Genomic DNA, 57,671 nt, shown 5'->3' with positions numbered 1-57,671 from the left:
CAGCGCCGCACGGCCCGGCCGGTAGCCGTAGGCGACCGTCCAGTCCTGTGCGTAGCCCCACAGCTTCGCCGCTATCGGCAGCGTCTCGCGGCGCCTGCGCTGCTTGGCGAGCAGCACCGCGCGGGCGTCCGCGTCCTCGCCCGAGCTGCGCAGCACGGCCGCCAGCTTCTCGTACGGCTCGGGGTTGTACTCGGGCGTGGCCGCGGCCAGCCACTCCAGGCGCAGCGACAGCGGGAAGTAGCCGCGCGGCACCAGGCTCTCGTAGCTGAAGCCGCCCATGGACAGGCCGCCGGCCCGCGGCCAGCTCGCCGACTTGTCGACGAGGGTGACGATCCGCGCCCCCGACAGCACCACACGGCCGCGCTGCGGCCGCTCGCCCAGGAAGCGCAGCTCCGGCGTCTGGATGCGGCGCAGCGACAGCTCCTGGTCGTTCTCCAGGGTGAAGCGGGCCTGCTCCATGTCGACCGCGTCACCGAACCGGCCGTCGTCGAGCCGGATGCCGCCGGTGCACTCGAACCGCTGCACGCGGGTACCGCGCGCCGGTGTGGCGCCGCTGGTGAGCACCGGGTCCGTGACGCTCGCGGGGGTCAGGTAGAGCGAGCGCTCCACCGTCAGCTGGGGGGCGTTCAGCGCCCGGCGGCCGTGCGGGTGGGAGAGCCGGCTGCCGCGCAGGCTCAGCGAGACGCCGACCTGGGCGCCGCGCAGGCTCAGCTCGCCGTGCGACTCCAGCAGCTCGGCCTGTAGGTCCTGGCCGACCGTCAGCCCGTCGCCCATGAGGGACCGGCTGCGCCGGTCGCGGTAGATCACGGCCTGGTTGAGCAGCAGGTCCGTGCCTATGTGCGCGTCGCTGAGCCGTATGCCGCGCTCCAGGCGGCAGCGGGCCAGGTGCAGGTCGCCCTCGGTGTGCAGGCGTGCCGCCTCCAGACGGGGTATGGAGCAGTCCAGCAGGCGCAGCGTCGTCACCCTGGCCTCCGGCAGCAGGACCTCCTTCTCGAAGCGGCAGCCCTGCAACTCCACATAGGGCGGCACCACGCCGCCCGCCAGATCGAGCTGGCCGGTGATCCGCACGCCGAACAGCTTCAGCGACGACACCCGCCCGGGCAGCGCCGGCGGCCCGTCCAGCAGCAGCCACGCCACGATGCGGGCCCGGACGCTTCGCTCGGGACCCCACGGGTGGCCGCCGTGCGGATCGTCGACGGCGGCGTCGCCGCTCCGCAGGTCGTAGACGCTGCCGTTGCGGAAGGCCTGCCACATGCCCACCTCAGTGCTGGTCAGCCCGTCCGGCAGTTCCCCGGTGGTGGTGCCGTCGACCACGTTTTCCCTTCCTCCCCGTTGTCACGGTTCCGTTGTCCGACGCGGGTTCCGCGTGTCTTCGCCGCTGCGGCGCCTGAAGCCCTTCGTCTCCTCGGTGCCGCGGTCCGGCCGCCCCGTCGCCCTGGACGGTGCGGGTGCGCACCGGCGCCCCGGCGCCCCAGTGCGCCGTGCGCCGTGCGCCGTGCGCCGTGTGGGTCACTCTCCCGTACGCCCGGGTGTGACTACTAGGCTCTTTCGTACACGGGTGATGCCCGTTCAGTGACGGTCTGAAGCCCTTGGTCACGCTCAGTTGCCCACGGGGGAGGCAGGACGTGTGCCGTGGGGCGGGCGGGACACGTATCACTCAGTGATACGGGCGTCCGGGCGGCTCCGCCGGTCTGAGAGAATTGACCTTGTGATCTCCCGAATCGATCTGCGCGGCGACGCCCTCCCCGAGGGCGCCGCCCTGCGCGACCTGCTGCCGCGAGCCGAGTTCGACGTGCAAGCCGCCCTGGAGAAGGTGCGGCCCATCTGCGACGACGTGCATCATCGCGGCTCGGCGGCGGTCCTCGAGTGGGGGGAGAAGTTCGACGGCGTCCGCCCGGAGCGGCTGAGGGTCCCCGCCGACGCGCTTCAGGCCGCCCTGACGGGCCTCGACCCGGCGGTGCGCGCCGCCCTGGAGGAGTCCGTCCGGCGCGCCCGGCTCGTGCACCGCGAGCAGCGCCGCGCCACCGTCACCACCCAGGTCGTGCCGGGCGGCACGGTCACCGAGAAGTGGGTGCCCGTGGGCCGCGTCGGGCTCTACGTCCCCGGCGGCCGCTCGGTCTACCCGTCGTCCGTCGTGATGAACGTGGTGCCCGCGCAGGAGGCCGGTGTCGGGTCCGTCGCGGTCGCCTCGCCCCCGCAGCCCGGCCAGGGCGGGCAGAGCGGCGCCGGTGACTTCGCGGGGCTGCCCCACCCGACGATCCTCGCCGCCTGCGCGCTGCTCGGCGTCGACGAGGTCTACGCCGCGGGCGGCGCCCAGGCCGTCGCCATGTTCGCGTACGGCACCGAGGACTGTCCCGCGGCCGACCTCGTCACCGGCCCCGGGAACATCTACGTCGCCGCCGCCAAGCGCCTCCTGAAGGGGCGTATCGGCATCGACGCGGAGGCGGGCCCCACCGAGATCGCCGTGCTCGCGGACGCCACCGCGGACCCCGTGCACGTCGCCGCCGACCTGATCAGCCAGGCCGAGCACGACCCGCTGGCCGCCGCCGTGCTGGTCACCGACTCCCCGGAGCTGGCCGACGCCGTCGAGCGGGAGCTGACGCCGCAGACCGCCGCCACCAAGCACGTCGAGGACCGCATCGCGCCCGCCCTGGCCGGCCGGCAGTCCGCGATCGTGCTGGTCGACGGCCTGGAGGAGGGCCTGCGCGTGGTCGACGCGTACGCCGCCGAGCACCTGGAGATCCAGACCGCCGACGCGGCCACGGTCGCCCAGCGGGTGCGCAACGCCGGCGCGATCTTCGTCGGCGCCTGGGCGCCCGTCTCCCTGGGCGACTACTGCGCGGGCTCCAACCACGTGCTGCCCACCGGCGGCTGCGCCTGCCACTCCTCGGGCCTGTCCGTGCAGTCGTTCCTGCGCGGCATCCACATCGTCGACTACACCCGGCAGGCGCTCGCCGAGGTGGCCCACCACGTGGTCACGCTCGCCGAGGCGGAGGACCTGCCCGCGCACGGGGCGGCCATCAAGGCGAGGTTCGGGTGGGAGGTGCCCGGCGCATGACCGGTACCGGGACCCCGGCCCCCGGCGCCCGGACGGGCGCCGCGCGTGTGACGCACATCGACGACCTGCCGGTCCGCGAGGAGCTGCGCGGCAAGAGCCCCTACGGCGCGCCCCAGCTCGACGTGCCCGTCCGGCTCAACACCAACGAGAACCCGTACCCGCTGCCCGAGCCGCTCGTCGAGCGCATCGCCGAGCGGGTCCGCGAGGTCGCCGGGGGCCTGAACCGCTACCCGGACCGGGACGCGGTCGAGCTGCGCGCCGGCCTCGCCGCCTACCTCACCAGGACGGGGCCCGAGGGCACCCCCGAGCTGGACGTCGCACACGTCTGGGCGGCCAACGGCTCGAACGAGGTCATCCAGCAGCTGCTGCAGACCTTCGGCGGCCCCGGCCGCACCGCCCTCGGCTTCGAGCCGTCCTACTCGATGCACAGCCTCATCGCCCGCGGCACCGGCACGGGCTGGATCTCCGGCCCCCGCGCGGCCGACTTCACCATCGACCCCGAGGCGGCCGTCCGCGCCGTCACCGAGCACCGCCCCGACGTGGTCTTCATCACCACGCCCAACAACCCCACGGGCAACGCGGTGCCCGCCGAGACGGTTCTCGCGATCCACGACGCCGCGCAGCGCGCCAAGCCGTCCATGGTGATCGTCGACGAGGCCTACATCGAGTTCAGCCATGGCCGGTCGCTGCTGCCGCTGCTCACCGGGCGGCCCCGTCTGGTGCTGTCGCGCACCATGTCCAAGGCGTTCGGCGCGGCCGGCCTGCGGCTCGGCTACCTCGCCGCGGACCCCGCGGTGGTGGACGCCGTGCAGCTCGTCCGCCTGCCGTACCACCTCTCGGCGGTCACCCAGGCCACCGCGCTCGCCGCGCTGGAGCACACCGACACGCTCCTGAAGTACGTCGAGCAGCTCAAGGCCGAGCGCGACCGGCTGGTGGCCGAGCTGCGTACGATCGGGTACGAGGTGACCGAGTCGGACGCGAACTTCGTACAGTTCGGCCGGTTCCCCGAACCGGGGGGCGCGCACGCCGCGTGGCGGCGCATCCTCGACCGGGGTGTCCTGGTGAGGGACAACGGCGTGCCGGGCTGGCTGCGGGTGTCCACCGGCACCCCTGAGGAGAACGACGCGTTCCTCGATGCGGTGCGCGATCTCAAGAAGGAGCAGGAGCAAGGCGGATGAGCCGCATCGGACGAGTGGAACGCACCACGAAGGAAACCTCGACCGTGGTCGAGATCGACCTCGACGGCACCGGCCAGGTCGCCGTCTCCACCGGGGTCGGCTTCTACGACCACATGCTGGACCAGCTCGGCCGGCACGGCCTGTTCGACCTGACCGTGAAGACCGAGGGCGACCTGCACATCGACTCGCACCACACCATCGAGGACACCGCGCTCGCGCTCGGCGCCGCCTTCAAGCAGGCCCTCGGTGACAAGGTGGGCATCTACCGCTTCGGCACCTGCACGGTGCCGCTCGACGAGTCGCTCGCCCAGGTCACCGTCGACCTCTCAGGCCGCCCCTACCTGGTGCACAGCGAGCCCGAGAACATGGCCCCCATGATCGGCTCCTACGACACCACGATGACCCGCCACATCCTGGAGTCGTTCGTCGCCCAGGCCCAGGTCGCGCTGCACGTGCACGTCCCCTACGGGCGCAACGCGCACCACATCGTGGAGTGCCAGTTCAAGGCGCTGGCACGGGCGCTGCGGTACGCCAGCGAGCGCGATCCGCGAGCCGCCGGCATCCTCCCCTCCACGAAGGGCGCCCTGTAGACATGAACGTCCCCTCGACCGCCCTCATCCTCATCGGGCTCTTCCTCGTCGGCGGCATCATCTCCTTCGTGCGGCAGAAGATGCCGCGCGGCCTCATCATGCTGCTCTCCATCGGCGCCGGGATGTGCCTGGTCGCCGGCGTGCTGCGGCTGGGGGTGTGGAGTTGACCGCCGCGTCCCCCAAGCGGGTCGTCGTCTTCGACTACGGCTTCGGGAACGTCCGCTCCGCGGAGCGCGCCGTGGCCCGCGCCGGAGCCGAGGTCGAGATCACCCGTGACTACGAGAGGGCGATGAACGCCGACGGCCTGCTGGTGCCCGGGGTGGGCGCCTTCGCCGCCTGCATGAAGGGCCTGAAGGAGGCCCGCGGCGACTGGATCGTGGACCGCAGGCTGGCCGGCGGCCGGCCCGTCATGGGCATCTGCGTCGGCATGCAGATCCTCTTCGCCGGCGGCATCGAGCACGGCGTGCACTGCGAGGGCCTCGCCGAGTGGCCCGGCACCGTCGAGCGGCTGCAGGCCGACATCGTGCCCCACATGGGCTGGAACACCGTCGAGCCGCCGGCCGGCTCCGAGCTCTTCGCCGGTGTCGACCCCGAGGCCCGGTTCTACTTCGTGCACTCCTACGCCGTCCACCACTGGACCATGGAGACGGAGAACCCGGCGATGCGCGCCCCCAAGGTCACCTGGTCGACGCACGGCGCGCCCTTCGTGGCCGCCGTGGAGAACGGCGCCCTGTGGGGTACCCAGTTCCACCCCGAGAAGTCCGGCGACGCCGGAGCCCAGCTCCTCACCAACTGGATCGAGACCCTGTGACCATGGCCGAGACCCGACCGCTCGAACTCCTCCCCGCCGTCGACGTCCGCGACGGCCAGGCCGTCCGCCTGGTGCACGGCGAGTCCGGCACCGAGACCTCCTACGGCTCGCCCCTTCAGGCCGCGCTCGCCTGGCAGCGGGCCGGCGCCGAATGGCTGCACCTGGTCGACCTGGACGCCGCCTTCGGCACCGGCGACAACCGCGCCCTGATCGCCGAGGTCACCGGCGCCATGGACATCAAGGTCGAGCTGTCCGGCGGCATCCGCGACGACGCCACCCTGACCGCGGCCCTCGCCACCGGCTGCACCCGGGTGAACCTGGGCACCGCCGCGCTGGAGACCCCCGAGTGGGTCGCCAAGGTCATCGCCGAGCACGGCGAGAAGATCGCCGTGGGCCTCGACGTCCGCGGCACGACGCTGCGCGGCCGCGGCTGGACCCGCGACGGCGGCGACCTCTACGAGACCCTTCAGCGGCTGAACGCGGAGGGCTGCGCCCGGTACGTCGTCACCGACATCGCCAAGGACGGCACCCTCCAGGGCCCCAACCTGGACCTGCTCCGCTCGGTCTGCGCGGCGACCGACCGTCCCGTGGTGGCCTCCGGCGGCGTCTCCTCGCTGGCCGATCTGCGGGCCATCGCCGCGCTGGTGCCCCAGGGCGTGGAGGGCGCCATCGTCGGCAAGGCCCTGTACGCCAAGGCGTTCACCCTGGAGGAGGCCCTTTCGGTCACGCGGGAGACGGTGGCACCATGACACCGGCCGTACGGCGCGTGCAGAGCGGGTCACCCTGGGAGGACAGCATCGGTTTCGCCCGGGCCGTGGCGGCGGGCGACAGGGTCCTCGTCGCCGGTACCACCTCCTTCAAGGGGGCGGTCCTCTTCGGCGAGGGTGACCCGTACGAGCAGGCCAGGGTGGCCTTCTCGAACGCCCTCGGGGCCATCGGCGCGTTCGGGCTCGGCGTCGAGTCCGTGGTCCGCACCCGTATGTACCTGAGCCACCCCCGCGACGTGGAGGAGGTCGGCCGGGCCCACCGGGAGATCTTCCATGACGTGCGGCCCGTCGCGACCCTGGTGGTCGTCTCCGGTTTCGTCGACCCGCGCATACTGGTCGAAGTGGAGCTGGAGGCCGTCCTGACCGGGGCGGCACCGGCCGCGGAGCAGCCCGGAGAAGGGCCGGCGGAGCCCTCGTCCCCGGACCCCGCTGCGGCACCCGGAGGAGAAGCGGAACGCGGAGGAGAAAGCGCACGATGAGCCTGGCGGTCCGAGTCATCCCCTGCCTGGACGTGGACGGCGGCCGGGTGGTCAAGGGGATCAACTTCACCAACCTCCGCGATGCCGGCGACCCCGTCGAGATGGCCAGGGCATACGACGCGGAGGGCGCCGACGAGCTGACCTTCCTGGACATCACGGCCTCGTCCGCGGGCCGCGAGACCACCTACGACATGGTGCGCCGCACCGCCGAGCAGGTCTTCATCCCGCTCACCGTGGGCGGCGGCGTCCGCACCGCCGACGACGTCGACCGGCTGCTGCGCGCCGGCGCGGACAAGGTCGGCGTCAACACCGCGGCCATCGCACGCCCCGACCTGATCCGGGAGATCGCGGAGCGGTTCGGCCGCCAGGTGCTGGTGCTCTCGGTGGACGCCCGCAGGAGCGACGCCGTCGCCGGCAGCGGCTACGAGGTGACCACCCACGGCGGGCGCCGCGGCACCGGCATCGACGCCGTCGAGTGGGCGCACCGCGCGGCGGAGCTGGGCGCGGGGGAGATCCTGCTGAACTCGATGGACGCCGACGGCACCAAGGACGGCTACGACCTGGAGATGATCGCCGCCGTCCGCAAGCACGTCACCGTCCCCGTCATCGCCTCCGGAGGCGCCGGCGCGCTCACCGACTTCCCGCCCGCCATCACGGCCGGCGCGGACGCGGTGCTCGCCGCGTCCGTCTTCCACTTCGGCGACCTGCGCATACACGAGGTCAAGCAGACGCTCAGGGCGGCGGGGCAGGCGGTCCGGTAGGACGGCCGACGGCGGGGCGGCACCGGCCGTCCCGCCGGGGGCGCCGCGGTGGGACGGCCCCCGTCCCGCCGGGATGCCCCGGCGGCAGGCAGGCCCCGCCCGGCCGCACCCCGGCGGCCGCTCGCCGTCCCCGATCTCACCGCTCCCCGGCATGGTCGGCGTCGGCCCTACCGGGCGGTGAGTTCGGCGACCAGCCGGGCGGTGACGGGCGTCCGGACGCCCTGGCGGTCGGCCTCGCGGAGCATGGCGCGGCCTATGGCGTCCAGTTCGAGGGGGCGGCCGGCCTCCGCGTCGCGCTGCATCGACGTGCGCATGGCCTCCGGAGCCCCGTCCAGCAGCCGCAGATTGTCATCGACGTCGATCGCGGCGCCCAGCCCCGCCGCCACCTTGACGTACTCCTCCAGCACCGCCACCAACTCGTCGCGGTGCGCCGTGCGCATGCCGCCGACCGGCACCGCATAGCGGGTGGTGAGCAGCGCCATAGGCGCCAGGAGCGTCAGCTTCTCCCAGAGCATGGCGTCCTCGTCGCCCCCGTCGCGCACCCGCACGGTCAGCCCGCTGCCGGACAGCACGGCGCCGAGCGCGGCCACCCGCTCCGCGGGCGCCGTCCGGCTGGCCAGGTCCACGGCCGCGAACGGGCTGGAGTGCACGATCCGGCCGGGCGCGACCCGGGTCGACTCGATGCGTATCGTGCCGGGTACCACCTGCCCGGCGGGGAAGCGGTCACGCAGCACGGCCACATGCTCGAAGCCGTTGAGCAGCGGCAGCACCAGCCCCGCGCCCAGCGCCTGACGCGGCACCCGGTCCAGGGCCGCGGCCAGCGCGGTCTCCTTCGGCGCCACCACACACGCGTCGACGGCCTCGCGCAGCACGGTGTCCGCCTCGACGGGCACCGTGAACTCGCCGAAGGTGCCGCTGCGCACGGACAGCCCGTCCTTCCGCAGCGTGGCGACGGTCTCCTCGCCCGCCAGACAGATCACCCGGTGCCCGGCCCGCGCCAGCAGTCCCGCGACCAGCCCGCCGACCCCGCCGGGGCCCAGCACGGCCACCGTCCGCTTCCCGTCCGCCTGTTCCGCCTGCTCGGCTCCATCCGCCCGCACTCCTGTTCCGATCATGGCAGCAGAGTGCCAGGCCCGCCGGCGGCGGCAGCGGGCGGGGTCAAGCCTGTCCAGCGCCGAGGAACAAGCCTGAAGGGCGGCGAATCAGCCCGTCCGGCGTGTTGAGGACGAGCGCGAAGCGCGACAAGGAGAGCCCGTCCGGCGCTCGAGGGCGAGACCGGAGGCCGGCGAAGCCGGAGGAACCGGGGCACCCCGGCCATGGGCGTGAGGGTTACATCCCGAGGCTGCTCGCACCCTGGAGGCGGGCGATCGCCTCCTTGTCCCCCTCCACCCCCACGTCGGCCTGCTCCTGCCGCCCGAACGCGAACATCACAAGCTCACCCGGCTCCCCGGTGACCGTCACCACCGGGGTCCCCCGCCGAGCCACGGCCGTCCGCCCGTCAGGGCGCCGCAGCACGAGCCCCACCGGCGACTTCCGGCCGAGCAGCCGCGCCGACCGCTCCAGGCGCGACCAGAGCGCGTCGGCGAAGACCGGATCGATCACCCGCGGCGTCCAGTCCGGCTGCGCCCGGCGCACGTCCTCCGCGTGCACGAAGAACTCCACGGCGTTCGCCAGCTCGTCGATCTGCTTGAACGCATACGGCGAGAAGCGCGGCGGCCCGGTGCGGATGAGCTGGATCAGCTCCTCGTACGGCTTCGCGGCGAACTCCGCCTGCACCCGCTCCAGACGCGGAGCGAGCTGCTTGATCAGTATCCCGCCGGCCGCGTCGGCACGGCGCTCCCGGACCACCACGTGCGCCGCGAGATCCCGGGTGAGCCAGCCTTCGCAGAGCGTCGGCGCATCGGGTCCCGCCGCCTCCAACAGGTCGGCGAGGAGAAGCCGTTCACGCTTGGCATGGGTTGACATGGGACAAGAGTACGACCGTGCCCCGTCCCGCAGGCGGAACCACTCCGTCCGCCACCCCGTTCGCCGCGCGGACCGTCCCCGTCCGCGGGCCGGACGGCGCCCCGCGATGTCACACCCATCGCGCACAATGGCACTCATGACCAGCACGCCCCGGCAGCCCAGCCAGCTCGATCCCGCGATCGCCGCCCGCCTCAAGCGCGGCGCCGACGGCCTCGTCCCCGCCATCGCCCAGCAGCACGACACCGGCGAGGTGCTGATGCTCGGCTGGATGGACGACGAGGCGCTGCACCGCACGCTGACCACCGGCCGCTGCACCTACTGGTCCCGCAGCCGCCGGGAGTACTGGGTGAAGGGCGACACGTCCGGCCACGTACAGCACGTGAAGTCGGTCGCCCTGGACTGCGACGGTGACACCGTCCTGGTCAAGGTCGACCAGGTCGGCGCCGCCTGCCACACAGGAGACCGCACCTGCTTCGACGCCGACGCGCTGCCGCTCGCGGAGCCGGACGGCGCGGGCGGCCCCGGGACCCGGGCGGGTCGGCCCGCCGGCCGGAATAAGTAAGGTCTCCCGCCATGGACCTGGAGACGTTCCGCAAGCTGGCCACCGACCGGCGAGTGATCCCCGTCAGCCGCAAGCTCCTCGCGGACGGCGACACCCCCGTCGGGCTCTACCGCAAGCTCGCCGCCGAGCGCCCCGGCACCTTCCTGCTGGAGTCGGCGGAGAACGGCCGGACGTGGTCGCGGTACTCGTTCGTCGGCGTGCGTTCCGCCGGCACGCTCACCGAGCGCGACGGCCAGGCGCACTGGCTCGGCACCCCGCCCGTCGGCGTCCCCACGGACGGCGATCCCCTCACGGCCCTGCGGGCGACGATCGAGGCCCTGCACACCCCGCGCGACCTGGCCTCCGGCATGCCGCCCTTCACCGGCGGCATGGTCGGTTACCTCGGGTACGACATCGTGCGCCGCCTGGAGAAGGTCGGCCCCGGTGAGCAGGACGACCTGCGGCTCCCCGAGCTGACCATGCTGCTCACGTCCGACCTCGCCGTCCTCGACCACCGGGACGGCACGGTGCTGCTCATCGCCAACGCCATCAACCACAACGACCTGGCGACCGGAGTGGACGAGGCCTACGCCGACGCCGTAGCCCGACTGGACGCCATGGAGGCCGACCTGTCCCGGCCGGTGACCCAGCCCCCGGCGGACCTCCCGGTCTCCCGGCTGCCGGATTTCACCGCCCGCTGGGGCGGCGCGGAGTACCAGGCGGCCGTGGCCGACATCAAGGAGCGCATCCACGCGGGCGAGGCCTTCCAGGTGGTGCCCTCGCAGCGCTTCGAGACCCCCTGCACGGCCAGTGCCCTGGACGTCTACCGGGTGCTGCGGGCCACCAACCCGTCGCCGTACATGTACCTCTTCCGCTTCCCGTGCGGCGACGGCGAGGCCTTCGACGTCGTCGGCTCAAGCCCCGAGGCTCTCGTCAAGGTCGCCGACGGCCAGGCCCTGCTGCACCCCATCGCCGGGACCCGCCCGCGCGGCGCCACCCCCCAGGAGGACCAGGCCCTCGCCGAGGAGCTGCTCGCCGACCCCAAGGAGCGCGCCGAGCACCTCATGCTGGTCGACCTCGGGCGCAATGACCTGGGACGGGTCTGCGAGCCGGGCTCGGTCGAGGTCGTCGACTTCATGTCGATCGAGCGCTACTCGCACGTGATGCACATCGTCTCCACGGTCACCGGCCGGGTCGCCGAGGGCCGCACCGCGTTCGACGTCCTCACGGCCTGCTTCCCGGCCGGCACCCTCTCCGGCGCCCCCAAGCCCCGGGCCATGCAGATCATCGACGAGCTGGAGCCCTCGCGGCGCGGGCTGTACGGCGGCTGCGTCGGATACCTGGACTTCGCCGGCGACTCGGACACCGCCATCGCCATCCGCACCGCCCTGCTGCGCGGTTGCACGGCCTACGTCCAGGCCGGCGCCGGCGTGGTCGCCGACTCCGACCCGGTGGCCGAGGACACCGAGTGCCGGAACAAGGCCGCGGCGGTCCTCAGGGCCGTGGACGCGGCCAACCGGCTCGGCGCACCGGGCGATGACCAGCCCCGGGACGGCAGCGGACACCCCGGGCCTCAGGGGCGAGTCGGGCGTAAGGGATAGTGGTGGGGTGACTTCAGCCGTACCACAGCCCCGTACCGAAGCCGGGTCCGCGTCGTCCGCCGCCCGCTGGGCGTACTCTCCAGGCCGTTCAGGCTCCGGGGGAGGGCGGCGCAGCCTGGCCGCCGCCCTGCTGTTCGGTTCCGCAGGCGCAGCCGTGGCACTGCTCGCCTCCCGCCAGGGCTGGGCCCAGGGCACGGCCGCGGTGGCGGGCGGCGACTTCCCGCTCACGGCCAAGGGCAGCGACGTCACCGGCGTGCCCGCGGCCCTCGCCGTCGTGGGCCTGGCCGCCCTCGTCGCCGTCTTCGCGGTGCGCCGCGCCGGCCGCCTGCTGGTCTCCGCGCTGCTCGCGCTGAGCGGCGCCGGCACGGTGGCCGCCGCCGTGACCGGCGCCACCGCGGACTCCGCGGGCGCCGCGCTCGACGAGCAGGCCGCGCAGGTCTCCGGGGACACGGCGGCCAGCGTCGAGGCGCTGAGCCACACCGCGTGGCCCTACGTGGCGGCCGCCGGCGGCCTCCTCATCCTCCTCGCGGGGCTCCTGGCGCTGCGCTACGGCCGTCTCTGGCCGGGGATGTCGGGCCGCTACGAACGGGACGGCGCGCCCCGGCCGCGTGCCGCGCGCCCGCCGGTCGATCCCGACCGGCCCGAGGAGCTCTGGAAGGCCCTGGATCGCGGGGAGGACCCGACGGCGTCGGCCTGACGGCCGGTATGGCTCCGCGGCCTGACGGCCGGAGCGCCCCGGAGCGCGGGGCCGTGGTCTGCGCCGCGTGGGCGGTGCGGGGCCGGGGGTCGGGGGCCGCGGCCACGACGCGCCTGCGGCGGGCCACCGGGGCCCAGGCCCCTTGCGGTGTCGTTGCCGGCTGGGGGCTGGTGGGGGTGGTTGCGCGGTTTCCCGTGTCCCTGGGGGGTTTCGCCGGGGGCCTGGCGGTGTCGTTGCCGGCTGGCGGCTGGTGGGGTCTGGTAGCGCGGTTCCCCGCGCCCCTTCCGGGGGGCCTGAGGGGGCGGGGCGCCGTGGGTACCCCGGGCATGGGCGGGTGTGTACGTGCGGGACAATGATTTTCGGGCGCCTGGCGCCGCGGCACCATACACCGCACCGACGCACGGCAACCGCATCGACCGCATAGAGCAACGAGGAGCAAGTCATGGCGGGCAGCAGCCACGGCAACGGCCACGGCAACAGCCACGGACACACCCCGGCCGCCTGGACCGGTGTCATCATCACCTTCATCGGCTTCTGCATCGCGGGTGCCTTCATGGTCATGGATGAGCCGGTCGGCTTCTGGGTCGGCATCGGCGTGATCTTCCTCGGCGGTGTGGTGGGCGGCATCATGCACCTCGCCGGTCTGGGCCAGCACAAGCCGCGCCAGCCGTCGCACACGGTGGCGCCCGAGAGCTGACCCCCGAGCCGGAGAGCCCGCGGGGGCGCCGAGAGGCGGGCCCGGCCGCCGCGGGGGACACTGCGGGCGTGGCACCCGCGCACCCCGCACCCCCGCACCGCGCCCCCGGACCCGGCGCCCCGGCGCAGGACGGGCCCGCACCGGGCGCACCCGCCCGCCCCCAGGCCCCGGCCACCGCTCCTGCGCCCGGCGCGCAACCCGCCTCACGGCGCCCCGCCCCGTCCCACGGCGCCCCCGGACGCCCCACTGCCCGGCCTCCAGGAGTACCCGCCCACCGCGCACGGCTCCGCTCCGCCTCCGGGCGCTCCACCCAGGGCCCCGCCGCCCTCCGGCGCCTCGTCACGCCCCTGGGTGCGCTGGTCCCCGCCGCCGCTGCCCTCGCCTATATGGGCGCCGTCGATCCGAACGAGCCCGGCCACTACCCCGTATGCCCGTTGCGGCAGTTCACCGGCCTGTGGTGCCCCGGCTGCGGGGGCCTGCGCAGCGCCCACGCCCTGGTGCACGGCGACCTGCCCGGCGCGCTCGCCGCCAACGCCGCGGCGGTCGCCGGGTACGGGCTCCTTGTGGTGTTCTGGGGTGTATGGGTGGTGAGAACGGCGCAGGGGCGGGCGTGGGCGCCCGTGCTCCGGCATGGGCGCCTCTGGACGCTCGGGGTGCTGCTCACCGTCTTCACGGTGGTCCGGAACCTTCCCTTCGGCGGCTGGCTCCATCCTTGACCGTCAGTTTTCGACCATCCGCGGAACAGCCAGGTGGCGAGCCTTCCCCGGCCCAGGTGCGAGGTCTGGACCGCGCTGCGGATACCATCACAGAGACCGACGGGTTGCCCCATGCAGGGGTGATCCGGGACACAATTTCGATCTTCGGCTGCCGGTCCGCAGGACCGCCGCCGGTCCGCGGGACCGCCGCCGGTCCGCGGCAAGGGCACGGGTGGCCGCCGGAAAGCCGTCTGAGAGGGGACAGCGCGCGTGAGTGTGCTCGACGAGATCATCGAGGGGGTCCGTGCCGACCTCGCGGAGCGGCAGGCGCGTGTCAGCCTCGACGAGCTCAAGGAGCACGCGAAGCGGGCTCCCCAGGCCCGGGACGGCATCGCGGCCCTGCGGGGCCCCGGTGTGAAGGTGATCTGCGAGGTCAAGCGGTCCAGCCCCTCCAAGGGCGCGCTGGCCGCGATCGCCGACCCCGCGGCGCTGGCCGCGGACTACGAGGCCGGAGGCGCCTCCGTCATCTCGGTGCTGACCGAGCGGCGCAGGTTCGGCGGCACCCTCGCCGACCTGGAGGCCGTCCGCGCCACGGTCGACATCCCCGTGCTGCGCAAGGACTTCATCGTCACGTCGTACCAGCTCTGGGAGGCGCGCGCCCACGGGGCGGACCTCGCGCTGCTGATCGTCGCCGCTCTGGAGCAGCCCGCCCTGGAGTCGCTGGTCGAGCGCGCGGTGTCCATCGGGCTCACCCCGCTCGTCGAGGCGCACGACGAGGAGGAGGTCGAGCGTGCCGTGGCGGCCGGCGCCAAGGTCATCGGCATCAACGCCCGCAACCTGAAGACGCTGGAAGTCGACAGGTCGACCTTCGAGCGGGTCGCCCCGGAGGTCCCGCCGGGCATCGTCAAGGTCGCCGAGTCGGGCGTCCGCGGGCCGCACGACCTGATCGCCTACGCGAACGCCGGCGCCGACGCCGTCCTGGTCGGCGAGTCGCTGGTCACCGGCAAGGACCCCAAGGCCGCGGTCTCCGACCTCGTTGCCGCGGGCGAGCACCCCGCGCTGCGGCACGGAAGGGGCTGACGTCCCGTGCCCGCCGTCCCGTTCACCCCCGCGGTCCAGGACCCGTCGAGCGACGGGCTGTTCCGCACGGCCGAGCCCGGCCGGTGCGCCGGCCCGGGCTCCGGGGCGGCACGCGATCCCTACGCCCGCCTCGCCCGCGGCTGCCGGCCGCGCGGCTGCCGGGCCCCGGCGCGGCGTGTGCACGGCCGCCGCGTCCGTTATGTGATCGGCGACGAACCGGGCCAGGTCAACGGCATGCGATGGCCCCACCCCCGGGGCCACCACCGCTGACCCCGGGACGCCGGAGCCGGCTGCGCCGACCCGGCCATGCCCGGCCACGCGCTTCGAGCCGCCCCGGGCCACGTCGCGGAGCCAGCCGCGGACGCGTCCTCGTACCGGGCGCCTCCTCTCCTGCCACGGCACCCCTGATTCCCGTCGCGGTACCCAGCCGAGACGGCGGGGTGCGGTGGCAGGGGAGCCACCGCAGGTGGGACGGGACCGGGGGAGGGAAGCCGCCCTCCACCGTGCTCCCCGCTCCCGCGGCAGTGGTGCGGCGGCGGCCTCGCGAGGCCCGGTGGCACCGGGATCAGCGCAGGCTCCGTGCGGCAACGGTCAGGGCTGGGTGGACCGTCCGCCGCGCCGGAGACGCCCCGGGAACCGCGGCACCGCCGTCGCGGACAAGCCCACTCAGCCGAACGACACAGTCAACCCGTTTCCAGGGGCGAAGCCCCTGCGAAGGCACCGTGAGGTCATCCCACATGCCAAGCAACCACTTCTTCCCCGACCTGTCGGGGCAGACCCCGAGCGCCGAGGGCTACTTCGGCGCCTTCGGCGGCACGTTCATCCCGGAGGCCCTCGTCGCCGCCGTCGACGAGGTCGCCGTCGAGTACGACAAGGCCAAGTCCGACCCGGCGTTCGGCGCCGAGCTCGACGACCTGCTCGTGAACTACACCGGCCGCCCCAGCGCCCTCACCGAGGTCCCCAGGTTCGCCGAGCACGCCGGCGGCGCCCGGGTCTTCCTCAAGCGCGAGGATCTCAACCACACCGGCTCGCACAAGATCAACAACGTGCTGGGGCAGGCCCTCCTCACCCGCCGGATGGGCAAGACCCGCGTCATCGCCGAGACCGGCGCCGGGCAGCACGGCGTGGCCACCGCCACCGCCTGCGCCCTCTTCGGCCTCGACTGCACCATCTACATGGGCGAGATCGACACCGAGCGCCAGGCGCTGAACGTCGCCCGGATGCGCATGCTCGGAGCCGAGGTCATCGCCGTCAAATCCGGTTCCAGGACCCTCAAGGACGCCATCAACGAGGCGTTCCGTGACTGGGTCGCCAACGTCGACCACACCCACTACCTGTTCGGCACGGTGGCGGGACCGCACCCCTTCCCGGCCATGGTCCGCGACTTCCACCGCGTCATCGGCGTCGAGGCCCGCCGCCAGCTCCAGGAGCGCGCCGGCCGCCTGCCGGACGCCGCGGTGGCCTGCGTCGGCGGCGGCTCCAACGCCATCGGCCTCTTCCACGCCTTCCTGCCCGACCCGGACGTCCGCCTGATCGGCTGCGAGCCCGCGGGCCACGGCATCGCCACCGGCGAGCACGCCGCGACCCTCACCGCGGGGGAGCCCGGCATCCTGCACGGCTCCCGCTCCTACGTCCTCCAGGACGACGAGGGCCAGATCACCGAGCCGTACTCGATCTCCGCCGGGCTCGACTACCCGGGCATCGGACCCGAGCACGCCTTCCTCAAGGACAGCGGACGCGGCGAGTACCGCGCCGTCACCGACGACCAGGCGATGCAGGCCCTGCGGCTGCTCTCCCGGACGGAGGGCATCATCCCGGCCATCGAGAGCGCCCACGCCCTGGCCGGGGCCCTGGACGTGGGCCGCGAGCTCGGCCCGGACGGGCTGATCGTCGTCAACCTCTCCGGACGCGGGGACAAGGACATGGACACCGCAGCCCGCTACTTCAACCTGTACGACGCGGACGCGGCCGTCGAGGCCGACGCCTCCGCGGGCCGCGGCGACGCCGCCGAGATCGAGGGGGACGCCCGGTGAGCGGGAACATCCAGCTGCTGAACGACGCGCTCGCCCGCGCCAAGGCGGAGGACAGGTCCGCCCTCATCGCCTACCTGCCCGCCGGATTCCCGACCGTCGACGGGGGCATCGAGGCCATCACCGCCGTCCTGGAGGGCGGCGCCGACATCATGGAGGTGGGCCTGCCGCACAGCGACCCCGTGCTCGACGGCCCCGTCATCCAGACCGCCGACGACATCGCGCTGCGCGGCGGCGTGCGGATCGCGGACGTGATGCGCACGGTCCGCGAGGCCCACCGGGCGACCGGCAAACCGGTCCTGGTGATGACGTACTGGAACCCCATCGACCGGTACGGCATCGAGCGCTTCACGGCGGAGCTGGCCGAGGCGGGCGGCGCCGGCTGCATCCTGCCCGACCTGCCGGTCCAGGAGTCGGCGACCTGGCGGGAGCACGCCGCCAAGCACGACCTCGCCACCGTCTTCGTCGTCGCCCCCAGCAGCCGGGACGCCCGACTCGCCACGATCGGCGCGGCGGGCACGGGCTTCGTCTACGCGGCCTCGCTGATGGGCGTCACCGGCACCCGGGAGTCCGTGGGCGCCCAGGCGGAGGACCTGGTGCGGCGCACCAGGGCGGCCACCGAGCTGCCCGTCTGCGTCGGCCTCGGGGTCTCCGACGCCGCGCAGGCCGCCGAGGTCGCGGGCTTCGCGGACGGCGTCATCGTGGGTTCCGCCTTCGTCAAACGGATGCTGGACGCACCGGACCAGCAGGCCGGCGTGGCGGCGGTCAGGGCGCTCGCGGGGGAGCTCGCCGAGGGCGTGCGCGGGCGCTGGTAACCCGTCCGGGTGGACCTGGCACCGGGGAGGCACGCAGGTGCCTCCCCGGGTCGTTTGCGGGGTGTGAACGACAAGAACGGTAAGGGGAAGCGCACGGCCCGTGAGCGGCTGGCGGCCGAGCGGGAGCAGCTCAAGTCACGCGAGAAGCGGCGGCGGACGCTGCTCGTGGGCGCGGCCGTGGTCTGCATCATGGGGCTGGCCGCCGCGGTGGGGGTGCTGGCGGCCAATGCCGGCGGTGACAAGAGCGACTCCGCGGGGCCCGTCATCGCCCCCAAGGGAGCCGTCGGCAAGGGCGGGCTCGCCATCCCCGCCGGCCGGGAGAGCGCGAAGTCCACGCTCACCGTCTGGGAGGACTTCCGCTGCCCGGCGTGCAAGCAGTTCGAGACCACCTTCCGCCCCACGCTCCACGACCTGACGGGAAGCGGCCAGCTCAAGATCCAGTACCACCTGGTCACGCTCATCGACGACAACGCCGGCGGAAGCGGCTCCCTGCACGCCGCCAACGCCGCGGCCTGCGCCCAGGAAGCGGGCAGGTTCTCCCAGTACCACGACGTCCTCTACGAGAACCAGCCCCCCGAGACCCAGGACGGCTACGCGGACAACGGCACCCTCATCCGGCTCGCCGGCAAGGTCAGCGGCCTGAGCACCCCCGCCTTCCGCAAGTGCGTCGAGGACGGCACGCACAACAGCTGGGTCGCCAAGTCCAACCAGGCCTTCCAGGACAGCACCTTCCAGGGCACCCCGACCATCCTCCTCAACGGCAAGAACGTCTTCGGCGACCAGAACAACCCCCTGACCCCGCAGAAGCTGCGGCAGATGGTGGAGGCGGCGGACAGGTAGGCACGGGGCGGCCGGCGGCGGGCGGTCGGCGGCCGGGCGGGTACGCGGCGTGCGGCGGGCGTGTGGCTTGCGGCGTGCGGGCGGGCCCGGCGCGCCGAGGGTCCGGCCTTCCTGGCTTTCCCGGCCTTCCTGGCCTTCCTGGCCTCCCCGTGCGCCCGGAGCGGGGCCGGGGGAGGAGCCAGCGGTCCATCGGTCCAAGGCGGGGCGAGCGGTCCAAGGGCGGGGCGAGCGGTCCAAGGGCGGGGCGAGCGGGCGGGGCCCGTTATGGAGCCGTAGCCGGTCGGGTTGCCGTCAGCAGGGTCAGGCAAGGTAGCGTCAGACCTGCCATGGACCTAGCTTTCATCCCCAGCCCGTCGCGCGGTGTGCTGTATCTCGGCCCCATTCCGCTGCGCGGCTACGCGTTCTGCATCATCATCGGTGTCTTCGTGGCCGTCTGGGTCGGCAACCGCCGCTGGATCGCCCGCGGCGGGGCCCCCGGCACCGTGGCCGACATCGCGGTGTGGGCGGTGCCGTTCGGTCTGGTCGGCGGCCGGCTCTACCACGTCATCACCGACTACGAGCTGTACTTCAGCCCCGGCCGCGACTGGGTCGACGCCTTCAAGATCTGGCAGGGCGGCCTCGGGATCTGGGGTGCCATCGCGCTGGGCGCGGTGGGTGCGTGGATCGGCTGCCGCAGGCGGGGCATCCCGCTGCCCGCGTGGGCCGACGCGGTCGCGCCCGGAGTGGCGCTGGCGCAGGCCTGCGGGCGCTGGGGCAACTGGTTCAACCAGGAGCTGTACGGGCGCAAGACCGATCTGCCGTGGGCGCTGAAGATCACGTCGACGGCGGACGGCCGGGTGCCGGGCTACTACCACCCCACGTTCCTGTACGAGTCGCTGTGGTGCGTCCTCGTGGCGCTGCTGGTCATCTGGGCCGACCGGCGTTTCCGGCTGGGGCACGGGCGTGCGCTGGCGCTGTATGTCGCGGCGTACTGCGTGGGGCGGGCCGGCACGGAGTACCTGCGGGTGGACGAGGCGCATCATGTGCTGGGTCTGCGGTTGAACGAGTGGACCGCGATCATCATTTTCCTCGCTGCTGTGGTGTACCTGGTGGTGTCTGCGCGGGTGCGGCCTGGGCGTGAGAAGGTCGTGGAGCCGGGCGTGGCTTCCCCTTCGGGGCCGGATGCGCCCGGTTCGGCGGAGGCTTCCGCTTCCGGGGCATCCGAGGTCTCCGGGGCCTCCGGGGCCTCCGGGGCCTCCCCGGTCCCCGGGACCTCCGAGGCCTCTGCGGAGTCCCCCGACTCCATGGCCGACTCGGCCAAGCCCAAGCCCTGAGCGGCACCCCGCAGGGGCGGAACTGTGAGCCCCTCGCGGTTTCGTTCCGGGCCACCGGCCGGCGGGGGTTGATCACGTAGTTCCCCGCGCCCCTGTGGGCTTCGCCGAGGGTTCTTGCGGTTGTGTTCGTTCTGCTGGTCGGTGGGGGCTGGTCGCGCAGTTCCCCGCGCCCCTGCCGGGGACCGTCGAGCCGCCACCCACCGGCCCCGGTCCTCGGCCACCTCTGCGCCGCGGCGGCGATCCATCACCCACTCGACCTCCGGCTCCCTCTCCGCCGCGACGTCGATCAGCCACGAGGTGGTAGTCCGGCGGTGCAGAACCCGGCGTAACGCTCGGTGGGCGGGAGCTCACCTTCCCCTGTCGGCCCTCGGCCACCCCTTCCGCCGCGACGGAGATCAGCCACGACGTGATGGTCCGGCGGTGCCGAACCCCGCGTAAGGCCACCGCCGGCGCAGCCTGAGCCGCCGGCGAAGCCGGACCTCCGGTGGAGCCGGACCCTCGGCGGAGGCGCCCCCCGGTGGAGCCGGAGCCCCCGGCGGTAGCCGGGCAGTCGCTCGCCGTGCCGGGTGACCCCGGACCCTCGGCTCGGCGCGGAGCGTTTGCGCAGGTAAGTACGGCCTTCCTTGCTGGCGGCAACTCCTTTTCGTGCGTACTTTCGAGGGTGCCGGAGGGGGACAGCGGGGGGCGCCGGGCCCCAGCTCGGACGAAGACCCCCGGCGCACAGGAGAGGAGCGGTGGGCGGATGTCCATCATTGACACCGAGGCCACGCTGCACGAAGCGCATCGCGACAACCACACGCACCGCGATGTGAACGGTGGCTGGCTGCGCCCCGCGGTGTTCGGCGCGATGGACGGCCTGGTCTCGAACCTCGCCCTGATGACGGGCGTGGCCGGCGGAGCCGTCTCCCCGCACACCATCGTCATCACCGGCCTGGCCGGCCTCGCCGCCGGCGCGTTCTCGATGGCCGCGGGCGAGTACACCTCCGTCGCCTCCCAGCGCGAGCTGGTCGAGGCCGAGCTCGACGTGGAGCGCCGGGAGCTGCTCGGCAACCCCATGGACGAGGAGGAGGAACTCGCCGCGCTCTACCGGGCCCGCGGCGTCGAGCCCGAGCTGGCCCGCGAGGTCGCCCGCCAACTCTCCAAGGACCCCGAGCAGGCCCTGGAGATCCACGCCAGGGAGGAGCTGGGCATCGACCCCGGCGACCTGCCCTCGCCGGCCGTCGCCGCAGCGTCCTCCTTCGGCTCCTTCGCCCTGGGCGCCCTGCTGCCCGTCCTGCCGTACCTGCTCGGCGCCACCGCCCTGTGGCCCGCCGTGCTGCTGGCCCTGCTCGGCCTCTTCGGCTGCGGCGCCGTGGTGGCCCGGGTCACCGCGCGGTCCTGGTGGTTCAGCGGCCTGCGCCAGCTCGCCCTGGGCGGCGCCGCCGCCGGTGTGACCTACGCCCTGGGCACACTCTTCGGCGCGGCCGTAGGATAAGGGGCTGGCCTGGTCTCCCGGTGCTCCCATGCGTGTGGCTGTGCAGTTAGCTGTTACCTGACGGTTTCAATGTGCTGACCCCTGGGCATGAGCGATAAGCGCTGGCGGGCAACGAAGCTCGTCGAGCACCGGGCCGACGGGCACTGATCTGCTCGCACGGGTCCACCCCTGAGAAGCCTCATCGGCCTGCCGTACCACAACCGGGTCTGTCAGCCAGTAAGTGTCCGTCCTGTACATACCAGCGGGTATCCGTCCGCGTCGTCGGCATCCGCCTCGATAGGGCAGTCGGCGCGGAACCTGTGGGCGTCCGCCCCACGGCTCCGCACGGATACCCCTTGCATCGCCTTGACCGGCACCCCGCCGCTCACCGGGCGATGTCCGCATGTTGGAACGCATCATCCGATTTCCGGAAAGCGTTTCATCATGTAACCTGCACGAAATTTCCGCGGAGGGCCAGAGTCGTCCCTCGGCATCCGCACCCCGGACCTGGTCTGGGAGGTGCCCATAGCCACGACGACGACGGGAGAGCCGATGCGTACGCCGCGCCAGCCGTCCCAGCATTCCGCGCCCCATGCGCCTTCCCTCTGGGGGGCCATGGACGCACGCCCCGCCGCCCAGGGCATGTACGACCCTCGCCACGAGCACGACGCCTGTGGTGTCGGTTTCGTCGCCACCCTCACCGGAGAGGCGAGCCATACGCTGGTCGAGCAGGCGCTGACCGTGCTGCGGAACCTGGAGCACCGGGGTGCCACCGGCTCCGAGCCCGACACGGGGGACGGCGCCGGCCTGCTCTGCCAGGTACCGGACGCGTTCCTGCGTGAGGTCACCGACTTCGCTCTGCCCGAGGCCGGGGCCTACGCCGTCGGCATCGCGTTCCTGCCCCGCGCCGGCGCCGCCACCGACGCGGGCGCCGCCACCGACCCGGCCGGTGCCGAGCCGGGCGTGGCCACCGTGGACGCCGCCGCGAAGGCCGTCGCCCACATCGAGACCCTCGCCGCCGACGAGGGCCTCGCCGTGCTGGGCTGGCGCGATGTCCCCGTCGCCCCCGACATGCTGGGCGTCACCGCCCGCTCCACGATGCCCGCCTTCCGCCAGCTCTTCGTCGCCGACGCGGCTGGAGCGGCCCGCGGCATCGAGCTGGACCGCAAGGCCTTCGTGCTGCGCAAGCGCGCCGAGCGGGAGGCCGGCGTCTACTTCCCGTCGCTGTCCGCACGCACCGTCGTGTACAAGGGCATGCTCACCACGGGGCAGCTGGAGCCGTTCTTCCCCGACCTGTCGGACCGCCGGTTCTCCTCCGCGATCGCGCTGGTGCACTCGCGGTTCTCCACGAACACGTTCCCGAGCTGGCCGCTCGCCCACCCGTACCGCTTCGTCGCGCACAACGGCGAGATCAACACCGTCATGGGCAACCGCAACTGGATGCGGGCCCGTGAGTCGCAGCTCGCCTCCGACCTCTTCGGGGACGGCGAACTCGACCGCATCTTCCCGGTGTGCACCCCGGGCGCCTCCGACTCGGCCACCTTCGACGAGGTCCTGGAGCTGCTCCACCTCGGCGGCCGCCCGCTGCCGCACGCCGTGCTGATGATGATCCCGGAGGCGTGGGAGAACCACCCCGCCATGGACCCGGCCCGGCGCGCCTTCTACCAGTACCACTCCACCCTGATGGAGCCCTGGGACGGTCCGGCCTGCGTCTCCTTCACCGACGGCACCCAGGTCGGCGCGGTGCTCGACCGCAACGGCCTGCGCCCCGGCCGCTACTGGGTCACCGACGACGGCCTGGTCGTGCTGGGCTCCGAGGTCGGCGTGCTCGACATCGACCCGGCCAGGGTGGTCCGCAAGGGCCGCCTCCAGCCCGGCCGGATGTTCCTCGTGGACACCGCCGAGCACCGCATCATCGAGGACGACGAGATCAAGGCCGCCCTCGCCGCCGAGCAGCCGTACGCCGAGTGGCTGGAGGCCGGCGAGATCGAGCTGGAGGACCTGCCCGAGCGCGAGCACATCGTGCACACGCACGCCTCCGTCACCCGCCGTCAGCAGACCTTCGGCTACACCGAGGAGGAGCTGCGCATCCTGCTCGCGCCGATGGCGAAGAGCGGGGCCGAGCCGATCGGCTCGATGGGCACCGACACCCCCATCGCCGCGCTCTCCAGCCGTCCGCGGCTGCTCTTCGACTACTTCACCCAGCTCTTCGCGCAGGTCACCAACCCGCCGCTGGACGCCATCCGGGAGGAGCTGGTCACCTCCCTGCGCTCCTCGCTCGGCCCGCAGGGCAACCTGCTCGCGCCCACCGCCGCGTCCTGTCGCAGCGTCACCCTGCCGTTCCCGGTGATCGACAACGACGAGCTGGCCAAGCTCATCCACATCAACGCCGACGGCGACATGCCCGGCATGAAGGCCGTGACCCTCTCCGGCCTGTACCGGGTGGGCGGCGGAGGCGAGGCGCTGGCCGCCCGGATCGAGGAGATTTGCGCCGAGGCCGACGCCGCGATCGAGGGCGGCGCCCGGCTGATCGTGCTCTCCGACCGGCACTCCGACGCCGAGCACGCCCCGATCCCGTCGCTGCTGCTCACCGCGGCCGTCCACCACCACCTCATCCGCACCCGGCAGCGCACCCAGGTCGGCCTGCTGGTCGAGGCCGGCGACGTCCGTGAGGTGCACCATGTCGCGCTGCTCATCGGCTACGGCGCCGCGGCGGTCAACCCCTACCTGGCGATGGAGACCGTCGAGGACCTGGTGCGCGCGGGGACCTTCCTGCCCGGCATCGAGGCCGAGCAGGCCATCCGCAACCTGATCTACGCGCTCGGCAAGGGCGTTCTGAAGGTGATGTCCAAGATGGGCATCTCCACCGTCGCCTCCTACCGGGGCGCGCAGGTCTTCGAGGCCGTCGGTCTCGACGAGGAGTTCGTCGCGAAGTACTTCGACGGCACCGCCACGAAGATCGGCGGCGTCGGCATCGACGTGATCGCCGAGGAGGTCGCCGCCCGGCACGCCAAGGCCTACCCGGTCTCCGGCATCGCCCCGGCGCACCGCGCGCTGGACATCGGCGGTGAGTACCAGTGGCGCCGCGAGGGCGAGCCGCACCTCTTCGACCCGGAGACGGTCTTCCGCCTCCAGCACTCCACGCGCTCCCGCCGCTACGACATCTTCAAGAAGTACACCTCCCGGGTGAACGAGCAATCCGAGCGGCTGATGACGCTGCGCGGCCTGTTCGGCTTCAAGTCCGACCGGCCCTCGATCCCGATCGAGGAGGTCGAGCCGGTCTCCGAGATCGTCAAGCGGTTCTCCACGGGCGCCATGTCGTACGGCTCCATCTCCAAGGAGGCGCACGAGACGCTGGCCATCGCCATGAACCAGTTGGGCGGCAAGTCCAACACCGGCGAGGGCGGTGAGGACCCGGACCGCCTGTACGACCCGGCGCGGCGCTCCTCGATCAAGCAGGTCGCCTCCGGGCGGTTCGGGGTGACCAGCGAGTATCTGGTGAACTCCGACGACATCCAGATCAAGATGGCGCAGGGCGCCAAGCCCGGCGAGGGCGGGCAGCTGCCCGGCCACAAGGTGTACCCGTGGGTGGCGAAGACCCGGCACTCGACGCCAGGCGTCGGCCTGATCTCCCCGCCGCCGCACCACGACATCTACTCCATCGAGGACCTGGCCCAGCTCATCCACGACCTCAAGAACGCCAATCCGGCGGCCAGGATCCACGTCAAGCTGGTCTCCGAGGTCGGCGTGGGCACCGTCGCCGCGGGTGTCTCCAAGGCCCACGCGGACGTGGTGCTGATCTCCGGGCACGACGGCGGCACCGGTGCCTCGCCGCTCACCTCGCTCAAGCACGCGGGCGGCCCCTGGGAGCTGGGCCTCGCCGAGACCCAGCAGACGCTGCTGCTCAACGGGCTGCGCGACCGGATCGTGGTGCAGACCGACGGCCAGCTCAAGACCGGCCGCGACGTGGTCGTCGCCGCGTTGCTCGGCGCCGAGGAGTTCGGCTTCGCCACCGCGCCGCTGGTCGTCTCGGGCTGCGTCATGATGCGCGTCTGCCACCTGGACACCTGCCCCGTCGGCATCGCCACGCAGAACCCGGTGCTGCGCGAGCGGTTCTCCGGCAAGCCCGAGTTCGTCGTGAACTTCTTCGAGTTCATCGCCGAGGAGGTCCGCGAGCTCCTGGCCGAGCTGGGCTTCCGCTCCATCGAGGAGGCCGTGGGGCACGCCGAGGCGCTGGACTTCACCCGGGCCGTCGACCACTGGAAGGCGCAGGGGCTCGACCTGGAGCCGCTGCTGCACGTGCCCGACCTGCCGGACGGCGCGGTGCGCCACCGGGTGGTCGCACAGGACCACGGCCTTCAGAAGGCGCTCGACAACGAGCTCATCAGGCTGGCCGCCGACGCGCTGGCGGCGGGCTCGGGTCAGGAGGCCCAGCCGGTCCGCGCCCAGGTGCCGATCCGCAACATCAACCGCACCGTCGGCACCATGCTCGGCCACGAGGTGACCAGGAAGTTCGGCGGCGCGGGCCTGCCCGACGACACGATCGACATCACCTTCACCGGCTCCGCGGGCCAGTCCTTCGGCGCCTTCCTGCCGCGCGGTGTGACGCTGCGGCTTGAGGGCGACGCCAACGACTACGTCGGCAAGGGCCTGTCGGGCGGCCGGGTGATCGTCCGCCCGGACCGCAGGGCCGACCACCTCGCCGAGTACTCGACCATCGCGGGCAACACCATCGCCTACGGCGCGACCGGCGGCGAGCTGTTCCTGCGCGGCCGCACCGGCGAGCGGTGCTGTGTGCGCAACTCCGGCGCGACCGTGGTCACCGAGGGCGTGGGCGACCACGGCTGCGAGTACATGACCGGCGGCCACGCGGTCGTCCTCGGCCCGACGGGACGGAACTTCGCGGCCGGCATGTCCGGCGGCATCGCCTACGTCGTCGACCTCGACCGGAACAACGTCAACCCCGGCAACCTGGCCTCCGTGGGCCCGCTGGACGACACCGACAAGCAGTGGCTGCACGACGTGGTGCGCCGGCACCGGGAGGAGACGGGCTCCACGGTCGCCGAGAAGCTGCTGGCCGACTGGGACACCGCGGTCCAGCGCTTCAGCAAGATCATCCCCAGTACGTACCAGGCAGTGCTCGCCGCCAAGGACGCCGCCGAGCGGGCCGGTCTCTCCGAGACCGAGATCACCGAGAAGATGATGGAGGCGGCGACCAATGGCTGATCCCAAGGGCTTTCTCAACCACGGCCGCGAGGTCGCCCAGGCACGCCCGGTCGACGAGCGCGTCAAGGACTGGAACGAGGTCTACGTCCCCGGCTCCCTGCTCCCGATCATCAGCAAGCAGGCCAGCCGCTGCATGGACTGCGGCATCCCGTTCTGCCACAACGGCTGTCCGCTCGGGAACCTGATCCCCGAGTGGAACGACTACGCCTACCGGGAGGACTGGGCCGCGGCCTCCGAGCGGCTGCACGCCACCAACAACTTCCCGGAGTTCACCGGCCGGCTCTGCCCGGCACCCTGCGAGTCGGCGTGCGTGCTCGGCATCAACCAGCCGCCGGTCACCATCAAGAACGTCGAGGTCTCCATCATCGACAAGGCCTGGGAGAACGGCACGGTCGCCCCCCAGGCCCCGGAGCGGCTCTCCGGCAAGACGGTCGCCGTGATCGGCTCGGGCCCCGCGGGACTCGCCGCGGCCCAGCAGCTCACCCGCGCCGGCCACACCGTCGCCGTCTACGAGCGCGCCGACCGCATCGGGGGCCTGCTCCGGTACGGCATCCCCGAGTTCAAGATGGAGAAGCGGCACATCAACCGCCGCATCGAGCAGATGCGCGCGGAGGGCACCAAGTTCCGCACCGGCGTCGAGGTGGGCCGGGACATCGACGCGGCGAAGCTGCGCGACCGCTACGACGCGGTGGTGATCGCCGCCGGCGCCACCACCGCCCGCGACCTGCCCGTCCCCGGCCGTGAGCTGAACGGCATCCACCAGGCCATGGAGTACCTGCCGCTCTCCAACAAGGTGCAGGAGGGCGACTACGTCACCTCGCCCATCAGCGCCGAGGGCAAGCACGTCGTGGTCATCGGTGGCGGCGACACCGGCGCCGACTGCGTGGGCACCGCCCACCGGCAGGGCGCGGCCTCCGTCACCCAGCTGGAGATCATGCCGCGGCCCGGCGAGGACCGCAGCCCCGCACACCCCTGGCCGACCTTCCCGCTGCTCTACAAGGTGACCTCCGCCCACGAGGAGGGCGGCGAGCGCATCTACTCCGCGTCCACCACGCACTTCGAGGGCGACGAGGACGGCAATGTGCAGTGGCTGCACCTGGCGGAGGTCGAGTTCATCGACGGCAAGCTGACGCCGAAGGAGGGCACCGAGCGGCGGATCCCCGCACAGCTCGTCACGCTCGCCATGGGCTTCACCGGCACCGACCAGGAGAACGGCCTGGTCGGCCAGTTCGGCCTGGAGCTGGACGCGCGGGGCAACATCGCCCGCGACGCCGACTTCCAGACCAACGTGCCGGGCGTGTTCGTCGCCGGCGACGCGGGGCGGGGCCAGTCGCTCATCGTCTGGGCGATCGCGGAGGGCCGCTCGGCGGCCCGCAGCGTGGACCGCTTCCTCGCCGGGACGAGCGACCTGCCGGCGCCCATCCGGCCCACGGACCGGGCGCTGACGGTCTGAGGCCCCTCTTCGGCCCGCGACCACCACGGCGCGTCCTTGAAGGGGCGCGGGAGGTGCCCCCAGCTCCCCGCGCCCCCGAGGGGGCGCCGAGCGCCGAGCGGCAGCTCGGCACAGACGTCCCGTACAACGGCGTACGGAACTGAGCGCGGCGCCTGCGCGTCCCCGACCGGACCACGCGGGCGCCGTAGCGCTGTCCGGGACCGGGACCGGGGACGGGGCCCCGGTCAGCAGATACCGTCCGCCGGCTTCGGGTTGGCGAGCCCGAACACCGGCCGCACCTTGAGCCCGGCCCACGTGCCGGCCAAGGCGCAGGCGCCCCACACCCAGCCGTGCAGGCTGCCGGAGGCGATGCCCGCCAGGTACGCGCCGATGTTGCAGCCGCCGGCCATCCGGGCGCCGACGCCCATCAGGACGCCGCCGAGCACGCTCGCCACGGCGGTGCGCCACGGAATGCCCCGGTGCAGCACCCATGCCCCGCCGAGCGCGGCGGCCACCGCGGCACCGATCATGATCCCGATGTCGGTCAGGCTGGTCTTGTCCGCGAGCACCGGACCGTGCAGCATCGGCGCGTTCCCGGGCCGGCGCCAGAAGGCCCAGCTCTCCGGGTGGCCGCCGAGCGCGCCCACCACCTTGCTGCCCCACAGGGCGAACGCACTGGTCACCCCCCATGCGCCACCGGACACGAGCAGCACGCCCGCGCCCAGCACCGCAAGGACGACGGCGCCCACGGCCAGCGGCCAGGAGCCGCGCACGATCCGTGCGGCCGCACCCCGCGCCGAGGGCACGGCACCGGTCGGCGGGGGAGTGCGGCGGCGCTGGACGAGCCGTGAGACGGCCACGATCACCACCAGCGCCGCGATCGTCACCGCCCAGGAACCGAACCAGCCGATGTGATCCGACAGAACATACGGGTCGAGAGCGGGCAGGGTGCTCCAGAGCCCGAACTGCCAGGCCGCCAGCGTCGAGCCCACGATGAAGCCGCCCAGCGTCAGCACGATCGACGACTGCCCTGAGCCCACGGCGAACAGCGTGCCCGAGGCACAGGCCCCGCCGAGTTGCATCCCGACCGCGAAGACGAACGAGCCGATCAGCAGCGCCACGCCCAGCGGCCCCGAGGACGGCGCGGGCACCGACCCGAAGAGACCGGTGCCGGTGCCGATGATCAGTGCGAAGAGGGTCGCGGTGGTACCGAGCAGCAGCGCGTGGGCGCGCAGCCCGGCGCCGTTGCCGACCGCGATCAACTGCCGCCAGGCCGAGGTGAAGCCGAATCTCGAGTGGAAGAGGGCGAAGCCGAGCCCGAGGCCGAGCAGCAGCAGGACACCCGGCCTGGCGCCGTGCGCGGCGAACACATACGCACTCAGCCCCACCGCGATCAGTGCGGCGACGGCCAGTGGCACCCACCGCACCGCGGGCGCCGGCGGCGCCTTCGGCGCGGGGGCGCTGGTCGGGGCTGGCGCGAGCAGGACGGAGGACAGCCGCCGCGGTCCCGCGGCGGGCGGTGAGGTGGTGGTCACAGGGGTCTCCAGGGACATGCGAAGGCAAAGAGCGGTACGGGACGGCAGCGGCCCGTACCCGAAAGGGGGGAGCGGGGATGAGGGCGGCGGCGCGCTCCGGGTCCGTGCCGAGGGCCGTCGACCGGCCCCAGGGGCCTCGCGGACCGGCCCCGCCGGGGGGTCAGCGACGACAGAGACCGTCGTCGACGCACCACGCCGAGCTCGCGAACAACGCGAGGCAGAGATGGCTGGCCGGTGCACACATGTTCCCCATCGTAAATGCCCGCCCGCCCGCGGCGGACCGGGGCCCGCCCGCGCCCCCTCTCGGGCGCCGCGCCCCACGCGGCGGAGCCTTACGAAGGGGCGCCCCCACGGAGGGCCACCCGTGCGCGTGCGCACACGCTCACGTATCGCACTCCAGCACCGTCCGGCACAGCCCGCACCGCGCACGGAGCCGGCCGCGCACCGGGACCCGGATCCGCTGCCGGCACGTGGGGCACGCGAACGACACCCGCAGCGGACCCTGCCCCTCGAACGTGTACGGGCCGCCCTGTGGATAGGGCACACCGTGGTCCCGGGCGTACCGCCGGTCCTTGGCGTACCGCCGGCGGCCGGCCCAGCCGGCCGCCGTCAGCGGCGGCTGGCGGTCGTCGGTCCGCGCCAGCGCCAGCCCCTTGGTGTACGCCGTGTACGCCTGCGGGCTGGTGAACCACGGCGACGGGTCCTCGTGGAACGCGAGCGCCCGCTTGGCCAGCACATACCCGAACTCCTCCGGGGTGAGGTAGCCGAGCTTCTGCGAGGAGACGCCGTCCTCGCGGAACGCGTCCAACAGCAGCCAGCCAGCGCCCAGGTAGGCGGCCGCGGTGTCGGTGAGGATCTCGTTGTCCCGGGTGCCGGCGAAGGCGAGGTCGAGGCGGTGCAGGTACACGTGCATCACCTCGTGCGCCAGGGCGGCGCCGATGTCGTTGCGATGCGTGCGGAACCGGTCGTTCAGCTCGATGAAGTACTCGGGGCCCGCGGCCAGCTCCACATTGGCGGCGTGCGTCATCTCCCGGAAGCTGACGATCACCCGGGCGTCCGGCAGCCGGTAGTGCCGCACCATCTCGCGCGCCACCCGCTGCACGCCCAGATAGAGGTCGTCCTGGTCGCAGAAGGCCACGTCCGCGGGGAGCACACTGGTCTCGAAGGAGTGCACGGTGTCGTAGGAGAGCCGCCTGTACAGCGCCGTGAGCGCCGTGCGCACCATGTCCAGGTGCGGGAAGCCGTGCTCCACAGGCCCGTCGTTCGCCACGCGCAACCCCCTTCAGAGGCCACGGCTCCCGGCCGCGCCGCCGGGCACCTGCCGCCGGGGCACGGGGGCACACCGCCACCACCTGCGGCACCGCTTCCCACTGTAGACGGCCGGGCCCCGCCCGCAGGGCAACCGCGCGCCCTGCCACGCCGGAGCCGCCGTCTCGCGGCCGCCGGGCCGCGCGGCCCCCCGCGGCCGCCGGAGCGGCGCCCCCACCGCACCGGAGGGCCACGCGGCGGGCGCAGGAGGCTCCGGCCCGGCCGCGCCGGAGCGTTCCCGCCTTCGCTGTACCGGAGCGTTCCCGCCTCCGTCGCGCCGGGGCGTCAGCGCCCCGGCGCCCGCGAGGTGGCCGGCGCGGCCCGGCGGCCGGCACGACCGAACGCGCTCCGCTCACCGCGACCGGCCACGCCACGGCCGGGCGAACCGCACCGTGCTCCGCCCGGCCGTTCACGCACACGGACTAGGGTTTGCACCCATGACGACCAGCAACGCCAACCAGGCCGAGCCCATCCCCGCACCCGCCCAGGACGGCGCCGACGCCGGACAGAACGGCACCCGCGCCGCGACGCCCGCGGTCGACCCCGCCGTCCGCGCCGAGCTGGCCCGGCTGCGCGACAGCATCGACAACATCGACGCCGCTGTCGTCCACATGCTCGCCGAGCGCTTCAAGTGCACCCAGCAGGTCGGCCACCTCAAAGCCGCCCACCGGCTGCCGCCCGCCGACCCGTCCCGCGAGGCCCATCAGATCGCCCGGCTGCGGGGCCTCGCCGAGAGCGCCAAGCTCGACCCCGCCTTCGCCGAGAAGCTGCTGAACTTCATCATCGCGGAGGTGATCAGGCACCACGAACGGATCGCGGAGGACGCCCAGCAGCCGCCGGCCGCCGCCGCACCGGCTCCGCGTCCCCTCGCCAGCGAAGCGTCGTGACACCGCCCGCCGGGCACTTCGCCGTCGGCCGCGCCACGCTCGACGAGTGGGCGGTGGTCGGGGAGTGGGCCGCCGACGAGGGCTGGGACCCCGGCCTCTGCGACGGGCCCGCCTTCTTCGCCCAGGACCCCGAGGGCTTCCACCTCGGCCGGCTGGACGGCGAACCCGTCTCCGCGATCTCCGTGGTCCGCTACAGCCCCGACTACGCCTTCCTCGGCTTCTACCTGGTCCGCCCCGACCAGCGCGGCCGCGGCTTCGGCCTCGCCACCTGGCGCGCCGCGCTGGCCGGAGCCGGCAGCCGCACCGTGGGCCTGGACGGCGTGGTCGCCCAGCAGGACGACTACCGCCGCTCCGGCTTCACCCTCGCCCACCGCAGCCACCGCTACACCGGCCCCGCGCCCGGCTACGCCCCCCAGCCGGACGGCATCGTCCCCGCCACCACCCTCGGCACCGAGGCGATCACCGCCTACGACAGCGCCTGCCACCCCGCCGACCGGCCCCGCTTCCTCGCCCGGTGGCTCACCGCCCCGGGCCACCGGGCCCTGGCCCGCGTCACCGACGGCCGGCTCACCGGATACGGCGTGATCAGGCCCGCCCGCACCACCTACCGCATCGGCCCGCTGTTCGCCGACACCCCCGCCGACGCCCGTGCGCTGTTCGACGCCCTCACCGCGGGCACCGGCCGCACCCCCGTGGCCCTCGACGTGCCCGAGTCCCACCCGGCGGCCGTCGCCATGGCCGAGGAACTCGGCCTCACCCCGTCCTTCGAGACGGCCCGCATGTACACCGGCCCCATCCGCCCCATCGCCGACCAGCGAATCTTCGCGATCAGCACCCTGGAGCTCGGCTGAAACCGGGGGCGGCACCCACCCTGTGCCGCCCGCCCGCCATCGGGCAGCATGTCCCCATGCCCGTACTCACGCGCGATGAAGCGCAGACCCGCGCCCGCCTGCTCGACGTCCAGCGGTACACGATCGAGCTCGACCTGACCCGCGGCGACGAGACCTTCGACTCCCGCACCGCCATCCGGTTCACCGTGCGCACGGCGCAGCACACCGCTGACACCTTCGTCGAGCTGAAGCCGGCCGAGCTGCGCTCCGCCACCCTGGACGGGCAGCCCCTGGACACCGCCTCGCTCGACGGCAACCGCCTGCCGCTCACCGGCCTCACCCCGGGCGAGCACGAGCTGACGATCGACGCCGCCATGCGCTACTCCCGCACCGGCGAGGGCATGCACCGCTTCACCGACCCCACCGACGGCGAGACCTACGTCTACACCCAGCACTTCCTGCACGACGTGCAGCGGGTCTTCGCCGCCTTCGACCAGCCCGACCTGAAGGCCCCCTTCGACCTCGCCGTCACCGTGCCCGACGGCTGGCAGGTGCTCGCCAACGGCGTCACGGAACACCTCGGCGGGGGCCGCTGGCGGGCCGCCGCCACCCCGCCGATCTCCACCTACCTGGTCGCCGTCGCCGCCGGCCCCTGGCACTCCGTGCGCACCGAGCACCGCGGGCTGCCCTTCGGCCTGCACTGCCGCCGTTCCCTCGCGCCCCACCTGGACGCCGACGCGGACGAGCTGTTCGAGATCACCCGGGCCTGCTTCGACCGCTACCACGAGAAGTTCGACGAGCCCTACCCCTTCGACTCCTACGACCAGGCGTTCGTCCCCGAGTTCAACCACGGGGCGATGGAGAACCCGGGGCTCGTGACCTTCCGCGACGAGTTCGTCTACCGCTCCGCGGTCACCGACGCCGAGCGGCAGACCCGCGCCATGGTCGTCGCGCACGAGATGGCCCACATGTGGTTCGGCGACCTGGTCACCCTCACCTGGTGGGACGACATCTGGCTCAACGAGTCGTTCGCCGAGTACATGGGTTACCAGACGCTCACCGAGGCGACGCGCTTCACGGACACCTGGGTCGACTTCGGCATCGCGCGCAAGTCCTGGGGCTACGACGCCGACCAGCGGCCCTCGACCCATCCCGTCGCCCCCGAGGCCGTCGACGACACCGAGAGCGCGATGCTCAACTTCGACGGGATCTCCTACGCGAAGGGCGCCTCCGCGCTCCGCCAGCTCGTCGTCTGGCTCGGCGAGAAGAACTTCCTGGCCGGCATCAACACCCATTTCGCCCGGCACCGGTTCGGCAACGCCACCCTCGCCGACTTCATCGACTCGCTGGCCCAGCACACCGACCGCGACATACCGGCCTGGGCGGCGTCCTGGCTGCGCACCACCGGCGTCGACACCTTCACGCCGGCCGTGCACGGCGACAGGGGCACCTGGACCCTGGAGGTCCAGCACACCGGCGGCCGGCCGCACCGGCTCGCCGTCGGCCTCTACGACCACGACCCGGCCGAGCCCGGCCGGCTGGTCCCACGGACCCGCTGGGAGCACGACTTCCCCGCCGAGAGCGGCCTGACCAGCCTGAAGGGCGACGGGCCCCGCCCCGCCCTGGTCCTCCTCAACGACCAGGACTACGGCTACGCCAAGGTCCGGCTCGACCCCGACTCCTGGGACACCGCCGTGCAGGGCCTGTCCGGGCTGCCCGACCCGCTGACCCGCGCCGTCATCTGGAACGCCGCCCGCGACATGGTCCGCGACGGCGAACTGGCCCCCGCCGCCTACCTGGAGGCCGCCCGCGCCCACCTGCCGCACGAGAGCGACCTCGCCCTCGTGCAGGGCGTACTGACCTTCGCCGGCGGGCAGGTCGCCGGCCGTTACGTCGCAGGTGACGCCCGCGCCGCGGCGCTGAGCACCCTCACCGCCCTCTGCCGCGACCTGCTCAGGCGCACCGAGGACGGCGAGAACCCGGGGCTCAGGCTCATCGCCGTGCGCCACTTCATCGACGTCGCCCAGCACCCCGAGACCATCGCCGCCTGGCTCGCCGACGGCACCGTGCCCGGCGGGCCCGAGCTCGACCCCGAACTGCGCTGGCGGGTCCTGACCCGGCTCGCCGTCCTCGGCGCCGTCGACGAGGCCGCGATCGCCGCGGAGCTGGAGCGGGACCCGAGCGCCAGCGGACAGGAGGGCGCGGCCCGCTGCACCGCGGCACTGCCGGATCCGGGCGCCAAGAGCCGCGCGTGGGAGAGCCTGTTCACCGGCGACGCCCTCTCCAACTACCTGTTCACCGCCACGGCGGAGGGCTTCTGGCAGCCGGAGCAGCTGGAGTTGCTGCGGCCGTACGTGGCCCGCTTCTTCCCCGACGCCGTCGCGCTCGCGGCCCGCCGGGGCCCCGCCATCGCCGCGGCGACGGCGCGGTACGCGTTCCCGGCGTACGCGGTGGAGCAGGAGACGCTCCGCCTCGGCGAGGCCTGTCTCCGTGACGCCGACCCACTCCCCGCGCTCCGCCGCGGCCTCGCCGACCAGCTCGACGACCTGCAGCGCGCGTTGCGGGTACGCGAGCCCTGACGCCCGCCGCCCCTTCAAGGCGGGGCCGCGCCCTGGGCCACGCAGGGGCGCGGGGCCGTGTGTTGGGGGCACTTCCGGGATGCCACCCACGCTGCAAGGCAGTGGGGGAGCCCTTGAGGTAGCGGGGGAGCCTTTGCCGTGTGGGCGTGACCAGTCCCGACGCGACCGTCGGGTCGTCACCGGCCCGGAGGCGCAGTTGCTGCCGTTTCCGGGCCGCCGGTCGGTGGGTGGTCGCGCGCGCAGCTCCCCGTGCCCCTGCCGGGGCGGGGCCGCGCCGGGGACTACCCCAGGCGCAGTTCCGCCCGCCGCGCCGCGGCCTCCCGGGGACCGGCCCGCCGGTTGCCCACCGCGGAGGGCACGGCCGCCGGCCCCCCGAGCGCGAAGCCGAGCGCGCTCAGGAACGCCTCACCCGCCGGCCACCCCACCGGCACCGTCGCCGTCACCCGGCGGACCCCGGCGTCCGCCGCCCGCGTCAGCAGCGCCCGGGCCAGCGCCGACCCGAGACCCGCCCTCCTGACCTCGGGCGCCAGCAGGAACAGGCCCACCGAGGCGGCGTCCGGGGCCGGATGGCGCAGCACCACGTCCACCACACCGACCACGTCGCCCCCGCTCTCGGCGACCAGGACCCGCTTGCCGTCCGGGTCCGCGCCCTCGGGGAGGGCGTAGTACAGGCTCTGCACATCACCGGGCGCCGGCGGCAGCCCGGTGGCCGCCACGAACCAGTCCTCGCAGGCCTCGAAGAGCGCGCCGAGCGCCGCCTCGTCACCGGGCACGGCCTCCCGCAGCACGGCCCACGCCCCGCCCGGGCCACCGTCGACACGGACGCCGTCCACGACGCCGAAGGCACCCTCGTCCGCGGCCCCGCGATGCCTGCCGTCCCCGTCCCGCATATGCCCTTCCACACGCCTCATCCGGCCGAAGGTACCCACCCGTCCCCTAGCACACCAAAGGGTTTCCCGCGGAGTGCGTTCCCTCTTTCGGGCGGGGTTGCCCGCACTTCCGGGTGGCACGGCCGGTGCGGCGGACAGGCTGGTGGTCCCGTCCATGCGCACTCGAAGGACCACCGATGAGCCTCTTGCAGCCGCTTGCCTCGGGCGCCGAAGGCCCCGCGGCGCTGCGGCCGTTGCTCGGCACCGTGCTCGACGCCCTGCACGACGGCGCGGTGCTGCGCGGCGGCCCCCTGCCGACCGGCGGCCCCGGGGCCGTGGCGGCACGGGTGCGGGAGGCCGTGGGCACCGCGCTGCCGGAGCACGGCACCGGCGCCGAGGCGGCCCTGCGCGAGCTGGTGCGGCTCCTCGCCGAGGGCGCCGCCGACCCGGCGGACCCGCTGTGCGCCGCGCACCTGCACTGCCCTCCGCTCGCCGTGGCCGCCGCCGCCGACCTCGCCGCCTCCGTCCTCAACCCCTCCATGGACTCCTGGGACCAGGCCCCGGCGGCCTCCGCACTGGAGGCCCTGCTCACCCGGGCCTTCGCCGCCGAGGTCTACCCGGGGCGGGACGACCCGTGCCGGGCGCCCGACGCCCTCGTCACCACCGGCGGCACCGAGGCCAACCAACTCGCCCTGCTGCTCGCCCGAGAGCGGCACGGGACCCCCGTCCAGCTCGTCTGCGGAGCCAACGCGCACCACTCCCTGCCCCGCGCCGCCTGGCTGCTCGGACTGCCCACCCCGGTCACCGTGCCCGCGCCCACCGGGGTCCTCGACCCGCTCGCCCTGGCCGACGTGCTGCGCGCCCGAACCCGTGACACCTCCGTGCTGGTCGCGGCCACCGCCGGGACCACCGACGCCGGGCTCATCGACCCGCTCGTGGCGATCGCGGACGTGTGCGGCGCGGCCGGCGCCCGACTGCACATCGACGCGGCGTACGGCGGTCCCCTGCTCTTCAGCGACGGGATGAAGCCACTGCTCGCGGGGCTCGACCGCGCCGACACCGTCACCCTCGACCTGCACAAGCTCGGCTGGCAGCCGGTCGCCGCGGGCCTGCTCGCCGTCCGCGACCCCGACGACGCCGGCACCCTCCGGCACCGCGCCGACTACCTCAACGCCGACGACGACACCGAGGCCGGCCTGCCCGACCTGCTGGGCCGCTCGCTGCGCACCACGCGCCGCCCCGACATCCTGAAGATCGCGGTCACCGCCCGTGCCCTCGGCCGGCGCGGCCTCGGAGCCCTCGCCGACGCGGTGTGCGCACACGCCCGCGAACTCGCCGGCCTGGTCGCCGAGCACCCCGGCTTCGAGCTCTACGACACGCCCACGATCAGCACGGTCGTCTTCCGCCCCACCGGCGCCACCGACGGCCATGTCGCCCACATCCGGCGCCGGCTGCTCACCGAGGGCCGTGCCGTGATCGGCCGGGCCCGCCTCGCCGGACGGCTCTGGCTCAAGGCGACCCTGCTCAACCCGCACACCCGCACGAGCGACCTCGCCGCACTCCTGAAACTGGTGGAAGGACACGCCCCCCGATGAGCCCGACACCCCCCACACCCGGCACCCCCACACCCGGGACGTCCACCCATGCCGCCGCGCCCGGATCCACCGCCCCACCGGAGTCCGGCGCCCCCGCCGACGCCGCCGCCCCCGGGACCGAGACCGCACCCCGCGACCTGGTCGGCGTCGGCATCGGCCCCTTCAACCTCTCCCTCGCCGCGCTCGCCCACCCCCTGGACGCGCTGGACACCGTCTTCTACGACCAGCAGCCCGCCTTCCACTGGCACCCCGGGCTGCTCATCGACGGCGCCACCCTCCAGGTGCCCTTCCTCGCCGACCTGGTGACCCTCGCCGACCCCGCGAGCCCCTGGTCGTTCCTCGCCTATCTGCGCAGCATCGACCGCCTCTACCCGTTCTACTTCTCCGAGCGCTTCCACATCCGCCGCGCGGAGTACGACGCCTACTGCCGCTGGGTCAGCGAGAACCTCCCCGGGCTGCACTTCGGCCACCGGGTCGACGGCATCCACTGGGACGCCGAACGGAGCCTCTTCCAGGTCGACTTCACCCGGCTCGGCCCGGGCGGCTACGCGGAGGAATCCGGCCGCACCCACACGAAGAACGTCGTCCTGGGCATCGGCACCGCCCCCGAGGTGCCCGAGCCGCTGAAGCCGCTGGTCGAGGCGCGGGCCGTGCCGGTGATCCACTCCTCCGACTACCTCACGCACCGCGAGCGGATCCTCGCCGCCGACCACATCACCGTGATCGGGTCGGGCCAGTCGGGGGCCGAGATCTTCCTCGACCTGCTGCGGCACCGCCCCGCCGGGCGCGAGGGACTGCACTGGCTGGCGCGCACCGAGGCCTTCGCGCCCATGGAGTACTCCAAGCTCGGCCTGGAGCACTTCACACCCGACTACACCCGCTACTTCCACGCCCTGCCCGAGCCGGTCCGCGACGGCTTGGTGCCGCGCCAGTGGCAGCTCCACAAGGCCATCGACGCCGACACGATCAGCGCCATCCACGACGAGCTCTACCAGCGCACCCTGCACGGCGGCTGGCCGGACGCCGTCCTCACCCCCGGCGTGCTGGTACGCACGGCCGGCCGGGTGGCCCTCGGCCAGGTCGAACTGCACCTGGAACACGTCCAGCAGGGCACCCGCTCCCGGCTCACCACCCAGGCCGTCGTCCTGGCCACCGGCTACCGAGAGCGTTCCCTCGAAGGCCTGCTCGCGGACATCGCAGCCCAGATACGCCGGGACGCCGCGGGCCGTCCGCTGATCGACGAGCAGCACCGCCTGGTGCTCGACCCGGCGATCGCCGCGGCCGGCCGCCACATCTACGTCCAGAACGCGGAGCGGCACAGCCACGGCGTCGGCGCGCCGGACCTCGGCCTCGCCGCCTGGCGCGGCGCCGCCATCCTCAACACCCTCACCGGCAAGGAGGCCTACCCCCTGCCCCGCCGCACCGCCTTCACCACCTTCGGCCTCACCAGCACGTGAGGACGTACCCCGTAGGGGCGGCGGGGCTGTGTCCTGGGGGCACCTCTGGGGGGCACCACCGGCCGAAAGCCCAAGTACATCCAGTACGAGGACTTCCGGCCGGCACACCGAGAGCACGCACCGGACGCCGCTCCTTGACGGGCAAACGTCGCCTGCCACGGCACTAGAACACCGGCACCCCACCACGCGTGAGCCACCAGTCCACCGAGGCGAAGTCCGCAGGATCGACAACCCCCTTCTTCTGGACCCACGCGATGATCGTGTTCCGGATCTCGTCCGAGTTCGACCAGACCTGTTCCGCGCCCGGCACATGCGGGAAGTTCCCGCCGCCGCCCGCCCGGTAGTTGTTCACCGCGAACACGAACCGCGCCGAGTCGTCCAGCGGCGCGCCCTGGAACCGCAGGTTCGCGATCCGGGAGCCGGCCGGCCGCGCGATGTCGATCTCGTACGTCAGCCCGGACACCACGTCGTAGTTGTAGTCCGGGGTGTTCTCGGCGTTGGTGAGCTTCGCCGGGTCCACCGGCGCGTCCGGCGCGGTCCGGACGTAGTACTTCGCCGAGTACTCCAGGTACTCGCGCACCTGGGCGCCGGTGATCAGCCGCGCCTCCAGGGTGTTGTCGAACGGGTAGAGCCCGGCGGCGTCCTTGATCGTGACGTCGCCGGCGGCGATCTGCGCCGTACGGGAGAAGCACGACGCCTGCGACAGCACCGGCAGGTCCGCGTACGGCCCGCCGGCCAGCGCCGCCTGCACCGTCTCGGTCTGCACCCGGTTGATCAGGTCGATCAGCGGCACGTCCTTGTACGGGCCCTCGGCCGTGTTCATCGCCGTCTTCGAGGTGCCGACGACCTGGTTGACGTAGGCGACGACCTTCTTGTGCTCGTCGGTCAGCAGGTTCCTGATCGCCGGATCCTCGGCCGCCGTGTTGGAGTTCAGGACCTGCGCGGCCACCCGCTCCACCGTCCAGCGCCCCCGCGACCACACCAGGTCGACGTCGAAGAGGGTCAGCCGCTGCCCCCACTTCAGCGGCTCGGAGAGGACGACCTGCCGCCCGGTCTCCTTGTTGGCGACCAGCCGCTGCGGGATCTCCACATGGGCGTGGCCCACCAGGATCGCGTCGATGCCCGGCACCTGCTCCGCCAGCAGTGTCGAGGCGTTCTCCACATAGGGGAGCTGGTCCCCGTAGGACGAGGTGCCGTCCGCGCCCGAATGTGCCGCGACGATCACCACGTCCGCACCCATCGACCGCAGCTTGGGCACCCACCTGGCCGCCTGCTCCACCAGGCCGGGGAAGGTCATCCGCCCGGAGACGTTCGCCTTGTCCCAGATGGCGATGCCGGGATTGGTGAGCCCCAGCACCGCCACCCGGACGTCACGCCCGTACGGGGTGCGCAGCCTCTTGATCACATAGGGCCGGAAAGCGGGCCGCTGCGTCTTCGCGTCCAGGGCGTTCGCCCCCAGCAGCGGGAAATCACACTGCTCCTCGAACTTCCGCAGCAGCGGAATTCCGTAATTGAACTCGTGGTTGCCGAGCGCGGCGGCGTCATAGCCGATGGCATTCATGGCCCGCGCCATCGGATGCACCGGGCCCCGCTCCGCGGTGATCGGGTCCACCCTGGCGTAGTAGTACGAGAGCTGGGTGCCCTGAATGGTGTCACCGGCGTCGATGAGCAGGGTGTTCCCGCGGCCCCTCGCCTCACGGATCCCGGACACCAGCGTGCAGATCTTCGCCAGACCGACGTCGTTGTGGGCCGCGTCGTCGAATTCCCGGTCGGTGAAATAGTCCCAGTTGAAGACGTTGCCGTGCAGGTCCGTGGTGCCCATCACGGTGAACGAGTACCGCCGCGCGCCGTGGTCCCCGTGGTGCCCGGCGTCCGTGGCCGTGCCCGCGGCCGGGGCGGCCTGGGCCGCCGGCGCGGCGGTGCCGCCCGCAAGGGCCACGCCCGCTCCTGTGACGGCGGACCGGCCCAGGAACGTCCTTCTGTCGAGCGGCATCTCGTCTCCTCGTCGTGAACATGCAGATGACAACGCGCGTAGATTCTGGCGTAGTCACCCCGCCCGAGGACAGCCCCGCCGCGTTGCGATCCGATGACTCGGGATCAGGTGTTTTCCGTCAGAAGCGGCAAACCGGACTCGATAAAGGTCAAGGGTTCCCTCGACTTTCACAAACTTCGGTCAGGAATCCCATGAAGAATTAAGGAAGGGGGAAAGTCGCAGGTCGGAGCGGGTGTGTGAGGGCGTGTGGCGGTCGCTGGTCGTCTGCCGGACATCTTGCGTTCGTCTCCCGCCCCTGGGATGGCCGATCACGGGGGGAGGTCGGAACCGGTCGAGGCGCACCGGGCGCGGCGCACCGTGCGCGATCGCCGGTACAGCACGGCAGTACGTGACAGGAAGGGGCGCCAGCGTGCGGCACACTCGCATGTCGGACTTCGGCAAGGGACTCAGGCGACGGGGCAGACTGATGGCCCAGGCGGTGAGCCCGCCCCGGCGGAGCCCCGGGTTGCGCTCCGGGGTGCGCTCCGGGCGCCCCGCCGTACCCTCCGGGCCCGGCGCGGACGGCGCGGACGGCGCGCCGTACCGGGCGGCCGGCTATGTCGCCCCGCCCGCCCCGCGGCTCGTCGAGTCGCCGGTCTTCGTGCTCTCCTCCGTGCGCTCCGGCTCCACCCTGCTGCGGGTCCTGCTGAACAGCCACACCCGGATCCGGGCCCCGCACGAGATGCACCTGCGCACCCTCCACGTCCACCTGGCACGCGAGTTCACCGCGCAGGCCATGAAGGAGCTGGCGCTCGACAAGGACGAGCTGGAGCACGTCCTGTGGGACCGGCTGCTCCATCTGGAGCTGAGGCGCAGCGGCAAGGACCTCATCGTCGACAAGACGCCACCGAACACTCTGATATGGCCGCGTCTGCACCGATGTTGGCCGAATGCTCGCTATGTCATCCTGCTGCGCCACCCGGCCGCCGTCGTCACCTCGCTGGCCCGCCGCCGCGCCGACCCCGATCTCACACAGATCCATACGGAGGTGCTGGACTACAGCGAGAAGCTGGAGGAGGCGCGCCGCCACCTGCACGCCCATGTGGTCACCTACGAGGACCTGACCGCGGAGCCCGAGAAGGTCACCCGGGGCCTCTGTGACCACCTCGGCGTGCCCTGGGAGCGCGGCATGCTCGACTACGGCCGCCAGGACCACGGGAGCTTCCAGCCCCAGCTGGGGGACTGGAGCAGCACCATCAAGTCGGGCCGCATCCAGCGCGCCCGCGCCGCGGAACCCGGCGTCACCCTGCCCCCGCGGCTGACGGAGATCGCACACGCCTGGGGCTACGCGGCGCACTGAGCCGGAGCCGGGTGCGCCGACCGCCGAGCCGGAGCCGAGTGCGCCAACCGGACGTGCGCGCCGAGCCGGAGCCGGGTGCGCCGACCGCCGAGCCGGAGCCGAGTGCGCCAACCGGACGTGCGCGCCGAGCCGGAGCCGGGTGCGTTGCTGGACGGGCGCGTTGCTGGGCGGGCGCGCCGAGCCGCCCCTGAGCGCTGAACCGGGCCCTCCGTCGGCGCCGGCCCCCGGCGCGGGCTCGCCGGTCCGGCCCCCCGGCGTGGGCGCACGGGTCCGGCCCCGCGGCCGGCGCCGACGGAGGGCCCGGGAACGGGGCGCGGCGCGCCGCCCGGTGCCACAGTGGTCCCCATGACCACGCACCCGCCCGCCGGCGGCGCCGAGCCGCCCGTGCCCTACGGCACCCCCGAAGCCCCCCGCGTCGCCGTCCGGGGTGAGGCGCACCTGGAGCGCGATCCGGAGATCGCCCGGATCGCCGTCACCGTCGGCGCCCGCGGCACCAGCCGGCGCGCCGCCCTGGACGACCTCACCCGCCGGAACTCGGCCGTGCTCGACCTGGTCAGGACGTACGGGGAGGTCGTGGAGAGGCTGGAGACGGGTGCCTTCTCCGTCAGCCCCGAACTCGCCAGGCACGGCCGCGGCGAACGGGTCCGCGCCTACCACGGCCGGGTCCGCACCGGTGTCACGCTGGCCGACTTCACCGCGCTCGGTGAACTGGTCAGTCGCCTCGCCGACCAGGACCTCACCCAGGTCGAGGGACCCTGGTGGGCACTCCGACCCGACTCGCCCGCGCACCGCGAGGCCCGCCAGCAGGCGGTGCGGGAGGCGGTGCAGCGCGCCCGCGAGTACGCGGAGGCGCTGGGCACGGAACTCGCGGCCCTGGTGGAGATCGCCGACATCGGTGCCGAGCAGCCGGTGGGGTACGGGGCGCAGGGTGGCGTGCACCGGAGCATGCCCACCTCGTCGTTCGCAGGCGCCCCCGGCGGCGAGGCGGCGCCCCTGGACCTCCAGCCGCAGCGGCAGTACGTCCACGCGCAGGTCAACGCTCGGTTCACCATGGTCGCGCCACGGCTGTGACGGTGCGCCGCGGTGGTGACCTCGGCGCCACGGGTGGGTGGTCGCGCCACGGGTGGGTGGTCGCCCCAGGGGTGTGGCGGTCACGCCGCCGGTACGACGAGTCGTGCCGCGCGGCGCGGGAAGGGCCGGACGGCAATTCTCGCTCATCAGAGCGGGCACTCGCACAATTCAACAGTTGTCAATAACCCTTCATGGAACGGTTGTTGGGTGGTCATGTACGACCAATTCTCTAGCGGGCCGGTAAGGCCTACTCTCGAATCATGCGCCGAGCGAAGATCGTCTGTACTCTGGGGCCCGCCACCGATTCGTACGACCAGATCAAGGCACTGGTCGAGGCCGGAATGGACGTGGCCCGCCTCAACCTCAGCCACGGCGGCTACGCCGAGCACGAGGAGCGCTACCAGCGCGTGCGGAAGGCCTCCGAGGAGACGGGGCGGAGCGTCGGCATCCTCGCCGACCTTCAGGGCCCGAAGATCAGACTCGGCCGCTTCACCGAGGGCCCGGTACTTCTCGAACGTGGCGACACCTTCACCATCACGGTGGAGAAGGACGCCGAGGGCGACCGGCAGTGCTGCGGCACCACCTATGAGGGCCTGGCGGCGGACGTCAGCACGGGTGAGCGGATCCTCGTCGACGACGGCAAGGTCACCCTGGAGGTGACCGGTGTGGACGGGCCGCGCGTTCACACCCTGGTGGTCGAGGGCGGCATGGTCTCCGACCACAAGGGCCTCAATCTCCCGGGCGTCGCGGTCTCCGTGCCCGCGCTCTCCGAGAAGGACCAGGCCGACCTCCGGTGGGCGCTGCGCACCGGCGCCGACGTGGTGGCCCTGTCCTTCGTCCGCAGCGGGCACGACATCGTGGACGTGCACCGCATCATGGACGAGGAGGGCCGCCGGGTCCCGGTCATCGCCAAGCTGGAGAAGCCGCAGGCCGTCGAGAACCTCGACGACATCGTGGCCGCCTTCGACGGCATCATGGTGGCCCGCGGCGACCTCGGCGTGGAGATGCCGCTGGAGCAGGTGCCGATCGTCCAGAAGCGCGCCGTGGCCCTCGCCAGGCGGAACGCCAAGCCGGTGATCGTCGCCACCCAGATGCTGGAGTCGATGATCGACAACTCCCGGCCGACCCGCGCCGAGGCCTCCGACGTCGCCAACGCCGTGATCGACGGCACCGACGCCGTGATGCTCTCCGGGGAGACCAGCGTCGGCAAGTACCCCATCGAGACCGTCCGGACGATGGCGCGGATCGTCGAGGCGGCGGAGGAGGACATCCTCGCCAAGGGCCTGCCGCCGATCACCGAGCGGAGCAAGCCGCGCACCCAGGGCGGTGCCGTGGCGCGCGCCGCCGCCGACATCGGCGACTTCCTCGGTGCGAAGTTCCTGGTCGCCTTCACCCAGTCCGGAGACACCGTGCGGCGGCTGTCCCGCTACCGCTCGCCGATCCCGCTGCTCGCCTTCACACCCGACCCGGCCACCCGCGCCCAGCTCAACCTCACCTGGGGCGTGGAGACCTTCCTCGGCCCGCATGTGGACTCCACCGACGCGATGGTGGAGCAGGTGGACGACGAGCTGCTCAAGATCGGGCGGTGCGCCAAGGGTGACATCGTGATCATCACGGCGGGCTCCCCGCCCGGCGTGTCCGGCACGACGAACCTGCTCCGGGTGCACCACATCGGCGAGGACGACTCACCGCGGTAGAGCGGGCGGGGCACCGCGGTGCCCCGCACTGCGGTCGACAGCGTGTGTGGAACACGTCACGGTCCGGCTCCGTCGGGGAGCCGGACCTTTTGCCGTGGAATTCCGGAGTGATTCCGCGGGCCTGGAGCCGGCGCCGGAATCCGGGGAAAGTGCCCCAGGTGGGATTCGAACCCACACTGTCCGCTGTTTGAGAGCGGCCTCTCTGACCAGTTGGAGTACTGGGGCCTGAAAAGGAAGGGAATGCCCAACCCCCTCGCGGGACCAGCTTATCGTAGCTGGGTAGGCTCGTACGAGCAGGAACCTCCCCCGCACCGAGGAGTCCCCGTGACCGCCCCCGAGTCCCCCCAGCCCACCGCCGATGACGGGAAGGAGCACGTCCCGCCGGCGACGACCCGTGTCGTCATCGCCGAGGACGAGGCGCTGATCCGTCTCGACCTCAAAGAGATGCTGGAGGAGGAGGGCTACTCCGTCGTCGGCGAGGCGGGCGACGGCGAGCGAGCCGTGGAGCTGGCCCGCGAGCACCGCCCCGACCTGGTCATCCTCGACGTGAAGATGCCGAAGCTGGACGGCATCTCGGCGGCCGAGCGGATCGCCGAGGAGTCGATCGCGCCGGTGCTCATGCTCACCGCCTTCTCCCAGCGCGACCTGGTCGAGCGGGCGCGGGACGCGGGCGCCATGGCGTATCTCGTGAAGCCGTTCAGCAAGAGCGACGTGGTCCCGGCCATCGAGATGGCGGTGTCCCGGTTCACCGAGCTGCGCGCCCTGGAGAAGGAGGTCGCCGACCTCACCCAGCGCCTGGAGACCAGGAAGCTGGTGGACCGCGCGAAGTCCATTCTCCAGACGGACTACGGGCTGACCGAACCGGCCGCATTCCGCTGGATCCAGAAGACCTCGATGGACCGCAGGATGTCCATGCAGCAGGTCGCGGAGGCGGTCATCGAGGACGCCGAGGAGAAGAAGGCGGCCAAGGGAAAGTAGCGGGCGCACGGAAAACGGCCCGCCCCACCTTTTCGGAAGGGGCGGGCCTTTCTCGTGTCGGCCGGCGGCCCGGGGGCCCGGCCGGTGCCGCGCCCGGCGGCGGCTGCGCGCTGCGCCTCTGTGCCGTCGGCGTCTGCCGGCGCGACCGCGGTGCCACGCGGTGTCACGGCGTGCCGCGCGGTGTGACGGGGCGTGACGCGACGGAGGGGATCCCGATGTGCCGGCGTGACGCGACGGCGGGATCCCACTCCACGTCACAGCACATGGCCGAACCGATCAGGAATCGAGAAGCGCGGGCCGCGGGCCGCACCTAACGTGACCGCCATACCGATGGCGAGAAGGCCGTCCGGTGCGATCGGGCCCTCGCTTCCGGCCGCCCGTCCACCGGCACGCCGGGCAATCCCGACCAGACCCGTGACTTCAGGAGTGACCATGACAGGCTCGTCCACCCAGGGGATAAGGACCGTGCTGCATCCCGTCTCCGACCTGGCGGCGGCCAAGGCGGTGTACGCCGCCCTGCTCGGCGTACCGCCGGAGATCGACCAGTCCTACTACGTCGGCTTCGAGGCCGGGGGCCAGCACGTCGGGCTGGTGCCCGGCGGCGGACCGCAGGGCATGACCTCACCGGTGGCCTACTGGCATGTGCCGGACATCGAGGCGAAGCTGGCCGAGGTGACCGCCGCGGGTGCCACCGTGCAGAAGCCCGCCCACGACGTCGGTGGCGGCCGTCTGGTGGCCACCGTCACCGACCCCGACGGCAACGTCCTCGGGCTGCTTCAGGACCGGTGAGCGCCGGCCCCCGCTCCCGCGCACAGCGCCGCGATCCCCGGGCACCGGCTCACCGCCGGGATCGACGCGCCGCGGGAGCGGGGGACAGGTGCGCCGTGCCCACCGGACGGGCCGGGGCCCGGAGGTCCCACCGCCGGGGCGGCGGAGAACCGGACGTACGCTCGAAGCCGGCCGGAGCGGGCCGGGCGACCCAGGCGGAGACCGCGACGGCGGCCCGCACTCACAGACGGAGACACGATGAGCATGGCCACCAGGACGGCGGCGCAGTCGCCTGCGCCGCACGTTGCCGACAGCCACGACGTGATCCGCGTGCACGGTGCGCGCGAGAACAACCTCAAGGACGTCAGCATCGAGATCCCGAAGCGCCGGCTGACCGTGTTCACCGGCGTCTCCGGATCGGGCAAGAGTTCGCTGGTGTTCGGCACGATCGCCGCGGAGTCGCAGCGGATGATCAACGAGACCTACAGCGCCTTCCTCCAGGGCTTCATGCCGACGCTGGCGCGGCCCGAGGCCGACGTGCTCGAGGGGCTGACCACCGCGATCATCGTCGACCAGGAACGGATGGGTGCCGACCCCCGCTCCACGGTCGGCACCGCCACCGACGTGGGCGCGATGCTGCGCATCCTCTTCAGCCGGCTCGGACAGCCGCACATCGGCTCGCCCAAGGCCTTCTCGTTCAACATCCCCTCGGTCAGCGGCGCGGGAGCGGTGACGTTCGAGCGCGGCGGGAAGACCGTGCGGGAGCGGCGCAGCTTCAGCATCACCGGGGGCATGTGCTCGCGCTGCGAGGGACGCGGCACGGTCTCCGACATCGACCTCACCCAGCTCTACGACGACTCCAAGTCGCTCGCCGAGGGTGCGCTCACCGTCCCCGGCTACAAGGCGGGCGGCTGGAACCACCGGCTCTACAGCGAGTCGGGCTTCTTCGACCCGGAGAAGCCGATCCGCACGTTCACCGAGCGGGAACTGCACGACTTCCTGCACCGCGAGCCGACCAGGATGAAGATCGCGGGCATCAACATGACGTATGAGGGGCTGGTCCCGCGGGTCCAGAAGTCCATGCTCGCCAAGGACAAGGCGGCGATGCAGCCGCACGTCCGGGCGTTCGTGGACCGGGCGGTCACCTTCACCACCTGTCCCGACTGCGGCGGCACCCGGCTCAGCGAGGCGGCCCGGTCGTCGCGGATCCGCGGGATCTCCATCGCCGATGCCTGCGCGATGCAGATCAGCGACCTCGCCGCCTGGGTAGGCGGCATCGGCGAGTCGTCGGTGGCTCCGCTGCTCACCGCGCTGCGGCAGACCCTCGACTCGTTCGTGGAGATCGGCCTCGGCTATCTCTCGCTCGACCGGCCGTCGGGCACGCTGTCCGGCGGCGAGGCTCAGCGCGTCAAGATGATCCGCCACCTCGGCTCCTCTCTCACCGATGTCACCTACGTCTTCGACGAGCCCACCACGGGCCTGCACCCCCATGACATCAGGCGGATGAACGACCTGCTGCTGCGGTTGCGGGACAAGGGCAACACGGTGCTCGTCGTGGAGCACGAACCGGAGACGATCGCGATCGCCGACCACGTCGTGGACCTCGGCCCCGGCGCCGGCACGGCGGGCGGCACCGTCTGCTTCGAGGGCACCGTCGACGGGCTGCGGGTCGGCGGCACCCTCACCGGCCGCCATCTCGACGACCGGGCCGCCCTCAAGGAGACGGTGCGGACGCCCACCGGCCGGCTGCCGATCCGCGGCGCGACGGCGCACAACCTGCGGGGCGTCGACGTCGACATCCCGCTCGGGGTGCTCGTCGTCGTCACCGGCGTGGCGGGCTCGGGCAAGAGCTCGCTCGTGCACGAGTCGCTGGGCCGGCAGCGGGGGGCTGACGGCGGGCGCCACCCGGCCGCCGCGCCGGGGGAGGGCGTGGTCGAGGACGTGGTCTTGATCGACCAGGGCCCGATCCGGGGCTCCAGGCGGAGCAACCCGGCGACGTACACCGGACTGCTGGACCCGATCCGCAAGGCGTTCGCCAAGGCCAACGGGGTCAAGCCGGCGCTGTTCAGCGCCCACTCCGAGGGCGCCTGCCCCACCTGCAACGGCGCCGGCGTCGTCTACACCGACCTGGCGATGATGGCCGGTACCGCCATCACCTGCGAGGAGTGCGAGGGGAAGCGGTTCGAGGCGTCGGTGCTGGACCACCACCTCGGCGGCCGCGACATCAGCGAGGTGCTCGCGATGTCGGTGGCCGAGGCCGGGGAGTTCTTCGGCGCAGGCGAGGCGCACACGCCGGCCGCGCAGCGCATCCTCGGCCGCCTCGCCGACGTCGGGCTCGGCTACCTGACCCTCGGCCAGCCGCTCACCACGCTCTCCGGCGGCGAGCGGCAGCGACTCAAGCTGGCCACGCACATGGCCGAGAAGGGCGGTGACCGGTCCCTCTACGTGCTCGACGAGCCGACCACCGGCCTGCACCTCGCCGACGTCGAGCACCTGCTCGGCCTGCTCGACCGGCTCGTCGACTCCGGCAAGTCCGTCATCGTCGTCGAGCACCACCAGGCGGTCATGGCGCACGCCGACTGGATCATCGACCTCGGCCCCGGCGCCGGCCACGACGGCGGCCGGATCGTCTTCGAGGGCACCCCCGCAGACCTGGTCGCCGCCCGTTCCACCCTCACCGGCGAGCACCTCGCGGCCTACGTCGGCGCCTGACCGCGGCCCAGGCCCGGGGCAGGGGTGCGTGATGGGCGCGACGCCGCGTGGCGCGACGCCGCCTGGCGCGGCCGAGCCGGCGGGCGGCCCCGGGGTGCTCCGCGGGGGCCGCCCGCCGGCGGCCCGGCGCCGGTCCCGGCGGCCGTCAGTCCTCGCCGAGGTACGCCTTGCGGACGGACTCGTCGTGCAGGAGGTCCTGACCGGTGCCGGACAGGGCGATGGTGCCGATCTCCATGACGTGGCCGTGGTCGGCCAGGGAGAGCGCGGCCTGGGCGTTCTGCTCGATCAGCAGGATGGTGATGCCCTCGGAGCTGAGCTCCCGGATGGTCGCCATGATCTTCTGCATCATGATCGGCGAGAGCCCCATGGAGGGCTCGTCGAGCATCAGCAGCTTGGGCCGGGACATGAGGGCGCGGCCCATGGCGAGCATCTGCTGCTCACCCCCGGAGAGCGTGCCGGCGGCCTGCTTGCGGCGTTCCCCGAGGATGGGGAAGAGGTCGTAGGCGCGTTTGACGTCGTCGGCGATGCCGGGCCTGTCCTTGCGGAGGAAGGCACCGAGGAGGAGGTTCTCCTCGATGGTCATGCGCGGGAAGATGTGCCGGCCCTCGGGGGAGTGGGCGAGCCCGCGCGCGACGATCTGGTCCGGGCGGAGCCTTCTGAGCGGCTCCCCGTCGAAGACGACGCTGCCGGAGCGGGGCCTGAGCAGCCCTGACAGCGTGCGCAGGGTGGTGGTCTTGCCGGCGCCGTTGGTGCCGATGAGGGTGACGATCTCACCGGCGGCCACGCTGAAGGAGATCCCCTTGACGGCCTCGATCTTGCCGTAGGCGACGCGCAGGTCCTTGACCTGGAGGAGGGGGAGTGCGGTCACTTGGCGTCCTCCTGGGTGTCCGCGGCGCCGACCGCGGCCTCGGCGGCCTGGACCTCGGCGAGTGCCTCGTCCTCGGGGGAGTCCTCCATGGGGCTGCCGATGTAGGCGGCGATGACGCGTTCGTCGGCCTGGACGACGGCGGGGGTGCCCTCGACGAGCTTCTGCCCCTGGACGAGGACGGCGACGCGGTCGCAGAGGTTGAAGATGAACCGCATGTCGTGCTCGATGACGAGGACGGCGATGCCCTTGTCCCGGATGGCGAAGACCAGTTCCTCGGTGGCCCTGGTCTCCTGCGGGTTCATGCCCGCGGTCGGCTCGTCGAGCAGCAGCAGGCCGGGCTCGCTGGCCAGGGCGCGGGCGATCTCCAGCTTCCGCTGCTCGCCGTAGGGGAGGTTCCGCGCGAGGTGGTCCGCCTTCTCGGCGAGGCCGGTGAACTGCAGGAGTTCCATGGCACGCGCGCGGGAGGCCTCCTCGGCCCGCCGGAACCCGGGCCCGCGCAGCAGGGCCGACCAGAGGCCCTCCTTGGTGCGGGTGTGCCGGCCGACGAGGACGTTCTCCAGGACGGTCATGTTGGCGAAGAGCCGGATGTTCTGGAAGGTCCGCGCGATGCCGGCCTGGGTGACCAGGTGGGGCTTGGGCGGAAGGGTGGTGCCCCGGTAGGCGACGCGTCCCTCGGTGGGGACGTAGAGGCCGGTGAGGCAGTTGAAGAACGTGGTCTTGCCCGCGCCGTTGGGTCCGATCAGGCCGACGATCTCGCCGCTGCGCACGGTGAGGGAGACGTCGCGGACGGCGGTGAGGCCGCCGAAGCGCATCGTGACGCCGTCGGCCTGGAGGACCGTGGTGGTCTTCGTCTCTGTGGTGGTGGTCATGGTGGTTCAGCCCCCCGCTTTGGCGACGCCGGTGGCCGGCTCAAGGGTGGTCTGCTCCGGGACGTCCAGCTGTCCGGTCGCTCGGAACTCAAGCTTCTTGCGGTTGTCGGAGACGATCCCCTCGGGCCTGAAGCGCATGAGGAGGATCAGGGCGACACCGAAGGCGAGCAGCTCGTACTCCTTGAGGAAGCCCAGCTTCTCGGGGATGAGGTAGAGCAGGCTGGCGCCCAGCAGCGGGCCGCCGACCGTGCCCATGCCGCCGAGGACGACGGCGGCGAGCAGGAAGGCGGAGTTGGGCGGGGCGGAGCCGGCGAACTGGTAGGGGTTCGGGACGACTCCGTAGGTCTCGTGGGCGTAGACGGTGCCGGCCAGGCCGGCCAGGGTGGCGCCGAGTGCGAAGGCGACGAGCTTGACGCGGAAGCCGTTGATGCCCATGGCGGTGGCGGCGGTCTCGTCCTCGCGGATGGCGACCCAGGACCGCCCGATGCGGGAGTTGGCCGCGCGCGTGAAGACGAGCACCACGATCGCCGTGAAGACCAGCATCAGGAAGAAGTAGTTGGCGAACCGGCCGATGGTGAACGGGCCGAGGTCATGTGCGTCGGCGAAGTCGAACCCGAACAGGTTGAGGTCCGGCACGTTGGTGATGCCGTCCGGTCCGTTGGTGATGTCGGGTCCCGAGCTGCCGTCCATGTTGTTGACGGCGATGCGGAAGATCTCCCCGAAGCCGAGGGTGACGATGGCGAGGTAGTCGCCGCGCAGCCGGAGCGTCGGGGCGCCGATGAGGACGCCGAAGACCAGGCTGGCCCCCATGCCGATGAGGGCCGCGCCCCAGAAGGGCACGTGCACGCCGGAGAAACGGGAGAACTCCGAGCCGGAGACGAGCGCCGCGGCATAGGCCCCCACGCCGAGGAAGGCGACATAGCCGAGGTCGAGCAGGCCGGTGAGGCCGACGACGATGTTCAGGCCGAGGGCGACGGTGGCGAAGATGAGGATGTTGACGCCGAGGTTCGCGTTGTGGTCGTCGGACTGGGTGAACGGGAAGATCACCGCGGCGACGAAGGCCATGGTGGTGGCGAAGCCCCGGTGGCCGGCGTTGAGCCGGGAGTACCGGGCCAGCAGGCCGGCCGCGTTCAGGGCCCAGGCACCGATGGCGACGAGGAGGACGAAGCCGATGAAGGTCTCGCTCTCGTCGGGATCGATGCCGATGCCGTAGGTGAAGATCACCAGGCCGAGCGCGACGACCAGCGTCAGGATGAGCCGCTGGACCCAGGCGCCGGGGAGTTCGGTGTCGGGGACGTGGGCGGGCTTGGTGACGTAGGCGGCGAGGCCGGTCGCCTCGTTGTCGGCCGGCTGGGGCAGGCCGAGAGCGCCGACGACGCCGACGAGCCCGCCGGCCATGGCGATGAAGCCGCCCGGCTCCAGGTTGACGAAGCCGCCGAGCTCCACCGTGATGGCGAGACCCGTGTACCAGGTGACGGCGAACGCCGCGAGGGCCGCCAGGAAGAGCGGGTTGGGGCCCCTGCCCGGGTTGGTCCAGCGCAGGCCCCGGACGCCGTAGGCGCCGAGGCCGAAGGCGAGGGTGAGGACACCGGCGACGATCGCGAGGAGTTGGAGCCCGGCCGGGTAGCCGTACACGGTGAGGTCGCCGGCGAACTCCGACGTCCACGTCCAGGGCAGGAAGGCACTGGCGACGACGATCAGGCCGCCGGCCGGGACGAGGGCCTTCGCGAGGCGGGGCGGCAGGGGCAGCAGGCCCCTGGCCGGGGGAGCGGCCATGGCCGGCTCGGCCGGTTCGGTGGTTTCAGTGGTGATGGTCATGGTTGGATCACGCCCTGTCAGCGACACGTTCGCCGAGGAGGCCTTGTGGCCTGAACAGCAGGACAAGGATGAGCAGGACGAAGGCCCAGACGGCCGACCAGGCCTGCCCGCCGAGCTGGTGCATCCCGGGGATGTCGGAGATGTAGGCGGTGGCGATGGCCTCCGCGAGACCGAGCACGAGACCGCCGAGCATGGCGCCGTAGATGTTGCCGATGCCGCCGAGGACTGCCGCGGTGAACGCCTTGAGGCCCTGCTGGAAGCCCATGTCGTACGAGACGCTGCCGATCTTGAACCCGTAGGCGACACCGGCGATGGCGGCGAAGAAGCCGCCGATCGCGAACGCGATCACGATGATCTTGTTGGTGTTGATGCCCATGAGCTGGGCGGTGTCCGGGTCCTGCGCGGTGGCCTGCATGGCGCGGCCGGTGCGCGAGGTCTTGGTGAAGAACGCGAGGGCGGCCATGCAGACGGGGGCCGCGATCAGCAGGAAGATGTCACCGGACTGGATGCGGATGCTCCCCAGGTGGTACGGCCCGAAGGGCAGCCCCGGGAAGGAGATCGCGGACCTGGCGTCCGGGTAGAAGTTGAAGACGAGCTGCTGCAGGGCGAGGGAGAGGCCGATCGCCGTGATCAGCGGGGCCAGCCGGGGCGCGCCGCGCAGCGGCCGGTAGGCGAAGCGCTCGGCTCCGATCGCCACGAGAACGGCGACGAGCCCGCCTCCGATGATCATGAGGGGGACGGCGACCCACATGGAGGTCCCGTTGGGCAGGACGTAGACGTAGACCGTGAGCGCGCCGAAGCCGCCGGTCATGAAGATCTCGCCGTGGGCGAAGTTGATGAGCTGGACGATGCCGTACACCATCGTGTAGCCGATGGCGATCAGCCCGTACATCGAGCCGAGGAACAGCCCGTTGGCCAGCTGCTGCGGCAGAGCATGCACCGCGTGGCCTCCGTGTTGTGGTGATGGGTGACTGGTGGTGGGAGGGAGGCCGGGGGAGGTGCCCCCGGTCCCTTACGTGCCACGCCCGGCACCGCGGTGGTGCCGGGCTGGGCGGTGCGTGCGGTCCGCGCCGGGGCGCGGGGATCACTTCACCCGGCGTTGAAGGTGCCGCTCTTCACAGCGGTCCACTTGCCGTTCTTGACCTGGTAGACGGTGAGCTGCTTGTTGACCGTGTCGCCGTACTGGTCGAAGGCGACGGGGCCCGCGATGCCCTGGAAGTTGGTCTTCTGGATGGCGTCGACGACGTCCTTGCGGTTCTGGTCCAGGTCGTCCGGGAGCTTGCCGTCGTTGGCGGAGACGACCTTGCCGACCGCCTTGATGACGGCGTTGGCGGCGTCGTACGAGTAACCGCCGTAGGTGCCGTAGTCGCCCGGGTACTTCTTGGCCTTGTAGGTCTTGATGAAGTTCTTCGCGGCGTCGACGGTGTCGAGCGGGACGCCGACGGATGTGACGAGGTCGCCATCGGACGCCTTGCCGGCGGTCTTGATGTAGGTGTCCGAGAACATGCCGTCGCCGCCGAAGAGCGGGATGTCGGCGCCGGCGTCCTTGAGCTGCTTGGTGAGCACCTGGGACTCGTCGTACTGGCCGCCGTAGTAGAGCATGTCGGCGCCCGAGTTCTTGATCTTGGTGACCAGGCTGGAGAAGTCGCGGTCGCCGGTGTTGACGTGGTCCTGGCCGATGACCTTGGCGCCGAACTTCAAGGCGTTCGCCTTGAAGAGCTTGGCGAGGCCGGCACCGTAGGCCTGCTTGTCGTCGACGACGAAGAGCTTCTTCTTGCCGAGCGTCTTCACCGCGTACTGGGCGGCGAAGCCGCCCTGGAGGGCGTCGGTGGTGGCGGTGCGGAAGTACGTCTTGAACGGACGCTTCTTGGACGTCTGCCAGTTCTTGCCCTGGGTGAGCTCCGGGGCGGTGTTGGCAGGCGAGATCTCGGCCATGTTGGCGGCCGCGAAGGTCTGCTGCATCGAGGTGGCCACACCCGAGTTGAGGGGGCCGATCACCGCGAGAGCCTGCTTGTCGGCGACGAGCTGGGAGGCGTTCTGCTGGCCCGTGGCGGGCAGCGCCTTGTCATCGAGTGCGACCACCTTGAAGGTGACGCCGGGAACCGTCTTCTTCGCGTTGGCCTCGTCGACGGCGATCTGCGTGCCGTACTGGATGCCGAGGCCGGTGGCCGAGTTCTGGCCGGTCAGCGGCGCGTCGACGCCGATGACCACCGTGGTGCTGTCGCCGCTGCCGCCTCCGCTGCCGCTCTTGTCGTCGCGGGAGCCACAGGCGGTGAGCGTGAGGGCTCCCACGGAGAGTACAGCGGTGATGGCTATGAGTGAGCGTTGGCGCACGATCAGTCCTTTCCCCTGGCACGGTGCTCCCTTGTGGGGCAACCGGGTCGAGCGCGAGAACCGAACTGACAAGGAATCCGGTGGCGCGGTGACTGGCTGTGACTCTAAACGGCGGTTTGTGGACAGTGGAGTGTCCTGGCCAATGCTGTGACGTTCTTGTTATGACCTGACCCAATTACTGCGTTAAAAGGGGTGGCTGAGCGGGCAAGCTTCGCCGGGTTCTGTCCACCTGGTGAGAACATGCAGGACTGTCGGGGGAGTTTGGTCATGACGCCGCCGCTCGTGGCATGCCGAGGTGAGCGGTGCGGAAAGGCCTGGAAGCGTCTGGGGGACCCGGGAGGAAACTCGACTTTCGTTTTGCGAATGCATTACGGAGCGTTACGGCCAGGAAAAGAAGTCCGGCATTCCGGAGCGCTTTTGTGCATTCATGTCTGATCAAGATCACGGCGGTTGTCCGCCTGGTTCACGTTCTTCACGCCGGCCCCGGACGCCCCGTGATCGTCACGGAGCGTGTCGGTCGGCCCTGCGGACGCCGGGCGCTCAGCCGGCGCTGCCGTTGGCGGCGGGGTCGCGCAGCATGCAGGTGATGCGGGCGGTGCACACCCGCCGGTCCTGCTCATCTGTGATCACGATCTCGTACGTCGCCGTGGAGCGGCCCCGGTGTACGGGGGTCGCGACACCGGTGACCAGGCCGGAGCGCGTGCCCCTGTGGTGCGTGCAGTTGAGGTCGACGCCCACCGCCAGGCGGTGCGGCCCCCCGTGCAGCATCGAGCCGACCGAGCCGAGCGTCTCGGCCAGCACCGCGGAGGCCCCGCCGTGCAGCAGGCCGTAGGGCTGGGTGTTGCCCTCGACCGGCATGGTGCCCACCACGCGCTCCGCCGAGGCCTCCGTGATCTCGATGCCCATCCGGGAGCCGAGCGCACCTGCCGAGAACAACGCCGGCAGGTCCACCCCGAGCGCGGCGTACTCGTCGATGACTTCCTGCGGGAACTTCACGCTGCGCGCCGCGCCGTGCTGCTCGCCCATGTGCCTGGCTCCGTTCGTCGGGGGCATGTGCTGCCCATCTCATACGCCCGGGCGCGGCTGAGCAAGTGCTTAGGCGACCTCTGACGGATCTCCGCGGCGCCGTGACGCCCGGCCCACGGCGCGACGGGATCCGTCAGAGGCCCCCTGGGTCTCCCCTGGCTCTGGCCTAGGCCAGAGCGGACTGCTCCAGACGCACGACGACGGACTTGCTCGCCGGGGTGTTGCTGGTGTCGGCGGTCGCGTCCAGCGGAACCAGCACGTTCGTCTCCGGGTAGTACGCGGCCGCGCACCCGCGCGCGGTGGGGTAGTGCACCACCCGGAACCCGGGCGCCCGGCGCTCCACGCCGTCCTCCCACTCACTGACCAGATCCGTGTACGACCCGTCGGCAAGGCCCAGCGCCGCGGCGTCCTCCGGATTCACCAGGACGACCCTGCGGCCGTTCCTGATCCCGCGGTAGCGGTCGTCCAGGCCGTAGATCGTGGTGTTGTACTGGTCGTGCGAGCGCAGCGTCTGCAACAGCAGCCGGCCCTCGGGCAGCCGCGGGTACTCGACCGGCGCCGCGGTGAAGTTGGCCCTGCCCGTGGCGGTCGGGAAGCGGCGCTCGTCGCGCGGGGCGTGCGGCAGCGCGAAGCCCCCGGGCTCGGCCACGCGCGCGTTGAAGTCCTCGAAGCCGGGGATGACGCGCGCGATGCGGTCCCGGATCGTCGCGTAGTCCTTCTCGAACTCCTCCCAGGGCGTGCGCGACTCGTGGCCCAGCACCCGGCGGGCGAGCCGGCACACGATCGCCGGCTCCGAGAGCAGGTGCTCACTGGCCGGATCCAGCCGGCCCCGCGAGGCGTGCACCATCCCCATGGAGTCCTCCACGGTCACGAACTGCTCGCCGCCGCCCTGCAGATCGCGCTCGGTGCGGCCCAGGGTGGGCAGGATCAGCGCCCGCGCGCCGGTCACGGCGTGCGAGCGGTTCAGCTTGGTGGAGACGTGCACCGTCAGCCGGGCGCGGCGCATCGCCGCCTCGGTGACCTCGGTGTCCGGCGACGCGGAGACGAAGTTGCCGCCCATCGCGAAGAACACCTTCGCCTCGCCGTCGCGCAGCGCCCTGATCGCCCGC

General features: G+C 72.6%; 47 protein-coding genes and 1 tRNA gene (2 of these 48 only partly in view). 33 read left to right on the top strand and 15 right to left on the bottom strand.

Annotated elements, in window-relative coordinates:
* Nucleotides 1-1,254 carry the 5' portion of an oxidoreductase gene (locus ACSMXW_RS06335; protein ID WP_485807847.1) on the bottom strand. 261 nt of this gene lie to the left of the window's left edge, so the window shows 1,254 of its 1,515 coding nt (coding positions 1-1,254); its start codon is at nucleotides 1,252-1,254; the stop codon falls past the left edge of the window.
* Between the two features lie 454 nt (nucleotides 1,255-1,708).
* Here ACSMXW_RS06335 and hisD point away from each other — a divergent pair, with 454 nt between their 5' ends.
* From hisD to hisF, 8 genes are read left to right on the top strand one after another with little or no spacing between them, the layout of a single operon-like run.
* The gene (gene hisD, locus ACSMXW_RS06330; RefSeq protein ID WP_485804480.1) at nucleotides 1,709-3,058 is read left to right on the top strand and encodes a histidinol dehydrogenase; all 1,350 of its coding nucleotides are present in this window, start codon (nucleotides 1,709-1,711) and stop codon (nucleotides 3,056-3,058) included.
* Entirely contained in the window at nucleotides 3,055-4,236 is a 1,182-nt protein-coding gene (locus ACSMXW_RS06325; protein WP_485804479.1) for a histidinol-phosphate transaminase, read from the top strand. Before hisD ends, ACSMXW_RS06325 begins: the two co-directional genes overlap by 4 nt.
* A complete protein-coding gene (hisB, locus tag ACSMXW_RS06320; RefSeq protein ID WP_485804478.1) occupies nucleotides 4,233-4,826 on the top strand; it encodes an imidazoleglycerol-phosphate dehydratase HisB in 594 nt (197 codons plus the stop codon). Before ACSMXW_RS06325 ends, hisB begins: the two co-directional genes overlap by 4 nt.
* 2 nt (nucleotides 4,827-4,828) lie before the next feature.
* Nucleotides 4,829-4,993, top strand: a complete 165-nt coding sequence (locus tag ACSMXW_RS06315; RefSeq protein WP_485804477.1) for a hypothetical protein — start codon at nucleotides 4,829-4,831, stop codon at nucleotides 4,991-4,993.
* Complete coding sequence (gene hisH, locus ACSMXW_RS06310; RefSeq protein WP_485804476.1) at nucleotides 4,984-5,637, top strand: imidazole glycerol phosphate synthase subunit HisH; 654 nt, start codon at nucleotides 4,984-4,986, stop codon at nucleotides 5,635-5,637. The genes ACSMXW_RS06315 and hisH overlap by 10 nt, the downstream gene beginning before the upstream one ends.
* A gap of 2 nt (nucleotides 5,638-5,639) precedes the next feature.
* Nucleotides 5,640-6,386, top strand: a complete 747-nt coding sequence (gene priA, locus ACSMXW_RS06305) for a bifunctional 1-(5-phosphoribosyl)-5-((5-phosphoribosylamino)methylideneamino)imidazole-4-carboxamide isomerase/phosphoribosylanthranilate isomerase PriA (RefSeq protein WP_485804475.1) — start codon at nucleotides 5,640-5,642, stop codon at nucleotides 6,384-6,386.
* Nucleotides 6,383-6,883 (top strand): RidA family protein, encoded by a 501-nt coding sequence (locus tag ACSMXW_RS06300; RefSeq protein ID WP_485804474.1) that lies wholly within the window; start codon nucleotides 6,383-6,385, stop codon nucleotides 6,881-6,883. Before priA ends, ACSMXW_RS06300 begins: the two co-directional genes overlap by 4 nt.
* Nucleotides 6,880-7,644, top strand: a complete 765-nt coding sequence (gene hisF, locus ACSMXW_RS06295) for an imidazole glycerol phosphate synthase subunit HisF (protein ID WP_485804473.1) — start codon at nucleotides 6,880-6,882, stop codon at nucleotides 7,642-7,644. The genes ACSMXW_RS06300 and hisF overlap by 4 nt, the downstream gene beginning before the upstream one ends.
* Before the next feature lie 167 nt (nucleotides 7,645-7,811).
* Here the strand turns inward: hisF and ACSMXW_RS06290 are convergent, their stop codons facing one another.
* Nucleotides 7,812-8,759 carry a ketopantoate reductase family protein gene (locus ACSMXW_RS06290; protein ID WP_485804472.1) on the bottom strand — a complete coding sequence of 316 codons (948 nt, stop codon included), beginning with the start codon at nucleotides 8,757-8,759 and terminating at the stop codon, nucleotides 7,812-7,814.
* A 214-nt stretch (nucleotides 8,760-8,973) separates the two neighbouring features.
* Nucleotides 8,974-9,609: a TIGR03085 family metal-binding protein gene (locus tag ACSMXW_RS06285; RefSeq protein WP_485804471.1), complete on the bottom strand. Its 636-nt coding sequence runs from the start codon at nucleotides 9,607-9,609 to the stop codon at nucleotides 8,974-8,976.
* Nucleotides 9,610-9,745: 136 nt separating this feature from the next.
* Between ACSMXW_RS06285 and hisI the strand changes: the two genes are divergently transcribed.
* The 14 genes from hisI to ACSMXW_RS06215 all read left to right on the top strand — a co-directional run bounded on the left by hisI (nucleotide 9,746) and on the right by ACSMXW_RS06215 (nucleotide 28,050).
* Nucleotides 9,746-10,171: a phosphoribosyl-AMP cyclohydrolase gene (hisI, locus tag ACSMXW_RS06280; RefSeq protein WP_485804470.1), complete on the top strand. Its 426-nt coding sequence runs from the start codon at nucleotides 9,746-9,748 to the stop codon at nucleotides 10,169-10,171.
* A gap of 11 nt (nucleotides 10,172-10,182) precedes the next feature.
* Complete coding sequence (locus ACSMXW_RS06275) at nucleotides 10,183-11,751, top strand: anthranilate synthase component I (protein WP_485804469.1); 1,569 nt, start codon at nucleotides 10,183-10,185, stop codon at nucleotides 11,749-11,751.
* A gap of 7 nt (nucleotides 11,752-11,758) precedes the next feature.
* Nucleotides 11,759-12,448, top strand: a complete 690-nt coding sequence (locus tag ACSMXW_RS06270) for a TIGR02234 family membrane protein (protein ID WP_485804468.1) — start codon at nucleotides 11,759-11,761, stop codon at nucleotides 12,446-12,448.
* Between the two features lie 442 nt (nucleotides 12,449-12,890).
* Complete coding sequence (locus ACSMXW_RS06265) at nucleotides 12,891-13,145, top strand: HGxxPAAW family protein (RefSeq protein WP_485804467.1); 255 nt, start codon at nucleotides 12,891-12,893, stop codon at nucleotides 13,143-13,145.
* A gap of 386 nt (nucleotides 13,146-13,531) precedes the next feature.
* Nucleotides 13,532-13,861 carry a DUF2752 domain-containing protein gene (locus ACSMXW_RS06260; RefSeq protein WP_485804466.1) on the top strand — a complete coding sequence of 110 codons (330 nt, stop codon included), beginning with the start codon at nucleotides 13,532-13,534 and terminating at the stop codon, nucleotides 13,859-13,861.
* Nucleotides 13,862-14,110: 249 nt separating this feature from the next.
* Nucleotides 14,111-14,920, top strand: coding sequence for an indole-3-glycerol phosphate synthase TrpC (gene trpC, locus ACSMXW_RS06255; protein ID WP_485804465.1), 810 nt, complete (start codon nucleotides 14,111-14,113; stop codon nucleotides 14,918-14,920).
* Nucleotides 14,921-14,977: 57 nt separating this feature from the next.
* A complete protein-coding gene (gene trpM, locus ACSMXW_RS06250; RefSeq protein ID WP_485807846.1) occupies nucleotides 14,978-15,190 on the top strand; it encodes a tryptophan biosynthesis modulator TrpM in 213 nt (70 codons plus the stop codon).
* A gap of 467 nt (nucleotides 15,191-15,657) precedes the next feature.
* Nucleotides 15,658-16,953, top strand: coding sequence for a tryptophan synthase subunit beta (gene trpB / locus ACSMXW_RS06245; protein WP_485804464.1), 1,296 nt, complete (start codon nucleotides 15,658-15,660; stop codon nucleotides 16,951-16,953).
* Nucleotides 16,950-17,765, top strand: a complete 816-nt coding sequence (gene trpA / locus ACSMXW_RS06240) for a tryptophan synthase subunit alpha (RefSeq protein WP_485804463.1) — start codon at nucleotides 16,950-16,952, stop codon at nucleotides 17,763-17,765. Before trpB ends, trpA begins: the two co-directional genes overlap by 4 nt.
* Before the next feature lie 63 nt (nucleotides 17,766-17,828).
* Nucleotides 17,829-18,605: a DsbA family protein gene (locus ACSMXW_RS06235; protein ID WP_485804462.1), complete on the top strand. Its 777-nt coding sequence runs from the start codon at nucleotides 17,829-17,831 to the stop codon at nucleotides 18,603-18,605.
* Between the two features lie 326 nt (nucleotides 18,606-18,931).
* Nucleotides 18,932-19,918: a prolipoprotein diacylglyceryl transferase gene (lgt, locus tag ACSMXW_RS06230; RefSeq protein WP_485804461.1), complete on the top strand. Its 987-nt coding sequence runs from the start codon at nucleotides 18,932-18,934 to the stop codon at nucleotides 19,916-19,918.
* A gap of 742 nt (nucleotides 19,919-20,660) precedes the next feature.
* The gene (locus ACSMXW_RS06225; protein ID WP_485804460.1) at nucleotides 20,661-21,392 is read left to right on the top strand and encodes a VIT1/CCC1 transporter family protein; all 732 of its coding nucleotides are present in this window, start codon (nucleotides 20,661-20,663) and stop codon (nucleotides 21,390-21,392) included.
* A gap of 531 nt (nucleotides 21,393-21,923) precedes the next feature.
* A complete protein-coding gene (gene gltB, locus ACSMXW_RS06220; RefSeq protein ID WP_485804459.1) occupies nucleotides 21,924-26,597 on the top strand; it encodes a glutamate synthase large subunit in 4,674 nt (1,557 codons plus the stop codon).
* On the top strand, nucleotides 26,590-28,050 hold the full coding sequence (locus ACSMXW_RS06215; RefSeq protein ID WP_485804458.1) for a glutamate synthase subunit beta: 1,461 nt from the start codon (nucleotides 26,590-26,592) through the stop codon (nucleotides 28,048-28,050). The genes gltB and ACSMXW_RS06215 overlap by 8 nt, the downstream gene beginning before the upstream one ends.
* Nucleotides 28,051-28,274: 224 nt before the next feature.
* Here the strand turns inward: ACSMXW_RS06215 and ACSMXW_RS06210 are convergent, their stop codons facing one another.
* Nucleotides 28,275-29,582 (bottom strand): YeeE/YedE family protein, encoded by a 1,308-nt coding sequence (locus ACSMXW_RS06210; protein ID WP_485804457.1) that lies wholly within the window; start codon nucleotides 29,580-29,582, stop codon nucleotides 28,275-28,277.
* A 364-nt stretch (nucleotides 29,583-29,946) separates the two neighbouring features.
* A complete protein-coding gene (locus ACSMXW_RS06205) occupies nucleotides 29,947-30,834 on the bottom strand; it encodes a hypothetical protein (protein WP_485804456.1) in 888 nt (295 codons plus the stop codon).
* Between the two features lie 598 nt (nucleotides 30,835-31,432).
* Here ACSMXW_RS06205 and ACSMXW_RS06200 point away from each other — a divergent pair.
* Genes ACSMXW_RS06200 through pepN form a run of 3 tightly spaced genes read left to right on the top strand, consistent with a single transcriptional unit; the run spans nucleotide 31,433 to nucleotide 35,168 of the window.
* On the top strand, nucleotides 31,433-31,759 hold the full coding sequence (locus ACSMXW_RS06200; RefSeq protein ID WP_485807844.1) for a chorismate mutase: 327 nt from the start codon (nucleotides 31,433-31,435) through the stop codon (nucleotides 31,757-31,759).
* Nucleotides 31,756-32,610 carry a GNAT family N-acetyltransferase gene (locus ACSMXW_RS06195; RefSeq protein ID WP_485804455.1) on the top strand — a complete coding sequence of 285 codons (855 nt, stop codon included), beginning with the start codon at nucleotides 31,756-31,758 and terminating at the stop codon, nucleotides 32,608-32,610. Before ACSMXW_RS06200 ends, ACSMXW_RS06195 begins: the two co-directional genes overlap by 4 nt.
* Nucleotides 32,611-32,666: 56 nt before the next feature.
* Nucleotides 32,667-35,168, top strand: a complete 2,502-nt coding sequence (gene pepN / locus ACSMXW_RS06190) for an aminopeptidase N (protein WP_485804454.1) — start codon at nucleotides 32,667-32,669, stop codon at nucleotides 35,166-35,168.
* A 281-nt stretch (nucleotides 35,169-35,449) separates the two neighbouring features.
* On the opposite strand, the gene ACSMXW_RS06185 is transcribed toward pepN, so the two are convergent.
* The gene (locus ACSMXW_RS06185; protein ID WP_485804453.1) at nucleotides 35,450-36,079 is read right to left on the bottom strand and encodes a GNAT family N-acetyltransferase; all 630 of its coding nucleotides are present in this window, start codon (nucleotides 36,077-36,079) and stop codon (nucleotides 35,450-35,452) included.
* 155 nt (nucleotides 36,080-36,234) lie between these two features.
* Here ACSMXW_RS06185 and ACSMXW_RS06180 point away from each other — a divergent pair, with 155 nt between their 5' ends.
* Nucleotides 36,235-37,632 (top strand): pyridoxal phosphate-dependent decarboxylase family protein, encoded by a 1,398-nt coding sequence (locus ACSMXW_RS06180; protein WP_485804452.1) that lies wholly within the window; start codon nucleotides 36,235-36,237, stop codon nucleotides 37,630-37,632.
* The gene (locus ACSMXW_RS06175; protein ID WP_485804451.1) at nucleotides 37,629-39,089 is read left to right on the top strand and encodes a lysine N(6)-hydroxylase/L-ornithine N(5)-oxygenase family protein; all 1,461 of its coding nucleotides are present in this window, start codon (nucleotides 37,629-37,631) and stop codon (nucleotides 39,087-39,089) included. The genes ACSMXW_RS06180 and ACSMXW_RS06175 overlap by 4 nt, the downstream gene beginning before the upstream one ends.
* A 163-nt stretch (nucleotides 39,090-39,252) precedes the next feature.
* On the opposite strand, the gene ACSMXW_RS06170 is transcribed toward ACSMXW_RS06175, so the two are convergent.
* Nucleotides 39,253-41,082, bottom strand: coding sequence for a bifunctional metallophosphatase/5'-nucleotidase (locus ACSMXW_RS06170; protein WP_485804450.1), 1,830 nt, complete (start codon nucleotides 41,080-41,082; stop codon nucleotides 39,253-39,255).
* A gap of 424 nt (nucleotides 41,083-41,506) precedes the next feature.
* Here ACSMXW_RS06170 and ACSMXW_RS06165 point away from each other — a divergent pair, with 424 nt between their 5' ends.
* From ACSMXW_RS06165 to pyk, 3 genes are all read left to right on the top strand, one after another.
* Nucleotides 41,507-42,421 carry a sulfotransferase family protein gene (locus tag ACSMXW_RS06165; protein ID WP_485807842.1) on the top strand — a complete coding sequence of 305 codons (915 nt, stop codon included), beginning with the start codon at nucleotides 41,507-41,509 and terminating at the stop codon, nucleotides 42,419-42,421.
* A gap of 345 nt (nucleotides 42,422-42,766) precedes the next feature.
* Nucleotides 42,767-43,492 carry an SIMPL domain-containing protein gene (locus ACSMXW_RS06160; protein WP_485804449.1) on the top strand — a complete coding sequence of 242 codons (726 nt, stop codon included), beginning with the start codon at nucleotides 42,767-42,769 and terminating at the stop codon, nucleotides 43,490-43,492.
* Nucleotides 43,493-43,752: 260 nt separating this feature from the next.
* Nucleotides 43,753-45,189 (top strand): pyruvate kinase, encoded by a 1,437-nt coding sequence (gene pyk / locus ACSMXW_RS06155; RefSeq protein ID WP_485804448.1) that lies wholly within the window; start codon nucleotides 43,753-43,755, stop codon nucleotides 45,187-45,189.
* A gap of 150 nt (nucleotides 45,190-45,339) precedes the next feature.
* Here the strand turns inward: pyk and ACSMXW_RS06150 are convergent.
* A tRNA-Leu gene (locus tag ACSMXW_RS06150) sits at nucleotides 45,340-45,414 on the bottom strand.
* A gap of 99 nt (nucleotides 45,415-45,513) precedes the next feature.
* Between ACSMXW_RS06150 and ACSMXW_RS06145 the strand changes: the two genes are divergently transcribed.
* The 3 genes from ACSMXW_RS06145 (at nucleotide 45,514) to ACSMXW_RS06135 (ending at nucleotide 49,647) form a co-directional block, all read left to right on the top strand.
* Nucleotides 45,514-46,167, top strand: a complete 654-nt coding sequence (locus tag ACSMXW_RS06145; protein WP_485804447.1) for an ANTAR domain-containing response regulator — start codon at nucleotides 45,514-45,516, stop codon at nucleotides 46,165-46,167.
* A gap of 432 nt (nucleotides 46,168-46,599) precedes the next feature.
* Nucleotides 46,600-46,956 carry a VOC family protein gene (locus ACSMXW_RS06140; protein WP_485804446.1) on the top strand — a complete coding sequence of 119 codons (357 nt, stop codon included), beginning with the start codon at nucleotides 46,600-46,602 and terminating at the stop codon, nucleotides 46,954-46,956.
* 237 nt (nucleotides 46,957-47,193) lie between these two features.
* Entirely contained in the window at nucleotides 47,194-49,647 is a 2,454-nt protein-coding gene (locus tag ACSMXW_RS06135) for an excinuclease ABC subunit UvrA (RefSeq protein ID WP_485804445.1), read from the top strand.
* Nucleotides 49,648-49,792: 145 nt separating this feature from the next.
* Here ACSMXW_RS06135 and ACSMXW_RS06130 read toward each other — a convergent pair whose 3' ends face one another.
* The 7 genes from ACSMXW_RS06130 to ACSMXW_RS06100 all read right to left on the bottom strand — a co-directional run.
* On the bottom strand, nucleotides 49,793-50,515 hold the full coding sequence (locus ACSMXW_RS06130) for an ABC transporter ATP-binding protein (protein ID WP_485804444.1): 723 nt from the start codon (nucleotides 50,513-50,515) through the stop codon (nucleotides 49,793-49,795).
* Entirely contained in the window at nucleotides 50,512-51,384 is an 873-nt protein-coding gene (locus ACSMXW_RS06125) for an ABC transporter ATP-binding protein (RefSeq protein ID WP_485804443.1), read from the bottom strand. The genes ACSMXW_RS06130 and ACSMXW_RS06125 overlap by 4 nt, the downstream gene beginning before the upstream one ends.
* A 6-nt stretch (nucleotides 51,385-51,390) precedes the next feature.
* Nucleotides 51,391-53,202, bottom strand: coding sequence for a branched-chain amino acid ABC transporter permease (locus tag ACSMXW_RS06120; RefSeq protein WP_485804442.1), 1,812 nt, complete (start codon nucleotides 53,200-53,202; stop codon nucleotides 51,391-51,393).
* Between the two features lie 7 nt (nucleotides 53,203-53,209).
* Nucleotides 53,210-54,142, bottom strand: a complete 933-nt coding sequence (locus ACSMXW_RS06115) for a branched-chain amino acid ABC transporter permease (RefSeq protein WP_485804441.1) — start codon at nucleotides 54,140-54,142, stop codon at nucleotides 53,210-53,212.
* Nucleotides 54,143-54,291: 149 nt separating this feature from the next.
* Entirely contained in the window at nucleotides 54,292-55,536 is a 1,245-nt protein-coding gene (locus tag ACSMXW_RS06110; RefSeq protein WP_485804440.1) for a branched-chain amino acid ABC transporter substrate-binding protein, read from the bottom strand.
* Nucleotides 55,537-56,076: 540 nt separating this feature from the next.
* Nucleotides 56,077-56,562, bottom strand: a complete 486-nt coding sequence (locus ACSMXW_RS06105; RefSeq protein ID WP_485804439.1) for a PaaI family thioesterase — start codon at nucleotides 56,560-56,562, stop codon at nucleotides 56,077-56,079.
* A 166-nt stretch (nucleotides 56,563-56,728) separates the two neighbouring features.
* On the bottom strand, nucleotides 56,729-57,671 hold the 3' portion of the coding sequence (locus tag ACSMXW_RS06100; RefSeq protein WP_485804438.1) for an FdhF/YdeP family oxidoreductase. Its footprint extends 1,337 nt past the window's final position; 943 of the gene's 2,280 nt are visible here — the last part of the coding sequence; its start codon lies beyond the right edge, outside the window; the stop codon is at nucleotides 56,729-56,731.

Source organism: Streptomyces sp. DSM 116793 (genome assembly GCF_057320905.1).
Note: the sequence above shows the minus strand (reverse complement) of the source record. Positions and strands in the feature narration are given on the sequence as shown.

Bases quoted from the DNA above. Each gene is read 5' to 3' on its own strand.
- ACSMXW_RS06325 (WP_485804479.1), top strand. From the start codon at position 3,055: ATGACCGGTACCGGGACCCCGGCCCCCGGCGCCCGGACGGGCGCCGCG.
- hisB (WP_485804478.1), top strand. From the start codon at position 4,233: ATGAGCCGCATCGGACGAGTGGAACGCACCACGAAGGAAACCTCGACC.
- ACSMXW_RS06315 (WP_485804477.1), top strand. From the start codon at position 4,829: ATGAACGTCCCCTCGACCGCCCTCATCCTCATCGGGCTCTTCCTCGTC.
- priA (WP_485804475.1), top strand. From the start codon at position 5,640: ATGGCCGAGACCCGACCGCTCGAACTCCTCCCCGCCGTCGACGTCCGC.
- ACSMXW_RS06300 (WP_485804474.1), top strand. From the start codon at position 6,383: ATGACACCGGCCGTACGGCGCGTGCAGAGCGGGTCACCCTGGGAGGAC.
- hisF (WP_485804473.1), top strand. From the start codon at position 6,880: ATGAGCCTGGCGGTCCGAGTCATCCCCTGCCTGGACGTGGACGGCGGC.
- ACSMXW_RS06290 (WP_485804472.1), bottom strand. From the start codon at position 8,759: ATGATCGGAACAGGAGTGCGGGCGGATGGAGCCGAGCAGGCGGAACAG.
- ACSMXW_RS06285 (WP_485804471.1), bottom strand. From the start codon at position 9,609: ATGTCAACCCATGCCAAGCGTGAACGGCTTCTCCTCGCCGACCTGTTG.
- hisI (WP_485804470.1), top strand. From the start codon at position 9,746: ATGACCAGCACGCCCCGGCAGCCCAGCCAGCTCGATCCCGCGATCGCC.
- ACSMXW_RS06275 (WP_485804469.1), top strand. From the start codon at position 10,183: ATGGACCTGGAGACGTTCCGCAAGCTGGCCACCGACCGGCGAGTGATC.
- ACSMXW_RS06265 (WP_485804467.1), top strand. From the start codon at position 12,891: ATGGCGGGCAGCAGCCACGGCAACGGCCACGGCAACAGCCACGGACAC.
- ACSMXW_RS06260 (WP_485804466.1), top strand. From the start codon at position 13,532: ATGGGCGCCGTCGATCCGAACGAGCCCGGCCACTACCCCGTATGCCCG.
- trpB (WP_485804464.1), top strand. From the start codon at position 15,658: ATGCCAAGCAACCACTTCTTCCCCGACCTGTCGGGGCAGACCCCGAGC.
- lgt (WP_485804461.1), top strand. From the start codon at position 18,932: ATGGACCTAGCTTTCATCCCCAGCCCGTCGCGCGGTGTGCTGTATCTC.
- ACSMXW_RS06225 (WP_485804460.1), top strand. From the start codon at position 20,661: ATGTCCATCATTGACACCGAGGCCACGCTGCACGAAGCGCATCGCGAC.
- gltB (WP_485804459.1), top strand. From the start codon at position 21,924: ATGCGTACGCCGCGCCAGCCGTCCCAGCATTCCGCGCCCCATGCGCCT.
- ACSMXW_RS06215 (WP_485804458.1), top strand. From the start codon at position 26,590: ATGGCTGATCCCAAGGGCTTTCTCAACCACGGCCGCGAGGTCGCCCAG.
- ACSMXW_RS06210 (WP_485804457.1), bottom strand. From the start codon at position 29,582: ATGTCCCTGGAGACCCCTGTGACCACCACCTCACCGCCCGCCGCGGGA.
- pepN (WP_485804454.1), top strand. From the start codon at position 32,667: ATGCCCGTACTCACGCGCGATGAAGCGCAGACCCGCGCCCGCCTGCTC.
- ACSMXW_RS06185 (WP_485804453.1), bottom strand. From the start codon at position 36,079: ATGAGGCGTGTGGAAGGGCATATGCGGGACGGGGACGGCAGGCATCGC.
- ACSMXW_RS06180 (WP_485804452.1), top strand. From the start codon at position 36,235: ATGAGCCTCTTGCAGCCGCTTGCCTCGGGCGCCGAAGGCCCCGCGGCG.
- ACSMXW_RS06175 (WP_485804451.1), top strand. From the start codon at position 37,629: ATGAGCCCGACACCCCCCACACCCGGCACCCCCACACCCGGGACGTCC.
- ACSMXW_RS06170 (WP_485804450.1), bottom strand. From the start codon at position 41,082: ATGCCGCTCGACAGAAGGACGTTCCTGGGCCGGTCCGCCGTCACAGGA.
- ACSMXW_RS06165 (WP_485807842.1), top strand. From the start codon at position 41,507: ATGTCGGACTTCGGCAAGGGACTCAGGCGACGGGGCAGACTGATGGCC.
- ACSMXW_RS06160 (WP_485804449.1), top strand. From the start codon at position 42,767: ATGACCACGCACCCGCCCGCCGGCGGCGCCGAGCCGCCCGTGCCCTAC.
- pyk (WP_485804448.1), top strand. From the start codon at position 43,753: ATGCGCCGAGCGAAGATCGTCTGTACTCTGGGGCCCGCCACCGATTCG.
- ACSMXW_RS06140 (WP_485804446.1), top strand. From the start codon at position 46,600: ATGACAGGCTCGTCCACCCAGGGGATAAGGACCGTGCTGCATCCCGTC.
- ACSMXW_RS06135 (WP_485804445.1), top strand. From the start codon at position 47,194: ATGAGCATGGCCACCAGGACGGCGGCGCAGTCGCCTGCGCCGCACGTT.
- ACSMXW_RS06125 (WP_485804443.1), bottom strand. From the start codon at position 51,384: ATGACCACCACCACAGAGACGAAGACCACCACGGTCCTCCAGGCCGAC.
- ACSMXW_RS06120 (WP_485804442.1), bottom strand. From the start codon at position 53,202: ATGACCATCACCACTGAAACCACCGAACCGGCCGAGCCGGCCATGGCC.
- ACSMXW_RS06105 (WP_485804439.1), bottom strand. From the start codon at position 56,562: ATGGGCGAGCAGCACGGCGCGGCGCGCAGCGTGAAGTTCCCGCAGGAA.